Source organism: Caballeronia sp. dw_276, from assembly GCF_018449635.1.
Classification (GTDB): domain Bacteria; phylum Pseudomonadota; class Gammaproteobacteria; order Burkholderiales; family Burkholderiaceae; genus Caballeronia.
This window is the reverse complement of record NZ_JAAVUV010000005.1, coordinates 229,466-287,136: the sequence shown is the minus strand read 5'-3', so window position 1 is coordinate 287,136 and position 57,671 is coordinate 229,466. Positions and strand designations below refer to the sequence as shown.

The 57,671-nt window shown below is 61.4% G+C and carries 45 protein-coding genes and 1 other RNA gene (1 of these 46 cut by a window edge); 20 read left to right on the top strand and 26 right to left on the bottom strand.

The window, feature by feature from the left end:
- From HB633_RS12650 to HB633_RS12630, 5 genes are all read right to left on the bottom strand, one after another.
- Nucleotides 1-1,873: the 5' portion of a glycoside hydrolase family 2 protein gene (locus HB633_RS12650; RefSeq protein WP_255580897.1), read on the bottom strand. 725 nt of this gene lie to the left of the window's left edge; only the first 1,873 of its 2,598 coding nucleotides appear in the window; the start codon lies at nt 1,871-1,873; the stop codon falls past the left edge of the window.
- 115 nt (nt 1,874-1,988) lie between these two features.
- Nucleotides 1,989-2,999 carry a DUF1839 family protein gene (locus HB633_RS12645; RefSeq protein ID WP_255580924.1) on the bottom strand — a complete coding sequence of 337 codons (1,011 nt, stop codon included), beginning with the start codon at nt 2,997-2,999 and terminating at the stop codon, nt 1,989-1,991.
- A gap of 23 nt (nt 3,000-3,022) precedes the next feature.
- Nucleotides 3,023-4,057, bottom strand: coding sequence for an amino acid--[acyl-carrier-protein] ligase (locus HB633_RS12640; RefSeq protein WP_213778438.1), 1,035 nt, complete (start codon nt 4,055-4,057; stop codon nt 3,023-3,025).
- A gap of 3 nt (nt 4,058-4,060) precedes the next feature.
- Nucleotides 4,061-5,356, bottom strand: a complete 1,296-nt coding sequence (locus tag HB633_RS12635; RefSeq protein ID WP_213778437.1) for an acyl-CoA dehydrogenase family protein — start codon at nt 5,354-5,356, stop codon at nt 4,061-4,063.
- Complete coding sequence (locus HB633_RS12630; protein ID WP_056364015.1) at nt 5,353-5,604, bottom strand: acyl carrier protein; 252 nt, start codon at nt 5,602-5,604, stop codon at nt 5,353-5,355. The genes HB633_RS12635 and HB633_RS12630 overlap by 4 nt, the downstream gene beginning before the upstream one ends.
- A gap of 336 nt (nt 5,605-5,940) precedes the next feature.
- Between HB633_RS12630 and HB633_RS12625 the strand changes: the two genes are divergently transcribed.
- The 5 genes from HB633_RS12625 (at nt 5,941) to HB633_RS12605 (ending at nt 11,979) form a co-directional block, all read left to right on the top strand.
- A complete protein-coding gene (locus HB633_RS12625) occupies nt 5,941-6,453 on the top strand; it encodes a GNAT family N-acetyltransferase (RefSeq protein WP_213778436.1) in 513 nt (170 codons plus the stop codon).
- A 131-nt stretch (nt 6,454-6,584) separates the two neighbouring features.
- Nucleotides 6,585-8,258, top strand: a complete 1,674-nt coding sequence (locus HB633_RS12620) for an O-antigen ligase family protein (protein ID WP_213778435.1) — start codon at nt 6,585-6,587, stop codon at nt 8,256-8,258.
- A complete protein-coding gene (locus HB633_RS12615) occupies nt 8,255-9,520 on the top strand; it encodes a glycosyltransferase family 4 protein (protein WP_255580896.1) in 1,266 nt (421 codons plus the stop codon). The genes HB633_RS12620 and HB633_RS12615 overlap by 4 nt, the downstream gene beginning before the upstream one ends.
- A 56-nt stretch (nt 9,521-9,576) precedes the next feature.
- A complete protein-coding gene (locus tag HB633_RS12610; RefSeq protein ID WP_213778434.1) occupies nt 9,577-10,758 on the top strand; it encodes a glycosyltransferase family 4 protein in 1,182 nt (393 codons plus the stop codon).
- 96 nt (nt 10,759-10,854) lie between these two features.
- The gene (locus HB633_RS12605; RefSeq protein ID WP_213778433.1) at nt 10,855-11,979 is read left to right on the top strand and encodes a glycosyltransferase family 4 protein; all 1,125 of its coding nucleotides are present in this window, start codon (nt 10,855-10,857) and stop codon (nt 11,977-11,979) included.
- A 751-nt stretch (nt 11,980-12,730) separates the two neighbouring features.
- Here HB633_RS12605 and HB633_RS12600 read toward each other — a convergent pair.
- Nucleotides 12,731-13,708: a glycosyltransferase family 2 protein gene (locus HB633_RS12600; RefSeq protein WP_213778432.1), complete on the bottom strand. Its 978-nt coding sequence runs from the start codon at nt 13,706-13,708 to the stop codon at nt 12,731-12,733.
- Entirely contained in the window at nt 13,647-14,606 is a 960-nt protein-coding gene (locus HB633_RS12595; protein WP_213778431.1) for a glycosyltransferase family A protein, read from the bottom strand. Before HB633_RS12595 ends, HB633_RS12600 begins: the two co-directional genes overlap by 62 nt.
- A 268-nt stretch (nt 14,607-14,874) precedes the next feature.
- On the opposite strand from HB633_RS12595, the gene HB633_RS12590 reads away from it, so the two are divergent.
- The 6 genes from HB633_RS12590 to lepB all read left to right on the top strand — a co-directional run bounded on the left by HB633_RS12590 (nt 14,875) and on the right by lepB (nt 23,254).
- The gene (locus tag HB633_RS12590) at nt 14,875-16,746 is read left to right on the top strand and encodes an alpha/beta fold hydrolase (protein ID WP_213778430.1); all 1,872 of its coding nucleotides are present in this window, start codon (nt 14,875-14,877) and stop codon (nt 16,744-16,746) included.
- Between the two features lie 230 nt (nt 16,747-16,976).
- Entirely contained in the window at nt 16,977-18,437 is a 1,461-nt protein-coding gene (locus HB633_RS12585; protein WP_213778429.1) for an oligosaccharide flippase family protein, read from the top strand.
- Nucleotides 18,438-18,590: 153 nt separating this feature from the next.
- Nucleotides 18,591-20,234 (top strand): mannose-1-phosphate guanylyltransferase/mannose-6-phosphate isomerase, encoded by a 1,644-nt coding sequence (locus HB633_RS12580; protein WP_213778639.1) that lies wholly within the window; start codon nt 18,591-18,593, stop codon nt 20,232-20,234.
- Nucleotides 20,235-20,516: 282 nt separating this feature from the next.
- The gene (locus HB633_RS12575; protein WP_213778428.1) at nt 20,517-21,272 is read left to right on the top strand and encodes an FCD domain-containing protein; all 756 of its coding nucleotides are present in this window, start codon (nt 20,517-20,519) and stop codon (nt 21,270-21,272) included.
- Between the two features lie 231 nt (nt 21,273-21,503).
- Nucleotides 21,504-22,484: a Gfo/Idh/MocA family oxidoreductase gene (locus HB633_RS12570; RefSeq protein ID WP_213778427.1), complete on the top strand. Its 981-nt coding sequence runs from the start codon at nt 21,504-21,506 to the stop codon at nt 22,482-22,484.
- A gap of 92 nt (nt 22,485-22,576) precedes the next feature.
- Nucleotides 22,577-23,254: a signal peptidase I gene (gene lepB, locus HB633_RS12565; protein WP_213778426.1), complete on the top strand. Its 678-nt coding sequence runs from the start codon at nt 22,577-22,579 to the stop codon at nt 23,252-23,254.
- Nucleotides 23,255-23,267: 13 nt separating this feature from the next.
- Here the strand turns inward: lepB and HB633_RS12560 are convergent, their stop codons facing one another.
- The 6 genes from HB633_RS12560 to HB633_RS12535 form a co-directional block, all read right to left on the bottom strand.
- Nucleotides 23,268-23,927, bottom strand: coding sequence for an amino acid ABC transporter permease (locus HB633_RS12560; protein ID WP_213778425.1), 660 nt, complete (start codon nt 23,925-23,927; stop codon nt 23,268-23,270).
- A 100-nt stretch (nt 23,928-24,027) separates the two neighbouring features.
- A complete protein-coding gene (locus tag HB633_RS12555; RefSeq protein WP_213778424.1) occupies nt 24,028-24,822 on the bottom strand; it encodes a cystine ABC transporter substrate-binding protein in 795 nt (264 codons plus the stop codon).
- Between the two features lie 126 nt (nt 24,823-24,948).
- A complete protein-coding gene (locus HB633_RS12550) occupies nt 24,949-25,989 on the bottom strand; it encodes a quinone-dependent dihydroorotate dehydrogenase (RefSeq protein WP_213778423.1) in 1,041 nt (346 codons plus the stop codon).
- A 133-nt stretch (nt 25,990-26,122) separates the two neighbouring features.
- On the bottom strand, nt 26,123-26,986 hold the full coding sequence (locus HB633_RS12545) for an arginyltransferase (protein ID WP_213778422.1): 864 nt from the start codon (nt 26,984-26,986) through the stop codon (nt 26,123-26,125).
- Nucleotides 26,987-27,123: 137 nt separating this feature from the next.
- On the bottom strand, nt 27,124-27,867 hold the full coding sequence (gene aat, locus HB633_RS12540; RefSeq protein WP_213778421.1) for a leucyl/phenylalanyl-tRNA--protein transferase: 744 nt from the start codon (nt 27,865-27,867) through the stop codon (nt 27,124-27,126).
- 15 nt (nt 27,868-27,882) lie between these two features.
- Complete coding sequence (locus HB633_RS12535; RefSeq protein ID WP_056363988.1) at nt 27,883-28,428, bottom strand: NUDIX hydrolase; 546 nt, start codon at nt 28,426-28,428, stop codon at nt 27,883-27,885.
- A 265-nt stretch (nt 28,429-28,693) separates the two neighbouring features.
- Between HB633_RS12535 and glp the strand changes: the two genes are divergently transcribed.
- The 3 genes from glp to moaE are packed head-to-tail and all read left to right on the top strand — an operon-like array spanning nt 28,694 to nt 30,655.
- A complete protein-coding gene (gene glp / locus HB633_RS12530; RefSeq protein WP_346730309.1) occupies nt 28,694-29,923 on the top strand; it encodes a gephyrin-like molybdotransferase Glp in 1,230 nt (409 codons plus the stop codon).
- 8 nt (nt 29,924-29,931) lie between these two features.
- A complete protein-coding gene (moaD, locus tag HB633_RS12525; protein ID WP_213778419.1) occupies nt 29,932-30,189 on the top strand; it encodes a molybdopterin converting factor subunit 1 in 258 nt (85 codons plus the stop codon).
- Between the two features lies 1 nt (nt 30,190).
- On the top strand, nt 30,191-30,655 hold the full coding sequence (gene moaE, locus HB633_RS12520; protein ID WP_213778418.1) for a molybdopterin synthase catalytic subunit MoaE: 465 nt from the start codon (nt 30,191-30,193) through the stop codon (nt 30,653-30,655).
- A gap of 25 nt (nt 30,656-30,680) precedes the next feature.
- Here moaE and HB633_RS12515 read toward each other — a convergent pair whose 3' ends face one another.
- Entirely contained in the window at nt 30,681-31,235 is a 555-nt protein-coding gene (locus HB633_RS12515; RefSeq protein WP_213778417.1) for a group III truncated hemoglobin, read from the bottom strand.
- Between the two features lie 472 nt (nt 31,236-31,707).
- Between HB633_RS12515 and HB633_RS12510 the strand changes: the two genes are divergently transcribed.
- The 3 genes from HB633_RS12510 (at nt 31,708) to HB633_RS12500 (ending at nt 35,667) form a co-directional block, all read left to right on the top strand.
- On the top strand, nt 31,708-32,211 hold the full coding sequence (locus tag HB633_RS12510) for an Rrf2 family transcriptional regulator (RefSeq protein WP_213778416.1): 504 nt from the start codon (nt 31,708-31,710) through the stop codon (nt 32,209-32,211).
- A gap of 189 nt (nt 32,212-32,400) precedes the next feature.
- On the top strand, nt 32,401-34,998 hold the full coding sequence (clpB, locus tag HB633_RS12505) for an ATP-dependent chaperone ClpB (RefSeq protein ID WP_213778415.1): 2,598 nt from the start codon (nt 32,401-32,403) through the stop codon (nt 34,996-34,998).
- A 234-nt stretch (nt 34,999-35,232) separates the two neighbouring features.
- Entirely contained in the window at nt 35,233-35,667 is a 435-nt protein-coding gene (locus tag HB633_RS12500; RefSeq protein ID WP_213778414.1) for a nuclear transport factor 2 family protein, read from the top strand.
- Nucleotides 35,668-35,748: 81 nt separating this feature from the next.
- Here the strand turns inward: HB633_RS12500 and HB633_RS12495 are convergent, their stop codons facing one another.
- On the bottom strand, nt 35,749-36,195 hold the full coding sequence (locus HB633_RS12495; RefSeq protein WP_213778413.1) for a YidB family protein: 447 nt from the start codon (nt 36,193-36,195) through the stop codon (nt 35,749-35,751).
- Between the two features lie 209 nt (nt 36,196-36,404).
- On the bottom strand, nt 36,405-36,986 hold the full coding sequence (locus HB633_RS12490) for a helix-hairpin-helix domain-containing protein (RefSeq protein WP_213778412.1): 582 nt from the start codon (nt 36,984-36,986) through the stop codon (nt 36,405-36,407).
- Nucleotides 36,987-36,991: 5 nt separating this feature from the next.
- Between HB633_RS12490 and HB633_RS12485 the strand changes: the two genes are divergently transcribed.
- The gene (locus HB633_RS12485; RefSeq protein ID WP_213778411.1) at nt 36,992-37,237 is read left to right on the top strand and encodes a hypothetical protein; all 246 of its coding nucleotides are present in this window, start codon (nt 36,992-36,994) and stop codon (nt 37,235-37,237) included.
- 91 nt (nt 37,238-37,328) lie between these two features.
- Here HB633_RS12485 and pbpC read toward each other — a convergent pair whose 3' ends face one another.
- From pbpC to trxA, 10 genes are all read right to left on the bottom strand, one after another.
- Nucleotides 37,329-39,515, bottom strand: a complete 2,187-nt coding sequence (gene pbpC, locus HB633_RS12480; protein ID WP_213778410.1) for a penicillin-binding protein 1C — start codon at nt 39,513-39,515, stop codon at nt 37,329-37,331.
- A 4-nt stretch (nt 39,516-39,519) separates the two neighbouring features.
- Nucleotides 39,520-45,498, bottom strand: coding sequence for an Ig-like domain-containing alpha-2-macroglobulin family protein (locus HB633_RS12475; protein ID WP_213778409.1), 5,979 nt, complete (start codon nt 45,496-45,498; stop codon nt 39,520-39,522).
- A 132-nt stretch (nt 45,499-45,630) separates the two neighbouring features.
- Nucleotides 45,631-46,980 carry an MATE family efflux transporter gene (locus HB633_RS12470; RefSeq protein WP_213778408.1) on the bottom strand — a complete coding sequence of 450 codons (1,350 nt, stop codon included), beginning with the start codon at nt 46,978-46,980 and terminating at the stop codon, nt 45,631-45,633.
- Nucleotides 46,981-46,982: 2 nt separating this feature from the next.
- Complete coding sequence (locus HB633_RS12465) at nt 46,983-48,746, bottom strand: glycosyltransferase family 39 protein (protein WP_213778407.1); 1,764 nt, start codon at nt 48,744-48,746, stop codon at nt 46,983-46,985.
- A 263-nt stretch (nt 48,747-49,009) separates the two neighbouring features.
- The gene (locus HB633_RS12460) at nt 49,010-49,264 is read right to left on the bottom strand and encodes a type B 50S ribosomal protein L31 (protein WP_213778406.1); all 255 of its coding nucleotides are present in this window, start codon (nt 49,262-49,264) and stop codon (nt 49,010-49,012) included.
- A gap of 144 nt (nt 49,265-49,408) precedes the next feature.
- Nucleotides 49,409-50,239 carry a M90 family metallopeptidase gene (locus tag HB633_RS12455; protein ID WP_213778405.1) on the bottom strand — a complete coding sequence of 277 codons (831 nt, stop codon included), beginning with the start codon at nt 50,237-50,239 and terminating at the stop codon, nt 49,409-49,411.
- A gap of 22 nt (nt 50,240-50,261) precedes the next feature.
- Nucleotides 50,262-51,809 (bottom strand): MFS transporter, encoded by a 1,548-nt coding sequence (locus HB633_RS12450; RefSeq protein ID WP_213778404.1) that lies wholly within the window; start codon nt 51,807-51,809, stop codon nt 50,262-50,264.
- Nucleotides 51,809-52,288, bottom strand: a complete 480-nt coding sequence (locus HB633_RS12445; protein WP_213778403.1) for a MerR family transcriptional regulator — start codon at nt 52,286-52,288, stop codon at nt 51,809-51,811. The genes HB633_RS12450 and HB633_RS12445 overlap by 1 nt, the downstream gene beginning before the upstream one ends.
- A gap of 165 nt (nt 52,289-52,453) precedes the next feature.
- Nucleotides 52,454-53,719 carry a transcription termination factor Rho gene (gene rho / locus HB633_RS12440; RefSeq protein ID WP_056363952.1) on the bottom strand — a complete coding sequence of 422 codons (1,266 nt, stop codon included), beginning with the start codon at nt 53,717-53,719 and terminating at the stop codon, nt 52,454-52,456.
- Between the two features lie 321 nt (nt 53,720-54,040).
- The gene (gene trxA, locus HB633_RS12435; protein ID WP_031356443.1) at nt 54,041-54,367 is read right to left on the bottom strand and encodes a thioredoxin TrxA; all 327 of its coding nucleotides are present in this window, start codon (nt 54,365-54,367) and stop codon (nt 54,041-54,043) included.
- Nucleotides 54,368-54,739: 372 nt separating this feature from the next.
- Between trxA and ffs the strand changes: the two genes are divergently transcribed.
- Nucleotides 54,740-54,838: signal recognition particle sRNA small type (gene ffs, locus HB633_RS12430), an RNA gene on the top strand.
- A 217-nt stretch (nt 54,839-55,055) separates the two neighbouring features.
- Nucleotides 55,056-57,569 (top strand): DNA polymerase III subunit gamma/tau, encoded by a 2,514-nt coding sequence (locus tag HB633_RS12425; RefSeq protein WP_213778402.1) that lies wholly within the window; start codon nt 55,056-55,058, stop codon nt 57,567-57,569.
- Nucleotides 57,570-57,671 lie beyond the last annotated feature (102 nt).

Below are 57,671 nucleotides of genomic sequence, written 5' to 3'. Positions count from 1 at the left end.
TCCCGCCGCCGCACATTGATCCATCCCGGCGCCATTCGGAGAAGACATCGCCCATCACTTCGGCCACCACGGCGCGCGACAAGGCGAGATAACGCTCGGGATCTTCATAGCGTAGCCGCACTGGATCGACTGAGTAGAGCGTACGCAGATAATGTTCGCGGACATCGTCGAAATCCCAGCTCGCGCCCGGATCGCGCGGCACGGCGGTCTTCCAGCGCGGCTGATGCGGCATCGATGCAAGCGGCACGGCGTTGAGCGCAACGTCGTCCGGAACGTTGGCGAAGGCCAGGCATTCGCTGGCGAAACGAACGTTTGCACGCCGTGCGTCGTCGAGTGGACGCTGGTACGCGCCGACGCCGTAGTAATGCGTGATTCCCGCGCGCGTGGCGAAGGGCCACGCGTGCTCGCTTTCAGTGGCTGCGGGCACGCTCGGTGAGTTCACGACGTAAGGCACGTCGGGCCGTTTCGCAGCGCATATCGAAGGCAATTGCTGCGTGAACAACGTTTGCGTGCGCATGGCCGGCGGCAGCCCGAGCATGGCCGCTTGCTGGTCGGCTTCGCTTCCCCCGCACAACACGGCGAGCGACGCAAAGCGTTGCGTTCTTGATAAAAACTGTTCTGCCTCGCGCTGAATACTGGCGGTGAATGCCGGATCGATCGGGTAATCGAAATTGGCGAATGCGAAGTCCTGCCAGATCAGAAGTCCGTGTTCATCGGCCAAAGCATAGAACGCATCGGACTCGTAGAGCATGGTGCCACCCACGCGCAACATGTTCATGCCTGCGTCGCGAGCGATCTGGAAAAACGTTTGCGCCTCTTCACGGGACGTGTCGAGCGACACGAGGTCTGCCGTGGTCCAGCATGCGCCGCGCGCAAATACAGGTACGCCGTTGATGACGAGCTGAAAGCCATCGCCCCTAACGCCGCGATCAACCGTGATCTCCCTGAAGCCGATACGGCCAAGCGATACGACATCGTGGTTTGCGAACTCGAGTGTGACCTCGTGCAGCGCCGGATCTCCATGCGTGTGCGGCCACCAGCGCGGGACGTTCGGCACGCGCAAGGTCCCGCCAATCGTTTGCGCGTCCTGCCATTGCAGCGCAATTGACGCGTCCCTGCACGTCAGGCGTGTGGACTGTTGCGTCTGCGGATGCACGAAGCGGATGGTCAGGTGCACGATGCCATCGTCGCCATCAAGGCTCGTCTTCAAGTCCACGCGGTCAATCGATGTCGCCGATTCACCCAGCATCTGCACCGCGCGCCAAGGTCCAACGGCCTGCACCGAAGGGCACCAGCCGGGCATGTGGCCCAAAAGTGTCGTGCGGACATTGCGTAATGTCGCGGGCTGCGCGAGCCTCGGGCGCCAGCGTGCACGTCCGCGTTTTGCGCCAAGCGCTGCGGTGAGCGAGCGAAAGCACAGGTACAGCGTTGCCTGACCGTGGAGGTTTATATCGATGTCATGCGCTTCGAACATCGAGTCGGTATCGAGCAATCTCGTGTGGTCGAGCCAGACTTCGCAAATCGTTGCAAGTCCGTTCAAGCGCACCCGGCGCGCGCCATGTCCAGACAGCACCAATCTATACCAGTGGTCATCGAAAGCGAATGCGGGTGCCGATTCCATGTCGAGCTTTCCCGCCGCTCTCCATGCCGATGCAACCGTGCCGGGCACAGGTGCATCGATCCAGGTTCCCGTGTTTTGGGTGTTTTCGGTGTTCTTGGGGAACGGCAGATCCGCTGGCGTTGCATACGCGCCGGCCGGTGTGCTCAGGCACTGCCAGCCATCGGACAAGTTTTGTGGAAGATAAGCGCCCGGTGTGAACTCGGCGGGCGCGGACGAGCAAGGCGTGAGCACGCCAGGCGTAACGACGCGCATGGTGATTTCCCCGTATGACAATCGAAGGCCATGTCGAGACAACCTTCTTTTTATAGTGTGCGCGGCCGGAACGCAGCGCGATCTGTCGGCCGCGATACGGCTTCTTGCATATCCGCTAGCGAATCAGCGCGGCGAGCGGTTCGATGACTTGATCGTAGGACTCTTCGAGCACATCGAAACACTCATGGCACGGATCGCGGCGCCCACGCGTGATTGCGCGTACGAGCCGGAACTGCATGACCATCGATTCCGTCGCGATGCGTTGTGCTGCGGTCGGCATGGCGTCGGGAATCGCGAAACCACGCTCGCGCATCCACACGAGATAACGCGAAAGGAACTCGAAGTTCGATCCGAGCTGCCGCATCACGTTGAACGTGTAGAGATGAAAGGCGCTCTCGCCGCGCTCGAAGAGCATTTCCAGATGTTCGGGAAACGCCGCGCGCCATTGCGTGATCGGATTGCGCGCCGGGCGGCGTTGCAGGTGCGCCACCAGCAAATCCGCCGATGCCTCCGCGAGCGCCGTACCGGTCAGCGCCGGCCGTGCGCGTTTGCAGAACTCCACGTACGGAAACAGGATCTCCGGGCGGTCAGCGAATTCAGGAAGCTGCCGGAACACACCCTCGTAGTCTTCGCCGTCCAGCACGAAATAGCCGGTGTTGTGGAAATAACCGAGCCGGCGCGCATGCGGATCGATGAAATCCACGCCAATGGTCGTCTTCGTATGCTGCTGCCTGTACGAGGTCGCGCGTGTATCGGGCAGATAAAACGCGTCGACTTCGGCCAGCACGGTATGCCCGCGCTGGGTTTGCGTACGAATGCGGTCTTCCAGCGAATCGTAGATCGCGAGTTCCTGCACCTGCAAGCCGTAGAGCGTGTCGAGGTCTTCGAGAGGAAACTTGAAGAACGTGAACTGGTCCCCCTCGAAGTCCTGTGTGACGGTGAAGGCGAGCGCGGCGCGCGGATCGAGCCCGTAGCCGTGCAGCAATTCAATCCACAAGTCGACGTAGCAGTTCGTTTCCGCCCAGACGCGTTCGCCCTGATGCAGCGAATGCGACTGGTGCTTGCGTACGCGCATATGCGGCGGATGCAGTTGCACGACCCGGGCACGTTCGCGATTCGAATCCATCGCGCCGCTTGTGTAGACGGCTGTCATGAAAGTGCCCCGAGCCCGGTGGTGATGCGCGATTGCGTATCGCCCCAGAGGAAATCACGCACTTCGGCCGGCCACGCCTTGACGTCGAGACCGTGATGGCGGAAGAGGGCGAGGGTGGTGCGTTCCATGCCGAAGCCCACGCATGCCGTGTGCGCCACTTCACCGTTTGCCTGGGCGATCTTCCAGATTTCGCCGAAGTGCTCCATGTGATAGTTGAACGACAGGCAAGCGGTCGGCCGGTCCGGCGTTGCAACCGGGATCAGCAACTCGAACTTCAGTTCCTGTGCGCGCTGGCTGTCGGCCACGATCTTGCCGCCGCGGCCAAAGAACGGGTCGTTGGCAAGATCGATTTCAAACGGCAGGCCCAGCAGGTTCACGAGCAGCGAACCGCGTTTGATCCACTTCTGGCGAAACGCCATGACTTGTTCGGGACTGCCGAAACGCACGTATTCGCGCATCCGGAACATTTGCATGCGGCTCGGATCGATGGACGGTTCGTGACGGAAGCAATACGCGAACACGTCGACCGTTGCGCCGTCTTCAGCCAGCGCGCCGCGCTTGGCGACAACCGGGTAGATGGGGTAGCAGGCGGCCGGCGTGAGCACGAGGCGCGTGGGCTTTTGCTGGTCCATCCATTCGTCGGTGCGTTCTTCTTCGCCGACTGAAACCGTTTTTTCGAGCGCTGCCAGCAGCCGGTGATGACCGCGGTCGTTGCCCTGGAACGAGTGGATCGTGCCGGCGAGGTCGGGGAAGCTCTTCAGGTACTCGCTGTCCTCGAAGTCATGGCGGCGCATGGCCGGCGGAAAACGCAGCACTTCGGCTTCCTGATCCGCACCCAGGAGCGAGATGGCGTTGTTCAGGCGATCGATCACATCTTCGAACACGTGGCTGCGTCCATACAGGCCGTCTTCGCCGGTTTCGATCAGGATCCCCGCTTCGATCATGCGCGCGCGCAGCGTCACATCCGAAGCGTTGTAGGTGTTCGTAGCGCTTGCAGCTTCAATGGCCGCGACATCCGTGAGCGTGTTCATGTCCTAGATTCTCCCCGTAGCCGGCGTGCGCTGCGCGAGCAGCAGGTTTGCCGTGTTTAATTGGATGCGATCGTTGCTGATCATCAAGGGCGCGGAAAAAAGATCGCGCAGATGACGCCCGACGCTGTATTCACTGTTGTTTTTGTATCCTGCCATGCCGCAGATCATCAGCGTTTCCTGAACGACTTCGAGCGCCGCCGACGAAATGCTGAGCTTGAGCGTGTTCATGTCCGACGCCAGGCTCAGCGACGCGCCAAGCGGCGTATCGAAGTCGCATGCTTCACGGGCATCGCGCGCCACGCGTTCGGTCGACGCAACGCTGGCGGCGTCGAGCGCGTCCTTCAGGCGTGCCTGCATCATGCGCAGTTGCGCCACCGCGTTCGCCAGCCTTCCCGCCGACGGTGGCAGCGCGCCGGGCTTGCCGCGTGCCTGGGCGCGGAAAAACTGATGCGCGCGATTCACGGCGTCGGATGTGATGCCGACCCAGACCGCGGCCCAGAGCGTGTGCGAGACCGGCAGCATGGTCTGGTCCGCGATCTGGGCGAACGGCACGGGCAGGATCTGCTCGGCGCGGCCCGTGGCGGTCAGCCGGAAGCTTTCGCTGCAGGTTCCGCGCATGCCGAGCGCATCCCAGCCGCCGCGCTTTTCCAGCATGAAGGTGCTGCGCGGCGCCACGATCAGCACCTGGTCGGACGGACTTGCCTCGGCGCTGCGGCGTGCAGTGACCAGGATGCAGTCGGCGTGCGCGCCGTACGAAATGGTCGGCGCGAGTTTTTCGATGCGAAACGCGCCATCGGTCAATTCGACCGCGCACGCGCTGTTGCGCATGTTGCCGCCAATCGTTTCCTCCGACGTCGCCGATGCCAGCAGCCATTGTTCATCGATCAGGCGGGCGATCGTCTGGCGAATCCAGGGAACGTCGTTGCCCTGGTCGACAAGGCACGCCACCTGGCTCTGATGCATCGCATAGACCATTGCCGTCGACGAGCACGCGTGCCCAAGCGTTTCGCAAATGCGCGCGATCTCGGAGAGCGTCAGGCCGGCGCCGCCGAGTCTCGCCGGGACCATCGCCGACAAAAGCCGCTCGCGGCGCATGGCTTCGAACGCTTCCATGGGAAAGCGTGCATCGCGATCGACTGCAGCCGCGTGTTGCGCGGCGACCAGCGCGACCCGCCGCGTAGCGGCAAGCCAGGAAGGTTCGGCCGATGCCTGCCGTACTTCCTCCACGATCTGCGCTGCAGCAGCTGCAGCGTGGTCGGCGTTCGCTGTCAAAACAGCGGCCTGGACCGGGGCGTTCATGCGGCCGCCTGCGCCTGTTGCAGTTCGGTTACCGCTGCAGCGAGCGCATCGATCGACGAAAACAGCCGCCGCGTCAGCATGCGGTCGGGAATCTCGATGTTGAACTCGTCTTCCACGGCGAGCATCAGATGAACCGTTGCCAGCGACGACAGCCCCGCTGCGTACAGATCGGCGTCATCAGCGAGTGATTCGGCCGGCACGTCGAGCCGGGCGGATTCGGTAAGGATGCGGCGCAATGCGGATTTCATTTAATAGCCCCCCAAAGAAGCGTCACTAAAGGTGTGTCACCTAAAACCGGCCGCAGCCGTTTCAACTTGGCTTGTCGCGATACCGGACCGGGTTGGTCTTGCAATCCGTAACGGCTGGCTTGTTGTGAAGCCCGATCGGTCATTCCATGTGGTTGGATGCCGGGCTTTTTCTCGCTGCCGTTCCTCATTTCCGGATTGCTCTCCGATGACCGTATTTAACGAATTGGCAAGGGGTGGCGTCGGTGCGATGCCGCACGGAAGCTGCGCGGTTGGCGACGTATCGTATGAACATGGAACAAGCCGGTGCTGCCGGCGTCCTCACGACCGGACCCGGACATGAACTGGAAAGCCCTCGACTTCGAGCAGATCACCGCACGGGAGCTGTATTTGATCCTCCGGGCGAGAAGCGCTGTGTTCGTTGTCGAACAGTCCTGCGTGCATCTGGACCCGGACGGACGCGATGAGACCTCGGTTCATGTCTTCGCCGTCGAGGACATATCCCGTTCGATGCCCGTTATTGCTTATGCGCGATTGCACGAGGGCGGGGCGGGAACAACGGAAGTCCTGGTGGACAAGATTCTGACAAGTCCGCTGCGCCGATGCGATGGTACGGCGCACGCGCTGATCGAGCGGGTGATCGCGGCGGCAGGCGAACGCTGGCCGGGACGCAGTATCCGCTTGCTTGCTCCGGTGAGCTTGCGCGGGTTTTATGAAGCATTTGGTTTTCGCAAGAATGTAGGGCCATTCGACGAGCGCGGGGTGCGCACGATCGGCCTGGTACGCAAGAGCCGGCTGAACCTGGGCCCGACGAGGACGGCAGGTTGCATCGATGTAGTCGAAGCAGTTTGACGCCTTAGCAACACGTTTGAACATGCAGGTGCCCAACGTCGGCATTGGACGTTTCCAAATGACACAGAGGACGCGAGGCCGCGTGCAATGCACGCTTCACCGAGCCGACCTCTACTTTTCAGGATTGCACGATGTCGAGTGTTTCGATCACGAATGTTCGAGACGAGTCGCAGGATGGACGCGTCGAGACGTGGAAAACGCCCTGGATGGCGCAGCGCGAGAAGATGGCGGCCGATGCCTCGGCGCCGGATCAAGGCGCACGCGCTCCAAGCGCCGCCAGTTCGCCCGAAGCGAAAAAGCGCGCTGAAGTGGCTCGCCGGCGCCGCCTGATGATCGCCCCGGTCGGATTCACGGCGATCACCATTCTGCTATTGGTGCTGCATCAGGGCCGCCTGGTCGAGTTCATCTTTCCCGCTGGCGCGCTCGTGGTCGCTGCGTTGCTTTTCAGGCGTTCGCCCGCGCACTACCTTTCGTTCGTGCTGTGGCTGTTTTTCCTGACGCCCGAAGTGCGGCGCTTCGCCGATTATTTCAACGGCGCATTCAGCGATCGCAGCTTCATCATGCTGGCGCCGGTGATGGCCGCCGCAATTTGCGGCGTGAACTTGCTGACCCACTTTCGCGTGCTGATGCAGCGGCGTGCAATCCCGCTCACGTTGATCGTGCTCGCGACGCTGTATGGCTATTTCATCGGCATGGTGGGGGCGGGCATTGCGGCCGCCTCGTACGTGCTGATCTCGTGGCTGTTTCCGGTGCTGATCGGCTTTCATGTGCTGATCACGTGGCGACATTACCCTGATTATCATCGCGTCCTGCTCAAGACCTTCGTCTTCGGCGGCTTCGTGATCGCAGCGTATGGCGTGTTCCAGTACGTCAACCCGCCGGCATGGGACGCGTTCTGGCTGGAGCATTCGGGGATGATCTCCGAAGGCGTCGCCGCGCCGTATTCCATGCGCGTATCGAGCACGATGAACTCGTCGGGCCCGTTCGCCATCACGATGATGTTCTGCTTGCTGATGACGCTCGCCGCACGCAACAAGATGGCGATGCTCGCCGGCGGTCTGGCCGTACCGGCGCTGATCGGCACGATGTCGCGCAGCGTGCTCGGCGGTCTCGCCATCGGGCTGCTTTATCTGTTCTTCATGCTCGATGGCCGCAGCCGCCTGCGCCTGGCCGGCGCTATCGCGGCGATCGTGCTGTTGTGTTCGCCGGCCCTGATGGTGGACGAGATCACCGAAAAGGCGAGCGCGCGTATTGCCACCGTCACGCAACTCGATCAGGACGACAGCTACCAGACGCGTACGGAGATCTACAAACATTTCCTCTCGGAAATGACAACGAACATCGCAGGGCAGGGACTCGGCATGACGGGCCTTGGCTCGAAGCTTTCCGGCGACAGTTCGTCGTCGAGCAGCGTCAACTTCGACAGCGGCCTGATGGAAGTGCCTTTCGTGCTGGGCTGGCCGGGCACGCTCCTTTATGCGGCGGGCGTGACGATGCTGGTGCTGCGTGCGTTCGTCACGAGCTTCAGCCGCAAGAGCGATCGCTTTGCCGTGGCAGGTACGGCCGCGGCGTTCGGCATCCTCGCGATGATGGTGTTCCTCAACACGCTCGTGGGCGGAGGCGGCATGTTCTTTTTTATCGGCGTGATGCTGCCGGTCGCCGGACGGCGCTACGCGCTCGAGATGCAGACGCGCGCAGATCAACGGATGAAAGCGCAAAAGAGTGCCGCCAATGCTGAGGCCTCGACGCCTTCCGGGACGCCGGCTCAACAAAACATTGCGTTGCCTTCGCCGCTGGTCCCATGAGCGCGATTATCGAGCAGGCCGATCGCACGGCCGACCTTCCAGTATTCAACGAGGATCGCATGAACCTGCTTATCGTCACCCATACCGTCGGCAAGAACGACGGACAAGGGCGTGTCAACTACGAGGTTGTCCAGGCGGCGCTCGCCGCGGGCCACTCGGTCACGTTGCTGAGCACGACGGTCGATGAAACCCTGTCCCGTCATCCGCGTATCACCGTCGTTCGGATCGCGCCGAGCCGCGTGCCCACGCGCTTGCTGAAATACCAGGCCTTTGCGTTGCGCGCAGCGGCCTGGATCCGCGCCCATCGCGCCGAGTTCGATGTCGTGCAGGTCAATGGTTTTATCGCGTGGACGCGCTCCGATGTCAGCGCCATCCACTTCGTGCACACCGGCTGGTTCAAGAGCGGCTATTACCCGTTTCGCCTGAGCGGCGGCCCGTATGCGGCGTATCAGGTGTTGTTCACGCGCCTTAATTCGTGGTGCGAGCGCTGGGCATTCAAGCGTGCCGGCGTGCTCGTGCCGGTATCGGAGAAAGTGGCGGCGGAACTGGTGGACCTCGGCATGCCGCGCGACAAGATCCGCGTGATTCACAACGGCGTGGACAACGTCGAGTTTTCGCCGAGTCCCTCGCAAACATCGCAGCGCGCCCGTTTCAAGCTTCCTGAAGCGCCGTTCATGCTGCTTTTCGCTGGCGACATCCGCACTGGACGCAAGAACCTCGATACCGTGCTTCGCGCCATGGTGACGTGCTCGCCGAGCGTTCATCTGACGGTCGCGGCCGGTACAGAAAAAAGTCCTTATCCGGCGATGGCCGCCGAACTCGGGATAGCCGACCGCGTGCATTTCGTGGGCATGATCCGCGAGATGCCGGCGCTGATGCGTTGCGCCGATGCCTTCGTGTTCCCATCGCGTTATGAAGCGATGAGCCTCGTCATGCTCGAGGCGCTGGCCTCGGGATTGCCGGTGATCACCGTGCATACATCGGGCGGCGCCGAAGTCATCACGCCTGAGTGTGGCGTAGTGCTCGACGATCCGGACGATGAACGCCCGCTTGCCGACGCCATCATGCGGCTGGCATCCGACCCGCTGCGCACGCGCGACATGGGGCATGCGGCCCAGGCACTCGCCGCGACCCTGTCGTGGCAGACCATGGCGGCGCGCTATCTCGCGCTGTTCGAAGAGATTGCCGCGAACCGCAAGATCGGCAAGAAGGCAAACCACAACGCGCGGGCGCACCGCGAGACTGTTTCGGTGAAAACATGAGTACGGTATTGAAATCCACGATGATCCGCGGGGCGACTCCAAGTGTCAAAGCACCTATGAACAAGGCCTCGAAAGACACGTCTGGCGAGCGGAATATCGACTCGCTGCAGATCGGCATGAACTGGTTCGACGAGCGTCCCGGCGGTCTCGACCGCATGGTCACCGCGTTGATCCAGTCGCTGCCGGCACAAGGTGTATCGGTTCGCGGACTGGTCGCGGGCACCGAGAACGTGCGCGCTTCCACGAATGGCGTCGTGACGCCGTTCGCCGAAGCCGACGCGCCGCTGATGAAGCGTCTGCTCGCCGTGCGCCGCTCAGCTACGGAAATGCGCGACGCGCGTAAGCCCGATGTGGTGGCGGCGCACTTTGCGCTGTACGCGGCACCGGTGCTCGGCAAGTTCAAGCGCGTGCCGAAGGTGATCCATTTCCACGGGCCATGGGGCGATGAATCTGCCCACGGCGCACGTGGACAGGCAAGCGCCGGCGCGCGGCGTGCGCTGGAGCGCCATGTGTATCAGCAAGGCGACAGGCACATCGTGTTGTCCCAGGCATTTGGCACCGTCTTGCAAAAGCAATATGGCGTGAAGGCGGACACCATCCGCATCGTGCCTGGTTGCGTGGATGTGAACCACTTCAGCACCGGTGTCGACCAACATGCTGCGCGCACCGCGCTCGGGTTGCCGCAGGACCGTCCCATCCTGTTTTGCGTGCGCCGGCTGGTCTCGCGCATGGGCCTGGAAGATCTTATCGATGCCATGTTCATCGTGCGTCAGGCCGTTCCAGACGTACTCCTGACTATTGCCGGTAAAGGTCCGTTGATGGCTGCGCTGCAGGCGCGGATCGATCATCGTGGGCTTTCGCAACATGTGCGTCTCGCGGGTTTTGTCGCCGATGAAGCGCTGCCGCTCTGGTATCGCGCCGCGAACGTGTCGGTGGTCCCGACGGTCGCGCTGGAAGGATTTGGACTGACGACCATCGAGTCGCTTGCAAGCGGCACGCCTGTCATCGTGACGCCGGTTGGCGGTTTGCCGGAGGCCGTGGCGCCGCTGAGTTCCGAACTCGTGCTCGAGGCCGGTGGTTTCCAGGCGTTGGGCGCGGGATTGAGCGGCGCGTTGCTTGGCCGCAGGAAGTTGCCGACGGAAGACGAGTGCCGCGCTTATGCGCGCGCTCACTTCGACCTGCCCGTGATTGCGGCGCAGACGGCAGCGGTGTATCGGGAAGCAATCGACTCGTATTGACGTTGCGCGCTGTTTCAGCGCGCGCGCCCGAGCCAGCAAGAAGAAAGAAGGGCCCCGGCGCCCCAGGCGCCGTCCAACCTCGAAGCGAAACTAGTCATGAAAATCGTTCACCTGGCCACACATGCGCAATGCAACGGCAATGGCACCGTTAATGCAATGATCGATCTCGCCTGCACGCAGGCGCGTAACGGACACGACGTTGCCGTTGCGTCCTCGGGCGGAGGTTATGAATCTTTGCTGCGCCGTCATGGCGTCACGCACGTACTGCTTCAGCAATCGCGTCAGCCGTGGCGCGTGCCTGCGATGATCGCGGGTTTTGGCCGGCTGATCGAACGCTTCAATCCCGATGTGGTTCACGCGCACATGATGACCGGCGCGCTGATTTCGCGTTTTGGCAGCATGCGCCGCCGCTTCGCCCTGGTGACGACCGTTCATCAGGATATCCAGAAGAGTGCGTCGCTGATGCGCTTTGGCGATCGCGTGATCGTGGTGAGTCATGCGGTGGGTGAGGTCATGCTCGAGCGTGGCGTTTCGGCCGACATTTTGAGTGTGGTTCCGAGCGGAACGGTTGGATCGCCGCGCTATAACGGCCGCCCGGCGCCGCGGCCGCTCAATCTGCACCGTCCCGCTCTGGTGTGTGTCTCTTCGATGTTCGAGCGCAACGGCATTGCGGATATCCTGCATGCGTTTGCGCTCGTGCGTCACACGCATGATGCACAGCTTTATCTTGTGGGCGACGGACCGGACCGTGGTTCGATGGAAGTTTTGGCTGAAGAACTTGGGATTGCGAACTATGTGACATTCGCGGGTTTCGTGGCTGATCCGCGTCCTTATCTTGCATCCGCCGATGTCTTCGTGTTTGCGCCGCACCAGGCGCCCGGGCCGCTGGTTCTAAGCGAAGCGCGCGAGGCGGGTTGCGCGATCGTCGCGACCAAAGTGGGGGGTGTTCCCGAGATGCTCGACAAGGGGGCCGGGGTGCTCGTTGAGCCGGAGCAGCCGCGTCAGCTGGCGGCGAAGATTGGCTGGCTGTTGATGGATTCGCCGGTGCGGGCGCAATATAAGGAGCGGGCGAGCCGCGATATCGAAAGGTTTTCGGTGCAGCGCGTTTGCGCGGATCATCTTGGGGTGTATCAGCGTGCGATCGACGAGCGCAAGGTGCAGGGCATTCGGACGGTGGGGGTCGCTGGCGCTCGGGAGGGGGTTTTGGAAGGGAGGGGGTGATGCTGGGGTCCTGCTTTTTAGATCTTCGCGCGTTCCGTTCTGGCTGATTTTTTAAGCACTATTAGCCACTGTCCGTGGCGGGACTTCATTTCTTTGTCCAACGGCGACAAAGAAACGAAGCAAAGAAAACGCCTTCCAAACGAGGGCTCATAAGTGTCCCCAGCGTGCAGTGACAACTGTTTGGTACCCCAAAAGCACGCTCAGCGCATAACAACGAACACTTGAAACCCTCCCTCTCCGAACACGGATACCCACACGCTTCGCCACCAGCGTCGGAATCCGTTAATACGGAAACCTGGCCTACGCATAACAACTGAATAGCCCATAACGGGTTCAAGCATCTTGAACCCAAAGCCTCGCCACCGGCGCAGCCGACCCCTCGGTTCGGGCGCAAGCGCGCGCAGCGCGGAGGCCTAATTAATGGATTCCCACACTGATGGCGAAGCGTGTGGGTTGCGGTTGACGGAGGGGGAGGGTTTCAACAGGACGTGGTTATGCGCCGAGCGTGCTTTTGGGGTACCAAACAGGCCAAAACTGCACGCTGGGGACACTTAAGAATTAGCGGTTGAGAGGCGTTTTCTTTGCTTCGTTTCTTTGTCGCCGTTGGACAAAGAAATGAAGTGCCGCCACGCACAGTGGCTAACAGTGCTAAAGAGAACAGCTAAGACGGAATGCGCGAAGACCTCGAAAGCAGCAACCCAGCACCAACCCCGACCCCGACCCTAAACACCCCCCCGAGCGCCAGCGAAAATCACCCGGCATATTCCCCCTGCGCATTCCTCAACCTGCGCTGCGCAAAATCCCTCTTGGCAATGGCAGCACCACTCCGAGCCGCGCGCCAGCGCTGCAACGCCGTCCCCTCCCGATGAACCACCCTCGCCCGGGCAAGATTGACCCAGCCCAAACACGCGCCGTGCCCCACCGCCGTCAGCCACATCAAGGCAATTCGCCGACGCACGCCGCGATACTCATCGCGTATGACCAGATGCAGGTTGTATGACTCGTTCTCGATCGCAACCCAGCTCCGGCTGCCGCGCACCGCGCGCGCGTCTTCATCGAAACGTTGCGCCGGATAGTGATCCACTTCCACCGCCGGATCGTAGACAAGACGCCATCCCGCGCGCCGCACGGCTGACGCGAACGCCATGTCGTTATTGACCTGGGCACCGGTCCCGCGCAAACGGGTATCGAAGCGAACAGCATTGCCGCGAACCGCGCTCATCCGATAACTCATGTTCGCGCCCTTCAGGAAGTCGACGTCGCGCGCCGCACCCACCCCCAGATGATGATTGCCGATCGCGCGGCCCGGAAACTGCCAGCGGCCGACTTCGGGCTCGGACGCATCGAGCGTCGCGCCATGTTCATGCACCCAGTCGCGTCCGCCCACGCCGCCCACATCGGGCGCGCTCGCAAAATGCGCTTCGATGCGCTGCAACCATGCAGGACGCGGGGCGGCGTCGTCGTCGGTGATGGCGACAATGTCGCCGGTGACGGCATCGAGTCCCGCATTCAGCGCTGCGACCTGACCACCCTGCGAAACTTCGACCTTCATGAGCGGCAAACGGGCACGCGACTTTTCGATGACAAGCCATGCCTGCGTTTCTTCATCGGCGCCACGGCACACCACCAGGACTTCGTCGGGCGCGCGCTGTTGCCGCGCAAGCGCGTCAAGGCACCGAGCGAGATCCGAGGTTCGACGATAAGTGGGTACTAGTACGGTTATTTTCATTTTGCAGAGCCAGTCCTTCGGGGGTGTATCGGCGAATATAGCCGCGTGCGAGCGACGCGGTGCGCACGCTGCGCGCAAGGCCCTTCGGACCGTGCGAACGCACGTTGTGCAAGACGTTGTGCGCCATGGCAAGCGTGAGGAACAAGGCTGCTTTCGTGCGATTGCGTTCGAACCAGCGATAGCGCTTGTGTGTCACGTAAATGCGCGACGCTTCGATAAACGACCTGTAGTACTCGCGATTCACCATCGACGGGTAATGGCAATTGAACGCTTCAGGCAGCGACCGGACCACGCATTTTCCCTGCAGCGTGGCGCGCATCATGATGTCGACTTCGTCGTAGCCGTAGACCAGATGTTCATCGAAACGGATCAGCTTGAAAAGCCATGCGGGAAACACCGCGCTGTTGATCACCACCGTATTCTGGTAATCGCCGGCCCGGTATGCACGCGACTGGAAACCGAGGAACGTGGTCCCGTTAGCGAAAATCCGCGCGCCATGATTGAGTTCGTAACCCGTAATGATCAACTTTTCCGGATGCTGGCCGCCATGCTGAAGTGAATGCGCGACCCGCGCGAGAAAGTCAGGCGACAGCGCGGCGTCGTCGTCGATGAACGCCACGTGCGTACCCGTCACGGCATCGAGCGCGCTGTTGCGGTTTGCACCCAGTCCCTTGCGCGGTCCCTCGAGAAACACGACTTGAGGAAACTCGGAGGTCACCATGGCGCGCGTGTGCGGTTCCTTGCTGTCGTCCGAGACGATGATCTGATGCGCCGGATACGTCGACGCCTCGACCGAGCGCAACGCCCGGGCGAGATCTTCCGGCCGGTCGCGCGTGCAGATGCAGACCGAGAAACTCGGCGCGGCAGGCTGGCTGGAATCGTGAGATGAGTTGACCATGTGTTTCCCCGGCGTATTTTTGTCGTTGTGCCGCGCATGCACGGCACGGCGTGATGCGCTATTTGACTTGCCGCAGAAATATGCGTCTGTGGGACATCGAACATCGGACGGCGCAACGCTGTCCAATCACGACATCCATGGTCAGGCATGGCGGAATAATCAGGGCCCGGTCGAAAGTGTGTGTGCAGGCGCACTGAATCAATGTCTTACTAAACGTGTAATACGCACACAACTTAATAACGACGCTCTTTCCGGGCGCAATGCCGAGATGAAGCCTGTAACTTTCGATGAATGCTTTGGCTGGCTACACGAGGGCGTACCATCCGCCGCACGAGGGGTCGTGCTGTGTCAGCCATTTGGCCGCGAGGCAATGTGGGTTCACAAGGGCTGGCGGGTGCTGGCCGAAAATCTGGCCGCGGCCGGCTCGCCGACGCTTCGCTTCGATTACGCAGGCACGGGCGACTCTGCCGGCGAGTCCGAGGACTTCGGCGAAGGCGAGGAACAACTGGAGCGCTGGCTGAAAAGCATTCGTGCGGCCGTGGCGTTCCTCAAGCAAACCACCGGCGTGACTGAAGTCGCGTTGTGCGGATTGCGCCTTGGTGCAACGCTCGCGGCAATGGTTGCCGCCGACGAAGACATCGGCGAACTGGTTTTGCTCGCGCCGGTCGCATCGGGCCGCCAGTATTTGCGCGAGCTGCGTTTGCTGCAACAGAACTGGCTTGAGACGGGCGGCATTTATGTCGAACCCGCGCCAGCCGACGCCGCTTACGCGGAAGCCGTCGGGCATCGACTGGTGGCATCGAGCGTGGCGAAGTTGAGCAAATTCGACCTGTCGCGCGACGCGCGCCTCGCCGAACAGCCGCCGCGCCGTTTGCTCGTGCTCGATTCCTACGATCCGGTGCGTTCCAAAAAACTCGTCGATGCCTGCTCCGCCGCCGGCGCCGATGCGTCTTTCGACAGCTTCGATGAATGCAGCGCTTTCATGCAGGAATCCGGCGTGACAGAAACGCCGCGCAAAGCGATTGCACGCATTGTCGAATGGCTGGGCACGCCGGTTCTTTCGGGCGCGGCTGTAGCGAAGGATGTTCCGGCAGCCTTGCTCATCGACAATGGCGTGCGCGAAACCCCGGTTATTTTTGATAATGGCCGTCTCTTCGGTATTCTCTGCGAACCGGTGGCAAGTACGGCGTCGCGCCGCTCGGTGATTTTCGTGAACCCGGGCGCGACGCATCGGATCGGCGACGCGCGCATTTCCGTGACGCTTGCGCGTCGGCTCGCGCGTGAAGGCGTGGCTTCGCTTCGTTTCGATGTCGCCGCACTCGGCGACAGCGCGGCGCCCGTCGACGAACGTCCGGTTTCGATGCTTTTCATGCGCAGAAGCTGCGACGACGTGGTCGCGGCCGCCGCGTATCTTGCCTCGCGGGGCCTGGACGACGTCTCGTGCTTCGGTGTCTGCTCAGGCGCATATCTGTGCCTGCACGCGGCAACCGTCAGCCCGTTTATCCGGTCGTTGACCCTCGTGAATACGCCGAAATTCAACTCTCCCGAAGATCCGGTCCCACTTGCCGGCAACGAAAACCGGCCACGGACGGCGACCAGCACGTTCATCCGTTCGTTCGTGAACGCGCACAAATGGAAGCGTGTGTTGCGCGGCCAGCGCGAAATCGCACCCATTGCCAAAGAACTCGTGCGGCGCATGGGCACGCGCTTCACGGCGAGCATGGTGTATCTCGCGGAACGCACGGTCGGCGTGAATTCGGTCGGCTCGCGTGTACGTGCGATGGTGCGCGGTCTCGGCGAGCGCGGCGTCCAGGTGCGGTTCGTCTATGGAAACGCCGATGTCGGTCTCGAAGAGTTCGCCATATTTTTTGGCGCGGGCGGTCGGCGCATGCGCAAGTGGCGCAACGTGGAAACGATTCATCGCGAGACGCTCGACCATGCGTGCTTTTCTTATCCGGCACGTGAGCAGCTGATGGCGTCGTTTGCCGAATTCGTGCGGGACGAGTCGCACCAGTTGTCCGGCCGCGAACGCCGGCGCACGCGCCTTCGCTCGTTCCTGCCTGCTTTCGATGCGCCCGTGGAGCGCACCAAGGAGCGGCACGCGGAAGTTCTCGAGCCGCGCCAGGCGCAGAGGATGTAACGAATTGCAAACCGGGGTCCGATGCGTTCGCATTCGCACAGACCCCGGGAAGCAAGGGTTTTACCCTAGCGGTCAATTGTCTGATGTTCCCGCGCCTCATGCGGTTTGCGGGCCGGAGCATCGATTCTCGCACTACGCGACACGTTTCGGACGTGCGCGCTTCACCGCAAGCTTTCTGGCGGTCCCCGGGTTCATCCTGTGTGATTTCGTTGTAATCGGTCCGTCGCTCCATGGAAAAAAGTCTTCTCAAGAACATCGCGATCAATTTCGCCGGGCTCATCCTGCCCGTGTTCGTCTCGCTCGCGACGGTGCCGGCCTATATCCATGGCATGGGTATCGAACGTTACGGCGTGATCAATCTCGTGTGGGCGCTGATCGGCTACTTCAGCGTGCTCGATCTCGGCATTTCGATGGCGACTGAAAATCACATCGCCAAGGCCCGTGACGCAAACGACGGCAGCATCCAGCGCATTTTCTGGAGCGCGTTCTTCCTGAACCTCGCAACAGGGATCGCCGGCGCGGTGATGATCTGGTTCGGCGCTTATATCTACGTGGTGCATATTGCGACCATCGCGCCGGCGTTCCAGCGCGAAGTGCTGCAATCGCTCCCTTGGATTGCGGTCGCCGTGCCCATCGCCAATGTGTCGTGGGTATTCAGCGGCGCCATCGGCGGCATGGAAAAGTTCACGCTCTACAACACTAACCAGACCGTCGGCACGTTCCTGTTCCAGTTGCTGCCACTTGCTGCGTTGTACCTGATCTCGCCGTCGCTGGCTGTGGTCGTCCCGGCTGCGGTGATTGCGCGGTTTCTTGCAGCGCTGTTGCTCGGCTACGGCACGTTCCGTGCGCTTGGCATCACCGGTATCGCCAAGCCTGAGTGGCCGCTGATCCGCGAACTCTTCAACTATGGCCGATGGCTCCTGCTGTTCTCGGGTGCCAACATGATCGCGACCACGCTGGACCGCGTCGTGATCGGGTCGATGCTGGGCGCGAAATCCGTGGCTTATTACGCCACGCCGCAGAATCTCGTCACACGCCTGAACCTGCTGCCGAGCGCCATGCTGCGCACGCTTTTCCCGCGCTTTTCCGCCTCGGGCAGCGAACATGCCGGCGCGCTTTCGCATCAGGCCCTGGCGTTTCTCAACTGTGCGTTCACGCCTTGCGTGGTCGTGGCGCTCTTCGGCCTGGCACCATTTTTGAACGTATGGCTCGGTCACGAAATGGCAGTACAGTCCGCGCCTGTCGGACGGGTGCTTGTGATTGGCGTGTGGCTTGCGGGACAGTCGAGCATCATGAGCGTGCTGATTCAGGCCAAGGCGAATCCGGCGCAGGTGGCGCGGGTCGGCTGGATCGGCCTGCCGGTGTTTGCGCTAGTCCTGTGGCTGGGTATTCGCTGGTACGGCCTTCTGGGCGCGGGTGTTGCGGTGGTCGCGAAAACCTTCTTCGACTATGCGGCGTTCCTCTACTTTTCGAAGCTCAAGCCGCAACCCATCGTGCGCAACATGGCGGGACATCTGCTGTTCCTGATCGTTGCCACGTTGTGCGCGGACTACATGGATTCGCTGAGCAGCATGGCGGCTATCGGCGTGGCGCTGGTCGTGGGCAACCTCGGATGGTCGTACTGCGAGTCGAGCGAGTTGCGCGAGGTCGTGGCCCGTTTGCGGCAACGCTTGCTGCCGAGCGCGGGGTGAGCGCGAGGTGAGCGGACCCACGCCGACGTCGCGCTGACCGCAAAGGAAACACTGCGGGTCCCGATCATGAAACGCCGATGACGTAACAGCGTGCGGGCGTTCGCGCGCGCACAGAACTAAAAAGATTTGCCTGTTTAAATGACGCATCAATCGATGCGTGTGTTCCGCGCGTCCGCACCTGTTCGACGCGTTCAGCCCCCAATCAGCTTCAACGCATCAGGAGTCACCGTGGACGTGTCCAGCCATCCCCTTGCGAGCGCTGCCGTAGAGAGTGCAGCCCGCGTGCGCGTGCAACCCGTGATTCTTGCAGGCGGTTCTGGCACGCGTCTCTGGCCGTTGTCGAGGCAGCAGTTCCCGAAGCAATTGATCGAGCTCATGGGTTCGGAGTCGCTGCTGGAAGCCACCTTGCGTCGACTCGACGGTCTCGATGCATCCGCTGGAACCGGCCACGCTACGCAATTCGATACCGCCGGCGAGCTCATCGTCGTATGCGGATCGGAACACAAATTGCTCACCGCACAGCAGATCGAGCGCAATGGCCGCCATGCGCGCATCGTGCTCGAACCGTGTGCGCGTAACACAGCGCCGGCGCTCACGCTCGCTGCATGGGCTGCTCTTGCCGCCGTTCCCGATGTCGATCCCGTTATTGTCGCCATGCCCGCGGACCACGCGGTCTCCGATCTCGACGCATTCCAGCGCACCATCGCGACCGCCATCGAGCACGCAGCAGGCGGCGCGCTCGTCACGCTCGGCATCGTGCCGGACAAGATCGAAACGGGGTACGGATATATCAAGGCCGGCGCGGCGCTGCATGGTTCGGGCAATAGCGCGATCGAAGCTTACGCACTCGAACGCTTTGTCGAAAAGCCGCGGCGTGAGATTGCGGAGCAATACCTCGCATCGGGCGAATACCTTTGGAACAGCGGCATTTTCGTGTGCCGTGCGTCTGTCTGGCTTGCTGCAATCGAGCACTTTCAACCCGCGATCCATGAAGCTTGTATTGCTGCGTTCGAACGTGGGCTGCATCAGGATGGCTTCACGCAGCTCGATGTCGCCGCGTTCGAAGCATGTCCTTCGGACTCCATCGATTTCGCCGTGATGGAACGCATTGCGCACGAGCCCGGTTTTCCAGGCGTGGTCGTACCGCTTGCAGCCGGCTGGTCCGATGTCGGTGCATGGGACGCGGTGTGGGACATGTCGGAAAAAGATGAAGACGGCAACGTGGCCCGCGGCCGCGTGCTCTTCGAAGGATCGAACGACAGCTTCGCACATTCCGATGGACGGCTGGTTGCGTGCGTGGGCGTGAGCGGCGTGGTCGTGGTGGAAACGGCCGATGCGATTCTCGTGGCATCGAAAGATCGCGTTCAGGAAGTGAAAGCGATGGTTGGCCGCCTGAAAGCCGCGAAGGGCGCCGAGGCGCACGATCACCGCAAGGTGCAGCGTCCGTGGGGCTTCTACGATTCGATCGACCAAGGCGAGCGTTTTCAGGTGAAGCGGATCGTGGTGCAACCGGGTCAGCGGCTGTCGCTGCAGATGCACCACCACCGCGCGGAGCACTGGATCGTCGTTTGTGGCACGGCACTTGTTACACGAGGCGAAGAGACGTTCCTCGTGACGGAAAACCAGTCTACTTACATTCCGCTTGGCACGACGCATCGGCTGGAAAATCCCGGCAAGACGCCGCTGGAAATGATCGAAGTGCAATCCGGTACGTATCTTGGCGAGGACGACATCGTTCGGTTCGATGATCAGTACGGGCGCGTCGCGGACAAGAAAAAACGCAAGACGGATGCATGACCCGAGCGACGAAGCTCAAAAGAAACACGGGCAAAGGCAACAGGGAAGCACGGAGTACTTACTACAGCGGTTGCGAACGCAGCGCCCTGAACGTTGGAGAAGGAACGGGATAACCCTTGGAAGGGACATTCCGACTGGCGTTCGCGGTATTGAACACGCAATTTATCGAGCACGTGCGGCGTTGCCGGTCTACCGGTAATGGCCAAGCGTGCGGTTCCGGGAGCTTGGGGAAGCTTTCCGGATACGCAGGGACACAATGTGGGGCGCAAGGGGAGAGGGGTGATGGACGAAAATAAAGAGCGGTCGCTGGTGGCTAAGGTGATGGACGGGCTTGTCTCGGGCATCGTCGAACAGAAGTACGGCGCGATCCTGCCGCCGCAGGACGTTTTATCGAAGGAGTTCGACGTGAGTCGGACCGTGATGCGAGAGGCGCTCTCCATGCTCCTCGCGCGTCACATGCTGGACGTGCGCCCCAAGACAGGCACGCGGATCCGGCCGATGAGCGACTGGCGGTTGATCGACGAAGATGTTGTGAGCTGGCGCTTCCGGGCCACGCCCGACCAGGCGTTCTTGCGCGATGTGATCGAGTTCCGGATGCTGATCGAGCCGCGTGCGGCCGCGCTGGCTGCGGCTCGCGCAACGCCCGACGAGCTTGCCGGGATTCGCGAAGCGTTCGATGCGTTGTCGTCGCTCGAAACAGGCGAACCCGAATTTCAGGCCGCCGATGTCGCGCTTCACACGCGCATTGTCGCGGCGAGCGGCAACCAGTTCTTCCAGCAGATGACGGCTATCGTGCGGGGGGCGCTGGTGACCGTGTACCCGATCGTGCAAGGCATCGCGACGATGCGTGAAGCTACGCTCGGCGCGCAACGCGAAGTCGTGGAGGCCATCGGTGCACGCGATGCCGCCGCGGCCGAACGTGCAATGAGCCGCCTGATCGATGTCACGGCTGAAGAAGTAGGACGTGCGTTTTCGCTTGAACGTCGCGAGGACAGTTCGTCCCCGCCAGTCGACGAATCGCAGTCCGCGGGCGCCTGATTTTCAGCAAGCGCTTTTTGTTTGATCCCGGGATGGTTCCGGGAGACTTCTGGTCACGTTCTTCGTGGCGGGCGCGTCAGGCGCCACTTACGCGGTTCTTCACTGCGCAAACGTTGCACTTCTTGTTCTCCCTTCAAATCCCCCTTCAGTTTTCCCCGCTTCCCGGCGATCGCTCCCTTAGTGGACAATGAGCGTCATGAGCCATTGCCATCAAATCAGGGAGCGCAACAGATGAACGAAGAGAGCACGATTCGCTGGGGTATCGTGGGTGCGGGACGGATCGCGCACCGGTTCGCCGAAGGGTTGGCCTTCGTGCCGGGCACGCAACTCGCGGGTATCTGGTCCCGCCGCCCGGAACCCACGCGCGCATTCGCCGACAAGTATCAGACGAAGGCGTTCGAGAGCTTCGACGCAATGCTCGAAAACATCGACGCGCTCTATATCGCGACCATGCAGAACAGCCATCCCGAATACGCGCTGCGTGCTTTCGAGGCGGGACGCGCGGTGCTTTGCGAGAAACCGGCCGCGGTCAACGCACGGGCGTTGCAGCAGATGATCGATACCGCGCGGTCCTCGAAACTGCTCTTCATGGAAGCCATGAAACCGCCGTTTTATCCGCTCTATACGCAATTGCGCGAGCATCTCGCGGCGGACCCCATCGGCCAGATTGGACTTGTACGCGCCGGGTGTTCCATCGCGAATGTTCCGCTCGACCATCCTTCCTATTCGATGGAAATGGGCGGCGGCGCGTTGCTCGATATCGGCATTTACGAAGCCTTCCTCGCAGTCGACTGGCTTGGCGAACCGCTCGAAGTGCAGACTTTCGGGCGCCTCGGGTCAAGCGGCGTCGACAGTTTTGCGAGCCTGAATGTGCGGCACGAGCGCGGCGTCGCGCAGATATTTTGCGGCATGGATCTCCAGGGCAAGGGCGATGCATTGCTCGCCGCGACCGGAGGCACGGTTACGATTCACGAGAACTGGTGGAACCCGGCGCGTGCGACCATCCGCTATGTCGATGGACGTGTCGTCGAACTCGATGCGCCCTTCGAAGGCGGCGGCCTGAACTACGAGACCGCGCACTTTTGCGAGTTGTTGCGCGCCGGGGAGATTGAAAGTCCCGTCATGCGGCACGCGGTATCGATGCAAATGATCTCCATCACCGACGCCGCCCGCCGCGACCTCGGCGTGCGTTTCCCGTTCGAGACTGACTAGCGGATCGATCACGCCGCGCGTGAACTTGTTTAAGCGTCATTTCAGATTTTCGCGATACTCTGCGACGTCTTCACATGCCGGGCATTTTTACCATGCGATTTTTATCCCGATTCTGGCGCGACAATCGCAAGCTGGTGGCGTTTCTAGTCCTGATGGCGCTGTTTCGAAGCGCGATCGCAGACTGGAACGTGGTGCCGAGCGGTTCCATGTTGCCCACCATTCGTGAAGGCGACCGGATTGTCGTGGACAAGATGGCTTACGACCTGCGCGTGCCGTTCACGCATATCGCGCTCCTGCATCTGCATGAGCCGCAGCGCGGGGATATCGTGACGGTGGATTCGTCGGCGGCGAAAGAGTTGATCGTGAAGCGACTGATCGGCCTTCCTGGCGATGTGGTCGCAATGCGTGACAACGTGCTTTATATCGATGGCAAACGCGCGGCGTATCAACCTGTCGATATCGCGGGCGTGGCGGGTGATTCATCGTCGCCCGGCGAGTATCTCGATGAAAAGCTCGGGCACGTTTCGCACGTGGTGAGGTTGTCGGTTCTGGCGCCGAGTCCGCGGCGCTCGTTCGGGCCGGTGACCGTGCCGAAGGGAGAGTATCTGATGCTCGGAGACAACCGTGACGACAGCGCGGATTCGCGGTATTTCGGATTTTTCCCGCGCGACGAACTGATGGGAAGGGCGCGCAGGGTAGCGTATTCGCTGGACCCCGAGCGGCACTACTTTCCGCGGCTGGGAAGATTCGGCGCGCGCCTGGACGGTTAAGCCCCGGCGCCTTTTAGTGCCTTCCCGGCAGTGCCAATCTCCGTTCGAGCCGCCGCTGCACGAATTCCAGCACGCTGCACAGAACCCAATACACCACGGCGGCAGCCAGATATAGCGGCAGCGGCTGATACGTGGCGGCAATCACCTCTTGAGCGCTGCGCAGCAACTCGGTCACGGTAATCACGGAAACCAGCGACGTATCCTTGATCAGGCTGATCAGGCTGTTGGAAAGACTCGGCACGGCAATGCGCAACGCTTGCGGACCGATCACATAACGAAGCGTCTGCGTTCTCGAAAGCCCGAGGCTATACGCCGCCAGCCATTGTCCGCTTTGAATCCCGAGAATCGCGCCGCGCATGCTCTCCGATAGATACGCGGCCGCATTCGCCGATAACGCGATCACCCCCGCCGGAGTCGGATCGAGCGAGATCCCGATGCTCGGCAGCCCGTAATAAATCACGAAGATCTGCACGAGCAGCGGCGTCCCCCGCATCACGCTCACGTAGGTGCGCCCGATCCCCACCAGCGTTTTGCTGCGGCTGATTCCCATGACCGCGAGCACGACGGCCGCGATCAGGCCGAAGAACATGGAGTAGACCGCGAACTTGATCGTCAGCACGGCGCCTTGCGCCAGGGCCGGTATCGATTGAACGAGCAGGGATGTCGTGGACATGGGGATGGTTTTGGTTTCTTGACGGTCGGAGGCAGGCTTCAAAAGCCAAGGGCGGCATCGCGAAGATGCCGCCCTTGGCCGAACGCACAGCGTCCGGGTTTTACTTCACGGCCGGCTTCGTCACGTCGATACCGAACCACTTGTCGGAGATCTTCGTGAACGTGCCATCGGCTTCGAGCTGGGTCATTGCGTCATCGATCGCTTTCTGGAACTTCGGATTGCCCTTCTTGAACGGAATGCCCGACGGGTTGCCCGGGCCGACATTCGCGCCGGTGCGAAGCGGCAACTGCGAGTTTTTCATCAGGTACGCGAGCATCAGGCGGTCGTTCAAAGCGGCGTCCAGACGGTTCGACGCCAGGTCGCGCAAATATTCAGGTGCGCCCGGATACGTCTTCACATCGATACCCTGAACCGCCTTCGCCATGTCCATGTAGTTCGTGCCCAGACCCACGCCGAGTTTCTTGCCCTTGAGGTCGTCGAGCGTCTTGAACTCGCGCGTATCGTCCTTGCGCTGGATCAGCTGGGCGTTCGAATAGGTGTACGCAGGCGAGAAATCGAGGGTCTGCTTGCGGGCGTCGGTGATGCCGACCTGATTCACGATCACGTCGAACTTGCTTGCCTGCAGACCGGCGATAATGCCGCTCCATTCGGTCGTGACGAATTCGGGCTTGACGCCGAGCTTCGCGGCGACGGCCTTGGCGATATCCACATCGAAACCAACCAGCTCGCCCTGCGGCGACTTCGAGTTGAACGGAGGGAAAGTACCTTCCAGGCCAATGCGCAGCGTGCCGCGTTGCTTGACCGAATCCAGCAAATCTTCCGCATGGGCAACCGCCGAGAGCGACGCGCCGATCAATCCTGCTACGAGTACTTTCTTGAAGAGTGTCAGTTTCATGTCTTGTTTGCCTTGGTCCGGGTTTTAATCGGTAGTCTGAAGTGACGCGATGATAGCGAAATCGACGTCGTTGCTTCAGATCGATTCCTCATGTGGTTATGAGAACAGGTAGTGACACGTCGCTTGCTAGACAGCGGCAGGCTGGCGCGAGAGCGCTTCGACGCATTCGGTCACGAGCGCCGGCCCGCGATAAATCAGGCCCGTGTAGATCTGCACGAGCGATGCCCCCGCCGCGAGTTTTTCGCGCGCGTCTTCGCCGGACATGATGCCGCCCACGCCGATGATCGGCACGGCGTCGCCCAATTCCGCGCGCAGCTTGCGGATCACCGCATTCGATGCCTCGAACACCGGCTTGCCGGACAGGCCGCCGGCTTCATCGCTGTGTTTCATGCCGGCCACGGCCGTGCGCGACAACGTGGTGTTGGTCGCGATCACGCCATCGATCTGATGGCGCAGCAAGGTCGCGGCGATCTCCTTGATCTGCTCGTCGTCGAGATCCGGTGCGATCTTGAGCGCGAGCGGCACGAGTTTGCCGTGCATATCGGAGAGACGCTGCTGCTTGTCTTTCAGCGCGCCGAGCAGCGCGTCGAGTTCGCCCGCGCCTTGCAACTGGCGCAGGTTCTTCGTATTTGGCGACGAGATATTGATGGTGACGTAGCTTGCGAACGGATACACGCGTTCGAGGCAATACAAATAGTCTTCGGCGGCCCGTTCGATGGGTGTATCCGCGTTCTTCCCGATATTCAGCCCCAGGATCCCGCGATACCGCGCAGCCTGGACGTTCTCGACGAACTGGTCGACACCGCGATTATTGAAGCCGAGCCGGTTGATGAGCGCCTGCGCGTCGGGCAGCCGGAACATGCGCGGACGTGGATTGCCGGGCTGCGCGCGCGGCGTGACCGTTCCCACCTCGATAAATCCAAAGCCCAGCGACGCCAGCCCGTCGATGCATGCACCGTCCTTGTCCAGTCCTGCCGCAAGCCCGACCGGGTTGCGGAAATTCAGGCCCATGACGGTGCGCGGGGAATCGGGCGCGCGCTCGGCGAGCATGCCGGCCAAGCCAGTGCGGCCGGCGGCGCCAAGCATGCGCAGCGTCAGATGGTGAGCATCTTCCGCATCCATGCGAAAAAGTTGCGCGCGGGCAAGCGGGTAGAGGGAACTGAACACGAGGAGAGGCCGGAACGGCGAAAATTGAGACGCGCCATTTTAACGGCTTTGGTGGCGACGGCTGAAAAGCTGTGTCGAAACGTTCAATTCGACGGAAAAATGCGCCGGTTTCGTGTCTTGCAAAACTTTGGCTTCAGCGACGCGCTTTGTCTGCCGCCATCTTGCCGGGCATGGGTGGTGTTCCGGCGGAGTGCATGGTGGCGGGGTCGAGCAGGTCCCAACGGCCATCGATCAATCCTTCGAGCGGCCGGAAATTCGCCTTGTACGCCATCTTTTCGCTCTCGCGAATCCAGTAGCCGAGATACACATAGGGCAAATCGAGGCTGCGTGCCTGCTCGATTTGCCAGAGGATGTTGTACGTGCCGAAGCTCGTATGCGGCATGTCCGGCTCGAAGAACGTGTACACCGACGACAAGCCATCGCCCAGGATGTCGATCATGCTGATCATGCGCAGCACGCCTTTCGCGGGGGGATCGTCGTTCGGCTTGCCGTCGCCGCTCTCCATACCCGAAGCGGCCATCACCGGCTCGCGAAATTCCACCAGACGTGAGTTGATCCGGCTTTGCAGGAGGAATTGCTCGTACTGGTCGCGGCTGTCGCGATCCATGCCGCCGCCCGCATGCCGCGCCGACTGATAGCGCATGTAGAGCGCGTAATGTTCTTCGTCGTAATGAAGCGGCGCCACGCTCGCCACCAGGTCGCCGTGCTGTTTCCAAACGCGCCGCTGGGTGCGGTTGGGTTTGAATCCATCGATAGGCAGGCGCACCGGAACGCACGCCCGGCAGCCATCGCAATAAGGCCGGTAGGTGAACACACCCGAGCGCCGGAACCCGGCCTTGACGAGTTCGGTATAGACATCGGAATTGATCAGGTGACTGGGCGTCGCAACCTGCGAGCGCGCGATGCGCCCGTCGAGATAGCTGCAGGGATACGGCGCCGTTGCATAGAATTGCAACGCCGAAAGCGGTGAAAGCGGCAGCTCATTGGGGTGAGTCACGTTGGCAGCTCTCGTTCTAAGCGTCTGTCTGTCCTGCTTGCAGGCCCGTCATATCCCGGGTCGGACAAGCTTCGGTTGTCTCGCTGTGTTGCCGGGTAAACATGCTTCCGTTGCACCTTGCCCGATGATCGTCCATCTCAGCTTTCCGCTCGCGCGCCAAGCAGGTCCACAAGCGCGGACTTGTCGAACTGCCAGGGTATCGACGGCTCGAGTACGGCGTCGTGCAAATGTCTCAAAAACGCCTTTCGCGTGATCTCGCGACCGCCCAGCGAGGCCAGATGCGACGTGTTCTGCTGGCAGTCTATCATCTCTATTTTATGGTGGCGCAAGTGTCCGACGAGCGCCGCGAGCGCGATTTTAGAAGCATCGGTGCGATGCGCGAACATGGATTCGCCGAAAAACATCCGCCCGAACGACACGCCATAAAGACCGCCCACCCGCGCGCCCTCGAACCAGGTTTCGATGCTGTGCGCGCGGCCTTCGCGGTGCAGGGATGAATATGCCTCCACGATGTCCGCCGTGATCCACGTGCCGCGCTGGCCTTCGCGCGGCGTCTGGGCGCACGCGCGCATCACGCCGGCAAAATCATGATCGACGCGGATTTCCCACGCGGCATCGCGTAATACCCGGCGCAGCGTCTTGCGCAGCGAGTCGGAAACCTTGAATTCGTCCGGGATCAGGACCATGCGCGGGTCCGGGCTCCACCAGAGAACGGGCTGGCCATCGGAATACCAGGGAAAAATCCCGTGCTGGTAGGCATCCACCAGACGTGAGCTTTGCAATTCGGCGCTCGCCGCGAGCAAACCAGGCGCACCGCTCGACTCGCCGAGCGCGCGCTCGACGGGAGGGAACGGATCGTCGGACGCGAGCCAAGGAACCATGATGCGGGGCGGCGCTCAGCCTTCGCGCAGTGAGCGGAAGATGTCGCCGGTGTGCAGCGAATAGGTACCGGCGGCGCGATCGGCAAAGAAAAAGCGCAGCGTCTGGCCGACGGTCGGGAACGCGATCTCGTCCCAGGGAATCTCGCTTTCGTCGAAGAGCTTTACTTCCAGACTTTCCTCGCCTGCATCGATATCGAGATCCAGCAAACGCGCCAGATAGAACAGATGCACCTGGTGCACATGCGGCACGTTCAGCAGCGTGAACAGACTTTGAATCTCGACGCGCGCGCCGGCTTCCTCAAGCGTTTCGCGCGAGGCGCCTTCACTGGTCGTCTCGTTCATTTCCATGAAACCCGCGGGCAGCGTCCAGTAACCGTAGCGCGGTTCGATTGCGCGACGGCACAGCAAGACTTTGTCGTCCCAGACCGGCACGGTCCCGACCACGTTGCGCGGATTTTGATAATGCACCGTGCCGCAATTGCCGCAGACGAAACGTTCGCGGTTGTCGCCGGGGGGGACGAGCAGGCTAACTTCGTGGCCGCAGACGGAGCAGAATTTCATAGAGGAGAAGTCTGAAAGTGTCGTGCGAGTGTATCACCGAGGCCGGGGCGCGCGGATGGGGACCGGGGGCTCGAATCGGGTGCGGATCGCCCACAGGCCCGGATCGGACGAAAGTGGACGCGCGCTTCCGGCTAGCCTGCATCTCGCTACCCTGCATCTGGCTACAATATCTGCTTCGGACGCGGCGCCTTTTTTGCGCCGCCCATTTCACGGTCACTAACCATACCCGCCGATGTCCACCACGCCCGCCGCTTCACGCCCGCCGATGTTGTCCACCGCCGCCGCGCTCGCTACTTTGCTCGCAGCCGCGCGCCGGGTGGACGGCACGGAAACCGTCGACGGCTTTAATGCGCTCGGCCGCGTGCTCGCTGCCGACGTGGTATCCCCACTGGACGTGCCGCCCATGCGCACGAGCTCCATGGACGGCTACGCCGTGCGGGCGGCGGACCTGGCCGGGGCGTCCGACTCGAATGGCGTGACGCTGCCTGTGTCGCAGCGGATTCCGGCGGGCGCCACGGCCGAGCCGCTGGCCGCCGGCACGGCCGCGCGGATTTTCACGGGCGCGACGGTCCCGCCGGGCGCGGACACCATCGTGATGCAGGAAATGGTTCGTCTCGACGATACCGGCGCGACCTTCACTCAGGCGCCATCGGAAGGCGAGTGGATTACGCAGCAGGGCGCCGATATTCGCCGCGGTTCCATCGTCCTGGCCGCGGGGACGCGGTTGACGCCGCAGGCGCTGGGGCTGGCGGCATCGGTGGGATGTGCGGCGCTCGAGGTTGTACGCCGCGTACGAGTTGCGGTTTTTTTCACCGGCGACGAACTCACCACGCCCGGCGAGCCGCTGCGCCCGGGCGCGATCTACAACTCGAACCGCTACACCTTGCGTGCGTTGCTCGCCGGAATCGGCTGCGAGGTGACGGACCTCGGCATCGTGCCGGACCGGCTGGATGCGACGCGCGAGACGCTGCGGCGCGCGGCGCGTGACCACGACCTGATCCTCACGTGCGGCGGGGTATCGGTGGGAGAAGAAGATCACGTCAAACCGGCCGTGGAAGCAGAAGGACGCATCTCTATGTGGCAAATAGCGATGAAACCCGGCAAACCGCTTGCGTTCGGCGCGGTCCGGCGCGACGTGCCCGCGCAAACCGACGAAGCATTTTTTATCGGCTTGCCGGGAAATCCGGTATCGAGTTTCTGCACATTCCTGCTGTTTGTCAGGCCATTCATTCTGCGCCTGGCGGGCGTTGCGTCCATCGAACCGCGCGTGTATTCCATGCGGGCGGATTTCACGCAGAAAAAGGGCGATCGCCGCAACGAGTTCCTGCGGGCCCGCGTGAATCACGCTGGTGGCCTCGACGTGTTCGCAAACCAGAGCTCGGCGGTGTTGACATCGACGGTCTGGGGCGACGGCCTGATCGACAACCCCCCGGATCACGCCATACAAGCGGGCGAGATCGTACGTTTTATTCCGTTTTCAGAACTGATGCGTTGAAGGCAATCATGAAAGTCGAGTTGCGTTTTTTTGCGAGCGTGCGTGAAGCGCTCGGTGTGGCGAATGAAAGTGTGGACGTGCCGGACGGTGTCGCCAACGTGGGCGATGTTCGCACCTGGCTGCGTGCCCGTGGCGGCGTGTGGGCTGAAACCCTCGCCGAAGGGCGGTCGTTGCGCATGGCGTGTAATCACGAGATGACGGACCCGTCGCGGCGCATCACGGACGGCTGCGAAGTCGCGTTCTTTCCTCCGGTTACGGGCGGCTGACATGACTCGAATTCGCGTGCAGGAAGCCGATTTCGACATCAGCGCCGAAGTCGCCGCGCTACGTGCCGATAATCCCAAGGTCGGCGCCGTCGCGTGTTTTGTCGGCACGGTCCGGGATCTGAATGAAGGCCAGACCGTCCATACAATGGAGCTGGAACATTATCCCGGCATGACTGAAAAGGCGCTGGAAGCGATCGCGGCGCGGGCGCGGAATCGCTGGCCGGGGTCGGACGTGCTGATTGTGCATCGGGTGGGAAAGCTGTTGCCGCTCGATCAGATCGTGCTGGTGGCAACGACGGCGGTGCATCGCGCGGAAGCGTTCGATTCGTGCGCGTTCGTAATGGATTACCTGAAAACGCAGGCGCCGTTCTGGAAGAAGGAGAAGACGGAACGCGGCGAGAAATGGGTGGACGCACGCGAGTCGGACGATGCCGCGCTCGCGCGATGGGGCATCGATGCACCTTGAGCGACGGCGTAAAAGCTCCACCCGCTCAGGATTTGCCGCTGTCCACGCCTGCCACATTCACGGGAAACGGCGTTGCGCCGCTCCGGTCAGGCAGTTCCGCTGACGGTTCCGCCTCGCGCTCGCCTCTGCGCAAGCGTTTGAGCGAATCAAGCAACGCGGTCTGCGCCTCGGGAATCCTGTAATCCCAGCCGAACTTGCTCAACTGCAGGCTCTGCGCAATGCGCAGCGCCGGTTCCATGAACTGAACGGCGGCGGCAGGTTCGTAGCGTGTTTCGACGGTATCGAGAAAAAGCGTGAGCCAGCGGGCAAAATGCTGCGGTTCAATGTCACCCAGCGGCCGGTGCGCTTCCTGAACGTTACCCCGGTAGTCCTTCGTCCCCAGCACCAGGCTCGACCAGAAAGTCGTCATCTTTGCGAAATGCGCGTCCCAGCGTCCCGTCAGCTCGCGCGCAAAGATCGGGCCGAGCAACGGATCGTCATCCACGCGTGCGTAGAACACCTCAACGAGTTCGCGGATATTCGCTTCGCTTGGCTGCGAAATCCGGCCAGGCGGCGCGGATTGGATTGCGGAATCGATCATGGTTTGAATACGTTTGATGCAAGGATTGAAGCGGTTTTCATCGACTTCTGTGAACCGGCCCTTTATCTGCGAGCGAAGCTTGATAACAGGACGATTTAGAAGAAAAGTGAATTAACCGAAAATATGTCGCAGAATAGCGCCCATGCCGTGAAATGCAATTTCACGTTTTCTCGCGAGTGGGCGTCCCATGATAATCGACGTCCACGCCTGAAAGCTCCGTCGTGAAGAGCGGCGGGTTGCCGCGGCAATGATGAAGCGCAAGTCGAGTCCGGACACACGCATGCCGGCTCCGACACTTCAACCAGCTTTGCACCGCTGCGCCACGTGGGCGTCCCGCGTGCGCGCCCGACCAGAATTGGCGCGGGACCGACAAATTATCAAGCGCCGCCAACGTGCCATTTATCGCACCAATGCGCCCATCCGCGTGCGATTGAAGCGCGACTGAATAACGCGACTCTACGCGAATACCCTAATGCGACTAACCGATTACACCGATTATTCCCTGCGCGTCATGCTTTACCTTGCTGTTCGGCCCGAAGGACTGGCGACGATTCAGGAAATCTCGGAGGCATACGGCATCTCGAAGAATCACTTGATGAAAGTGGTGCAGCGGCTTGGCGAACTGGGCTGGGTGGAGACGCTTCGCGGCCGTAATGGCGGCCTGAGGCTTGACCCTCGTACGCCGCTTCTGACTATCGGTGAGGTGGTGCGCAAGACGGAGAACGATTTTTCGATCGTCGGTTGTTTTGCCGGGGACAACGAAGCGCACCGGCATTGCGTGATCCAGTCGCATTGCCAGTTGAAAGGCGTGTTTGCGGCAGCCCGCGATGCTTTTCTTGCCGAGCTCGATCGGCATACCATAGGCGATCTGGCGTCGCCGGCGGACGAACTCGCGGGTTTGCTCGGCATCGTGCGGTTCATGCCAACCAGAAAAGCAGATGCAACCGGGTCAGGTCAAAACGCCGGTCGAAGTTAGATTCGATCCGGTTCCGGCGCGCTATCGGCGTGCCGATAGACCGTCCTCTCCGAGCCTCGAGCACGCCCGACGCCGCCTCTCGCCCGATTTAACGATTTATTAAAAAAATTGCCGTTTTCGGGCACCGAAGCGCTTGAAAGTGCCGGATCACCCCTCATTTTGAATACATCCCGATTTGGAGGCATCAATATGAGAATCGACAAGCTCACCACTAAGTTCCAGGAAGCACTGGCCGACGCGCAAAGCCTAGCTGTCGGCAATGACAATCAATACATCGAACCGGTTCATCTGCTTGCTGCGCTGATTGCGCAACAGGACGGTTCCGCGCGCTCGCTGCTCTCGCAGGCGGGCGTACAGGTTCAGGCGCTGGAAACCGCGTTGAAAGACGCAATGGCCCGTTTGCCGCAAGTGCAGGGCACGGACGGCAATGTCCAGGTCAGCCGTGAACTCGCCGGTCTGCTCAACAGCGCGGACAAGGAAGCGCAAAAGCTGAACGACACGTTCATCGCGAGCGAGATGTTCCTGCTCGCAGTCGCCGACGACAAAGGCGAAGCGGGCCGTCTCGCCAAGCAGCACGGCCTGACGCGCAAGGCGCTCGAAGCTGCGATCAACACCGTGCGTGGCGGCGGCCAGGTGCATAGCCAGGACGCCGAAAGCCAGCGCGGCGCGCTGAAGAAATACACCGTCGACCTGACCGAGCGCGCCCGCGCCGGTAAGCTCGATCCGGTGATTGGACGCGACGACGAAATCCGCCGTTCCATCCAGATCCTGCAACGCCGGACGAAGAACAATCCGGTGTTGATCGGCGAACCGGGCGTGGGTAAGACCGCGATCGTGGAAGGTCTTGCGCAGCGGATCGTCAACGGCGAAGTGCCGGAGTCGCTCAAGAGCAAGCGCGTGCTTTCACTCGATATGGCCGCGTTGCTGGCCGGCGCAAAGTATCGCGGGGAATTCGAGGAGCGTCTCAAGTCCGTGCTCAGCGACATCGCGAAGGACGAAGGGCAGACCATCGTTTTCATCGATGAAATTCATACCATGGTCGGCGCCGGTAAAGCGGAAGGCGCCATGGACGCGGGCAACATGCTCAAGCCGGCGCTCTCGCGCGGCGAGCTGCATTGCATCGGCGCAACCACGCTGGACGAATATCGCAAGTACATCGAGAAAGACGCCGCGCTCGAACGCCGTTTCCAGAAGGTGCTCGTGGATGAACCGTCGGTGGAAGCGACCATCGCGATCCTGCGCGGCTTGCAAGAAAAGTACGAGCTGCATCACGGCGTCGAGATCACCGATCCGGCGATTGTCGCGGCGGCCGAGTTGTCGCATCGCTATATCACGGACCGTTTCCTGCCGGACAAGGCCATCGATCTGATCGATGAAGCCGCGTCACGCATCAAGATGGAAATCGATTCGAAGCCCGAAGAGATGGACCGGCTCGACCGTCGGCTGATCCAGTTGAAGATCGAGCGCGAAGCCGTGAAGAAGGAAAAGGACGAGGCATCGCAGAAGCGCCTGCAATTGATCGAAGAGGAAATCGAACGGCTCGATCGCGAATATTCCGATCTCGAGGAAATCTGGATGGCGGAAAAAGCTGCGGTGCAGGGCAGCGCGACGCTCAAGGAAGAGATCGAGAAAGTGCGCGCGGATATCGTGCGTTTGCAGCGCGAAGGCAAGCTCGAAAAAGTGGCTGAGTTGCAGTACGGCAAGTTGCCGGGGCTCGAGGCGCAGTTGAAGCAAGTGACGCAAGCCGAGACCGCCGAGCAGAGCAATCCCACGCGGCCGCGTTTGTTGCGCACGCAAGTGGGCGCCGAGGAAATTGCGGAAGTCGTGTCGCGTTCGACCGGCATTCCCGTGTCGCGCATGATGCAGGGCGAGCGGGACAAGCTCTTGCAGATCGAAGCCAAGTTGCATGAACGTGTGATTGGGCAGGACGAAGCGATTGGCGCAGTCGCCGATGCTATCCGCCGTTCGCGGGCCGGTCTGTCCGATCCGAATCGTCCGTATGGTTCGTTCCTGTTCCTCGGGCCGACCGGCGTGGGCAAGACCGAATTGTGCAAGGCGCTCGCCGCGTTCCTGTTCGACTCGGAGGATCACCTGATTCGTATCGACATGAGCGAGTTCATGGAGAAGCACAGCGTCGCGCGTTTGATCGGTGCGCCGCCGGGATACGTGGGTTATGAAGAGGGCGGTTATCTGACCGAGCTCGTGCGCCGGAAGCCCTACAGCGTGATCCTGCTCGATGAAATCGAAAAGGCGCATCCGGATGTGTTCAACGTGCTGCTGCAAGTACTCGACGACGGCCGCATGACCGACGGGCAAGGGCGCACCGTGGACTTCAAGAATACGGTGATCGTGATGACATCGAATCTTGGATCGCACGTGATTCAGTCGATGGTCGGCGAGCCGCACGAAGCCGTGAAGGACGCCGTGTGGGAAGAGGTGAAGCTGCACTTCCGGCCGGAGTTCTTGAATCGTATCGATGACGTTGTCGTGTTCCATTCGCTCGACCGCAGCAACATCCAGTCGATCGCGAAGATTCAGTTGCAGCGCTTGCATGAACGGCTCGCGAAGCTGGAGATGCAGCTGGATGTATCGGACGCAGCGCTGGAGTTGATCGGCAAGGTGGGTTATGACCCGGTGTTCGGCGCGCGGCCGTTGAAGCGCGCGATCCAGCAGCAGATCGAGAACCCGGTTGCGAAGCTGATCCTGGCCGGCAAGTTCGGGCCGAAGGACGTGATTCCGGTCGATGTCCGGGATGGCGAACTGGTGTTCGATCGCATCGTGCATTAAGACGCTTGTTGTGGGTTGCTGGAAACGCCCGACGAAGTTCGCCGGGCGTTTTTTTCGTTCATCGGGTAGCGAAAGGTTTGGGTTTACCCCGTTAGCGATGTTTGGGCATCGTGATAATCTGCGACACAGTTATCTGACGTCGTATCTAAAAAGTGATCCGTGATTCGATGATGGATTGTTCTGCAAGGATGCAGTCGTAGGACGTCCGTTCTAACCAACCTTAAAAGCTCGAACATGACCAAACTTAAACTCTTGGTGGCAGCGGCCATCGCCTGCGCTGCTTCGGTGAACGTCTACGCTAAAGCCAGCGATCAGGCATCCCTCGACTCGGCCGTTCAGCGGCTGCATGCCGCGATGATCGCGGCCAACGGCGCCGAACTCAAGGCGCTGACCACGCCGACGTTGAGCTACGGTCACTCGAACGCCTCGGTTCAGAACCAGCAGGTTTATATCGATACGATCGTGAGCGGCAAGACGCACTACAAGCGCATCGACCTGACTCAGCCGAGCGTGACGCTCGCCGGCGATAACGCAATCGTCCGGGATCATTTTTCGACGACGGTGGAAAGCGATGGTAAGCAGACCGATGTTGAGCTCGATCAGTTGATGGTCTGGAAGAAGGCTGGCAACGGTTGGAAACTGCTCGCACGTCAGGGTTTCAAGCACTAAGAAAAAAGGGGCATCGGATCACTCCGATGCCCCTTTTTATCTCAGGCGAAAACTCAGGAACAACTCAAAAGCGAAGCACGCTCAAGCCTTCGGCTCTTCGCCCTTGCCGAACAGGCCGCCCAGACCGCCGAGCGAACCGAGCACGCTGCTCAAATCGAGCTTGCCGTCGGCCGGCACTTCGCCGTTGGGCGTTGCCTTGTCCACCAGATGCGGCAGCACTGCAGCGAGCATGCCGCTCAACTGGTCGCCTGACACGCCGGCCTTCTGCGCCAGGTCGGTGACCGCACCCGAACCCAGTACGTTCGTCAGGGTGTCCGAACCGATCGGCTTGTTTTCGCCATGACCAATCCACGATGACACAACGTCACCGGCGCCGTTTTCATGGAAGCGCTGGATCAATCCTGTCAGGCCGCCCGGCTGGTTGTTGATGAATTCCATTGCAATGGCGGCCAGACCGGCCGGCGCTGCGCCGCCACCTTCCGGTGACGATTTGCCGAAGGAGGAGGCGAGGGTATCGAGTAGGCTCATGGCTGTCTCTCTCAAAAGCGATGCGGGTTGATTATCGCCCGGTTGGAAAGCAGTAGCCGGGCGAACAAGGTGCCGTCCGTCCGGACGGCGAGTGTTCTGCTACAAAGCGACCTGCGTACCCTGAAGCTCAAGCGTCGTGTTTGTGGCCATTGCACGAATGACACGCTCTCGCATCAGGTTGTCGGCGCGTAAAAAAACGCGCCGCTTCCTCAGGTTGCTGCCGCGTCGCTCGCGGCTTTCTTCTTCTTTGACTTCTTCGATGCCTTGGCGCCGCTCGCGCCAGATGCCGCATCGGCGGTGGCCGTGGCCGGGCTGCTTGCAGCTTCGGCGGCTTTCGCTTTCTTCGATTTCTTGCCCTTCGGAGCCGATGCCGCATCCGGCGTGACTGCAGGCGTGGTGGCCGTGGTCGCTGCAGGAGAGGTCGCGGCAGTCGCTGCGGTCGAGGACTTCACCGTCGATTTACCCGGCGCGGCGCTCGTGCTCGTTGCGGGCGTCTTGGCCGGCTTCGCGCCCGTTGGCGGCGCGGATGAACCGCCGATTGTCAGCCCCGCTTCCTCCAGATGCCCGACGGACTTCGTGCCAAGTCCTTTCACGCGATTGGCGAGATCGTCGGCGTCCTTAAACGGGCCGTTTGCAGTCCGTTCGTCGATGATCGCTTTCGACTTCACTGGACCCAGCCCTTTGATGGCTTCAAGCGAGGCCTGGTCCGCGGTGTTCACGTCGGTGGCAGCGAATGCAGCGCCCATCGACAACGAAAAGGCCAGAAACAACATCAACAGCTTTTTAAGCATGACAAGTGCTCCAGGTTGAAAACAAAAGGAGAAATGAGTGTCGCGGTGCCGCCCCGACTTTACTGGAAGCCCGGCCAGAAAGTCCAACTAGCATAGGACAAAACGATCGTCAGGATAATGGCGGCGACCGTGAATCAGCCCAGGCGGCATTAATTTTGACAACATCGACGGATATTATTTTGCTGCCGGATCGCTTTCGCCGCGACGTTTCGCTTCTCTTCAGCGATTATCACCAGACACGTGGCGGATGAGGACGGACCTGTCGAGATTTAACAGTTTTGAATGTCTTAGCGATTAATCTGTCTTTTGTCTTAAACCGACGGTCATCGAATCCAGCTTTTGTCAGCCCTTGGTTTTGATTTTCGCGAATGCGCCGCGGACTTCGAATTTCACCGAATCAACGACTGCGCCGTGTGTATCGATGAGTTCCAGCGTGTGATGGCCCGGCCACGGCAGCCATGCCATGCGTTGCGCGCGTCCTGCCGCCTTGCCGTCCAGATGCCAGGTGCTGCCCGAAGGTGCGCCTTGTCCACTTTCGAACCAGACGCGCTGGCGCGCCGCAGGGATGTCAGGGTCGAGCGCGAAGATGGTGCCATCGGTCGGCGTCGCGATTCGGGCCGCTCCTTTGAGAACCGTCCCTTCAGCATTCGCCGATAACGCAATCCGCGACATTTCCGTGCCGCTCAGGAACCAGTCGTCGCGCGCCGGTTCGATATCGTTTTGATACGTGATTTTCGTGCGCACCACGCCTTCGGGCGGGGTGGGTGCTCGGCTTGGCGTCTGCCGGTGCAGATAGTTGACCAACGCGGCCCACACCGGCGCGGCGCCTGTCACGCCCGACACGTCCCACATGGGCGCGCCGTCGGCGTTGCCGACCCATACGCCAACCGTGTACCGCGACGTATAGCCTACCGCCCAGTTGTCGCGCATGTCCTTGCTCGTGCCGGTCTTGACCGCGCTGAAGAAGCGCGTCGCGAGCACGCTGTCGAAGCCGAACGTGCGCGTGCGGGCGTTGTTATCGGCGAGGACGTTCGTCACGATGAAGCTTGCCTGCGGGCTGAAGATGCGTTTCGGACTTGCGGCCGGCGGGTGCGTTGCGACGTCGAACATTTGTCCCGCGAGGCCGCCATTCGCAAGCGTGCGATACGCGTTCGCAAGCGATGCAAGCGTGACGTCCGCGCTGCCGAGCGCAAGGCTGAAACCGTAATAGTCGCCGGCTTGGGTTAGCGGCAAGCCGAGCGACACGAGTGTCTTTGCAAACCTGTGCGGCGTGACCATCACGAGCGTGCGCACGGCCGGCACGTTCAGCGACGACCCGAGCGCCGTGCGCATGCTCACCCAGCCCTTGAAATCGTGATCATAGTTTTGCGGGATATACAAACCGCCGCCCGTGGCTAGATCGAGCGGGGCGTCATCGAGCAGGCTTGCGGACGTTAGGCGTTTTTCATCGATGGCCTGAGCATATAAAAACGGCTTCAGCGTCGAGCCGGCCTGACGCAGCGCGACGACCGCATCGACTTCCGGCGCATTCGATAACCCTCCTGCCGAGCCGACCCACGCGAGGATTTCGCCGCTGCGGTTATCGATCACGATGGCCGCGCCGTCATGCACATTGCGCTGATGCGCGCGCGCGTTGAGTTCGAGCAAGGTGCGCGCGAGCGAGTCGCGGGCGAAGCGTTGAAGGCGCGTATCGAGCGTGGACTTGATGCGCGCGCCCGCTTCCGGATGGACTTCGTTCGCGATACGGCGCGCGAAATGTGGCGCGAGGGAATCGGCATTTGAAAAACGCTGGTCAGCCGATGCCGTGCGTGTCAGCGTCAATTGCACGTAGCTGTCGAGATTCACGCACGGGTCCGCGGCCGGCGCCTTCGAGCGGTTCATGTCGCGCAGGATCCCGCACGCCCGCGACGATACCTTCGCGTAGTTCGCATTCGGCGCGCGCACGAGCGCGGCGGTCAGCGCGGCTTCGCGTTCGTTCAAGCCGGACGGCGCTTTGCCGAACAACGTCTGCGATAACGCCGATAACCCCACGATCTCACCGCGAAACGGCACGAGGTTCAGATATGCCTCGAGAATCTGATCCTTGCGCCACGCGTGATCGAGCCACAACGCGCCGACCGTTTGCGTCGCTTTTTCGGTGACTGACCGTCTGCCCGGGCGGCGATCATCGTCGATCAAACCGGTCAGTTGCATGGTCACCGTCGATGCGCCGCGCGTGCGTGTGTTCCACAAGTTCGCCCACGCGGCGGCCGCGGCGCCGCGCCAATCCACGCCGCTATGCTCGTAAAAGCGCTTGTCCTCCGAGACGACGATCGCTTCGCGCAACGCCGGCGAGACATCCTGCAACGCGACCCAGTCGCCGCGCCGTTCGGTTGTATCGATACGCGTGCGTTGCAGCGCTTCACCATCGCGGCCGAGCAAGACCCAGTCGGAGCTGCGCCAGCCCGAGCGCACTTCGTCGAAGCTCGGCAGGGCTGCGGCCGAGCTTGCGAACATGCATGCGAGAAGGGCGAGGGCGGCGCGTTTCATCGCTTTATTTTGTAGCGGCAGGTGACGCAGCAAGCGGCGCGACGACCACGGTCGCGTTCGGAACCACGCCGAACACGGACGGCGCGTACAGCGCTTCCACGCGCGTGGGCGGCAGCCCGAACGTGCCCGCGTTGTTCAGGCGCACCGTGTACTCGACCTGGAGCTTTCCCTTCGGCAGATAGTCGTAATACGCGCGATATCCATCGAAACCACGTTCCACGAACGCCGGCCACGCGCCTTGCGGACTCTTTTCGCCTTCGGTCGCGGCTTCCGAATCGCGGCCGAGGCCTGAGCCGAGAATCGTTGCGCCCGCTGGAACCGGGTCGTTCACGACGACCCACGTCATGTCGCTTTGGGCTTCGATATCAAGATGCACGCGGACGATGTCGCCGCGCGAAAGCGTGCCCTTGACGGCGGGATCGATGGGCGTCATGGTTTTCGTGATTCGATACCCCGCCGCGAACGGCGCCTTCAATGCAACGGCCGCGAGACTTTCGATGGTCGCCCACGGCTTGCCGGCGCCATCTTGCGTGAGGTTCAGCGCGCCTGTGGTCCACGGCAAGGTGACGCTACGCGGATTTGCTGGCGAAGGTGGCGTGCTCCACGCGATGGCTTTTTCCACGCCGCCCAACGCGATTTGCGTTTGCCCCGTCACCGGCGTGCTTTCGAATACGCGCGAGAACCGCTCGACGGCAAGCTTGCCCCACAGATTCGATGTCGTGGTTTGCCATGCGCCGTTCTTTTGCAACGCGAGCAATCCGCCGATCAACCTCGGCATTTCGTCCTTCCACGAAGGGTTATCGGCGAAAAGCAAGGCCATGCGCGCGGCGTTCGTTTCCGGACCGGTCATGAGCCAGTAGAGGTCGTCGTCGGCGGCGGTCGAGAACGTCAGGCGAGTGCCGGAATACGTCATCCGGGCGCGCAGGATCTGATCGATCTGTGCGCGCTGGTCGTCGCGTTGCGCGATGCCGTTCACGCGCGAAAGGATCGCGTAGTAGTCGAGCAACGCGGACGTCGGCCATTGATTCGGCGCAATGGTGATCGAGCCGAGCATGCGCGGTTCGGCGAGACCATAACGCGACAATGCCTCGATTGCCGAAAGCTTCACGAAGTCCAGATCCTGACGTGGCGACCAGAACTTGCGCTGGATTTTCCCTTCGACAAAATTCGTCAACGCGCCCGCGAGTTTGTCGCGAAGGTCGTCGGGCAGCACGTATCGGCGATCGGCTTTCGATGCTTCGTCGCTGACCGCAAGCAGATACGCCGACAACGCCGGACTGCCGTAAGCGCGCGAATCGTCCGATGGCGGGAAGTAGTTCGCGAGGCCATCGCTGTCGAGGTACGAGGGCATGCGCGCGATGACCGTTTGCCATTGCGCGAGGTCGTTCAATCCCAGCGAACGCGATGTCTGCTGCTCGAGGCAGCTATATGGATAACGTTCGAACCAGCGACGCACGCCCGGCAAACCATCGGCGAGTTTTGGCTGTAACGTGACCGCAATGCCGCCGCGAGTCTGTCCATCCGCCGATGCCACCGCCGTCTCCGGCGGCGCGATGGGCAGGGTGAACATGCCATCGACTTGCGTCATGGTGGCTTGCTGAACCGTGACGGGAATTGCGGGCACGACGCGTTGCGTGAGCTTGATGGCGTCGGCCGCTTTGGGACCGCCTTGCTCCGCTGCGCTCACTTGCCAGTTCAACGCGCCGGTCGCAGCCAGGCCAATGGCATCCGGCGTGTTGATCTCCCACGATATTTCCTTCGATGAATCCGGTGCGAGTTCAACGGTTTGCGCCTTCAGATCAAGCGTCGGGACGTTCGGCGTGACCACAACCTGCATGGTGCGCGCCGTCGTATTGCGCAGCGTGAAGAGCGCGCGGAACTGGTCGCCCACGCGCACGAGCGGCGGCAAGCCGGATATCAGTTGCAAGTCCTGCGTGCTGCGTATCGACGCGCTGCCCGTACCAAATTGCCCCGCGCCGACAGCCGCGATCGCAACGATACGGAAGCTCGTCAATGCGTCGTTCAAAGGCACGTCGACTGACGCTTCGCCGTTTGCATCGAGCGTCAGGCGCGGGTTCCAGAGGAGCAGGGTATCGAAGAGTTCGCGCGTCGCGCTATGTCCGCCGCCACCGCCCGCGGGCACGGCTTTACGTCCGAAGTGGCGCCGCCCGATGATTTCCATCTGCGCCGTCGCCGTCTCAACGCCATACGCGCGTCGTTGCAGCATGGCATCGAGCACGTTCCAGCTTTGATTCGGCATGAGTTCGAGCAGGGCTTCATCGACGGCCGCGAGCGCGATCTGCGTGCCCGCCGGCGCCGGTTTGCCGCCCGGCAGCGTGACGCGAATCTTCACGTGCGCCTTGGAACGCACCGCGTACGACTTCGCGTCGGGCGTCACGGTCACGCCAAGCTTATGCACCGCCGTACCGACCTTGATCTCGCCCAATCCATACCGGAACGCAGGCTTCGACAAATCGACGAGCGGCGTAGGCGCTTCATATTGCCGCCCTTCGTACCAGAACGCATGCGCCCAATCGAGCGGCGCTTTCCAGCCCCACGTGAAAAATGAATACCACGGCACTTCGTGAATCCGGCCGCGAATGGCGAGCACCGAGACGTACACGTTCGGTCCCCACGTATCCTGAACTTTCAATTCGATAGTCGGGTTCTTGCCATCCAGTTCCACGACCTTCGTTTCCACGATCCCCTCGCGTTCCACCGCGACCAGCGCGGTCGCGAAACGGAACGGCATGCGCACCTGGAAGCGCGCGGTTTCGCCGGGTTCGTAGCTCGTCTTCTCGGGCAAGACGTCGATGCGGTCCGTGTTTTCACCGCCGAACCAAAGCTGGTCTTCGCGCGTGACCCAGACCGAGGTCGTCGCGTTCGCGACGCGTCCTTCACCGTCTTTCGCGATCGCAATCAAGTCGACGTTGCCGGCTTCCTTGAGCTTTGCATCGCAGGAAAGCAGGCCGTGGTCGTCGCTCTTGCCGCTGCAGAGCGTGCCGAGGTCCTTGGTTTCGGTGTGGTTATCGTAGGCATAGAAACCGCCGACCATGCGTTTGCGCGAACTCGTCATGGTGCGCGCGACGCCGCGAATTTCCAGCGCAACGCCGGCGCGCGGCTTGCCTTGCAGATCGACGGCGAGCGCCTGGACCGGCACTGCGTTCCCCACCGATACCCAATCGCCCGCCTTGATGCCCGCGGCAACCTCGGCGGGCCAAAGCGTGGCGTCGCCGCGCAGCGTCTGGATCTCGCCGTTCGGGTCCGCGAAGGTTGCTTCCAGCGCGAGTCGTTTCGGCGCTTCGACCGCCGGCAATGATTTCAGCGTCAACGTGCCCGTGCCGTTGCGATCGAGCGTGAGCGCGGTTTTGTCGGCGACGAGTTTTGCCGTCGATGTATCTTCCTGCGCGCCGGAATTGTCGTCGTCGCCTTGCGCGGAGGGCGCGCTCGAGCCGTCGTCGGCGGGTTTCTTGTACGGGGCGAAGCTGAACGCTTCGAATTGCGATGCAAACGCCGGCGATGTGTCTTTCATCAACGCCGACACTTGCACCGGAAGATTCGATGCCGGTCCGCCCGACACATATTCGATCTGCACCGCGAGCGGCGCTTCTTTCGCCGCGACGAGCGCGCCGGTTTTCTGGTCGCGTATTCCGATCGACCCCTTGAACACCGGAAGGCGGAATTCCTCGACGCGGAAACTCCCTGTATCGATGCTCATGCGGCCGGAACTTGAATCGTCATCGTCGCTGTCTGCATCGACCTTGCCGTCGTCCAGCGTCACGCTGTACTCGCCGAGCTTCGGGGCGGCGGGAATCGGGAACGTGGAGTCCGCGCTGTGATCGGCGGCCCATTTGAGCGGCAGGTGATACGTCTGGCCGCTGCCCAGATGCCGGATCGTCACGCGTGAGGGCATATGCGCCGGGAACGCGAAACCGCTGAGCGTTTCCTCGCGCATCAAATGTTTCATCGATACCGTTTCGCCTGCGCGCAAGAGCGTCCGGTCGAACACGGTCGTGGCGCGCGTGGTCTGGTCACGGCTCATGTCGGTCGGGACGTTGAAGCGCCAGCTTTCGATACCGCGATTCCAGTCCGAGCGCACGAACGCCATGTCGGGACCGGTCTTCGGATCATCCACCCGTGCCGACACAAAGAAGCCCGACCAGTCGAAGCTGTCCGAACCACATTCGTTCGCGGCTGCAAGCGGTTTATCGATCTTTGCGATGCCTTGGGCGTCCGTCTTCGCCACGGCCAGTTGATCGCCATTGCAGTCGGTGACGCGAACCTGCGCGTTGGGCACGGGTTTGCCGCTGTCGAGCGCGGTCACCCAGACAATGCTGTTCTCGCGCCCTTGCTTGAAATGCACGCCGAGGTTCGTGACCAGCACGGAGGTGCGCACGTACATGGCTTGCGGCTTGCCGAGCAGCGAAGCGCCAAGCGCCGGCGACGCCAGTTCGACCACATAAAAGCCTGGCTTCGCGAGCGGAATGCCGACCACCTCAAAAGGACGCAAGGACTTCGGATCGGCCTGCGGCACGCTCAATGTCTCGACGCCCGGCCGCTTTGCAAGCAGCGACAACGAACGGATATCGATCTCGGGATTTTTCGGCGTGCTTCCGAATGCGTAGACGGGCTTGATGCCGTTGTGAAGGACTTCCGGCATCAATTTCTGGATCTGCGAGACGGACATGGAAAAGCCGTCGAACTGGTCGACGGTCTTCATCCACCGGCGGATATCCGCATCGGCGTCCACGCGCAGTTTCGTCACGCTCGACGCGCCCGCGTTCAGTCCGCTGACCTTCAGGTCGGCTTCCACATGCCGCAGCGTGACGGGCAACATCGCGGGCATATTGGGCTCGGCGAAGCGCTCGATGATCCCGAACGTCGACGATGAAAACTTGGCGAGCGGCGGCATCGGCGCGGTGGCGGTTTTCAGCGGGAACAGATCGGCATTGGACAACGCGCGGCCGCTGGCGTCCTTCAAACCACCGGGCAATTCGATCGATAAATCCGCGTGTTCCGGCAATGGCGCCGCGAATTCGACGGTGCTGATTTCGCTGTCCTTTTCGTCGGGATCGAATGTCGGCGATGTTTTGCCGCCCGGGCCGTGCAGCGTGATTTTCGCCGCGTCGGTGCGAAGCACGGGCGAGCTGAAACGAATGCGCAACGGCCGCAACGGCGTGCAGGGCGCTTTTGCGTTTTCACGTTCGCACGAAAAACTCGCGGTGAAGGGTTCGCGTACATCGAAGTCGAAACGCTTTTCAACATCGTTCGCGATGCCGCTCGGGCCGGTCACGCCACGGCCGTAGACGAGTTGCATCTTCGTGGCCGAAGGCAAGGTCTGCTGGCAGGCGAGCGTAAGAACGCGGGCGCTGTCTTTTTCGAGGCGGAAGTGCTTGAGAAGGGCCGTGCGCGAGGTGACTTCGACAGCCTTGACGGGAACGCGGTTACCCAATCCATTCGATTCGCACCAGATGTTTTGCAGCGCGGACGTTTCGGTTGCGGGGCCGTTGAGCTTCAGTACAAAGAACTGATTTTCTTCGATCTCGCCATAACCGGGCATTACGCTCAAAACGAACGGGCCGCCCGTTTCAAAGCGATATTCACGTGGTCCGCTCAATGCGTTTCCAGCGTTCGATTTAAGGCCGTCGTTGAGCGCCACCGAGCAGCGCATGCCGGGCGTCAGGTCCTGATTGAAGTCGTAGGCCCAGGTTTTATCGTCGATCCAGTGGGCCGACCCTGCCGCTGCGCCGCCGCTGCAATGCACTTGAGCCGGCGCCTTCGCGGCTGGATCGCCGAACGCGATCATGGGTTCATCGAACTTGACGACGACTTGCCGGACCTGCGTCACCTTGCCTTGCGGCGAGACGCTGACTGTGCGGGCGGCATCGGCGCGATGCGTGGCGCTCAAGAAACCAATTGCCAGCAATGAGACGGCAGCAGCGGATGCCAGCGTCCAGGTTCGTTTTTTTATGACGCTGATCATCGAATGCGCTCCGGGATGTCCAAAACCGCTGGCGATTTTACCGGAGCGTTACGTCAACCTAACCATTTGTTTCCATCGCGCGACACGATTTGATGATTGTTTGCATCGGATGCGCGTTGCCGCGTGTCGATGCTATGCCGCGATGTGGCGGCGGCTCACGCGACGCCAATACAGGAAGAGCCCGATGCCCGCCACGCCCAGGCTCAGCGAATTCGCGACCCAGAAACCGCGCGCGCCTTGTAGCCATGGCGGCGCAAATCCGCCGACGTCGAAGCCGAGCAGATAACCGCCGCCCAGCCCGATTCCCCACAACGCGACGGCGTAGATGACCGTCGGCACGACCGCGACCTTGTAGGCGCGCAGCACGAAGGCCGTGGTGATCTGCAGGGCGTCGAAGAGGTGATAGAACACGACGATTGCCAGAAGCGGCATGGCGGCGGCGATGACCTGGGCGTCCGGCGTATAGGCCATCAGCACGTAGGGCCGCAGCGCGAACAACGCCACGCCATACACGCACGCGATCCCGCACGAAAGCGCAATGCCATGGCGCGCGAGAGAACGGGCGGCATCGAATTGCTGCGCGCCGATTGCCTGCGAGACGAGCGTGGCCGATGCCACGCCAATGGAAAGCGGCGTCATGTAAAGCACCGCGCCGATGTTCCCCGTGATTTGATGGCCGGCGAGCGTGGTCGTGCCGAAGTGCGAGATGAACAGCGCCATGAACGTGTACGACGTCACTTCGATGAGATAGGACAGTCCCATCGGAATGCCGAGCTTGAGCAGCGCCTTTTGACGTTGCCAGACGGGCCAGCAAAAGCGCGCAAAGATGCCGAACGGCCGGAAGAACTCGACGCGCACGAGCACCGTCATGCCGACGATCGCAATCAGCCAGTTGATTAGCGTGCTTGCGATCGCGCAGCCGGGACCACCCAGCGCCGGCATGCCGAAGCCGCCGAAGATGAACCACAAGTTGAGCGGCACCTTCACCACGAGCGCGCCGACCTGCAGGAACATCACGAGGCGCGGTTTGCCGACCGCGTTGGTCAGCGAGCTATAGACGCGAAACGCGAGACTCGCCGGCAATCCCAGCGAAAGAATCCGCAAGTAGGAGAGGGTGCGTTCGTGCAGGACGGGCGGGGCGTCGGCGATGCTCAAGAGCGGTTGCGGAAAATACAGGCAAACAAATCCGATCACCGATAACACCGCCGCCAGCCACAACGCCTGCCGCACTTCCTCGCCGATCTCCGCCTCCTGGCGGGCGCCGAACAGTTGCCCGGCGATTGGCTGCAAGGCCGTGAGAATGCCGGTGAGGCCAATGTAGACCGAAATATATATCGATGAACCCAGGCCGAGCGCGGCGAGATCTGTGGCGGAGAAGCGGCCGACCATGGCGGTATCGATCACGCCGAACGCAATGATCGCCAGTTGCCCGATCAGCACCGGCCACGCCAAGGCTGCGATCTTCCGGACGTCCGGCCACATGGTCAGTTCGTGCCCCGGCGAAGCGGCTTCGGCCCCGGCCGTCTGACCGGCGGAACCGGCCGCTCGATACGTACGTACAGCCGGAAGCGCTCGTCGCGGTCGGCGACGCGGCGGCCTTCCCAAACCAGCTTCCAGACGAACGTGGAAATGGACGATGGCTCGCCGTAATCCTGCGTGTCCTGGCGCAGGATGACGTCGCAGTCTTCATCGAAGGCGAAATGCATGCCGCCGAAATACGCGAACGTCGCGATCTGCGCATCGCCCAGACGTACTGGAGAGATGCAAGTGTAGTCGGCCGGGAGGTGATCGGCGATCTGCTCCGCCACGTCACGATACGTCCGGCTGTAGTTCACGACCGGCAGCCACAGCGTCATGAGCAGCACCCACATGAGCGTCGTGCCGGCGCTCGAGAGCACCACGCTGCGCCACAAGACCTTCGGATGCCGCGCGAGCCGCCAGCGCGCGAGCGAGAACCAGCAGACCGTTACGGCCACCGCGCACACGAACGACAGGATCTTGAACTCCGGCTGGAAACCCGGTGCGAGGCGTGCCAGGTTGCGCGCGAGCGGCGCCGGGAAACCGTAGAGGCCCGCCGTCCATACCAGCCAGACGAAGGTGGCGAGCAGGGTGAAGCTAAGCATAGCGAACCAGTCGATGGCGTTGATCGCGCCGCGCTTGAGCGTAGGCAGCGCGAACGTGGCAAGCACCGAGAGCGGCGGCAGCAGCAACATGAAAAGCCGGTTCGACTGGTGACTCTGCAGGATCACGAGCACCAGCAACGGCCCGATCACCGATACCGGCACCGCGACGTGCGGCGAACGCCGCAGTCCCGACCAGCTTACGAAGGTCCAGATGGCAAGCGGCCACGCGGGCCAGGTGAAAAGCGGCAGGTTCTTGATTGCGTACGACAACGCCTGGATCGGCGAGCCGGAGAACGAGTCGAAACTGTGACGCCACCATTGCCGCAGCCACCACTCGCCGTCATCGGGGTAAAAGTGCAGCACGGGCCAGACCCACGCGCCAATTACAATCACCGCCACCGGCACGCCGAGCACCAGCAGATAAAACGGCCGCACTTCCCGCACGATCACGGTCATGGCCAGCGTGCAGATCAGCAGGGCGAGCACCAGCACCGGGCTGCTCGACAGGCCGACAAGACCAATCGCCGCACCCCAGATGAGCGCGCCCTGGATGGGTTTGTCGCAACTGCGCACGAGGCCGTACACCAGCATCGCGGTGCCGGCGAACTGCGCAAGCTGGGGTGTGGTTTCGTGGCCGCGCTCGGCGAGACCAAAGCAGGCGAGCAGGATCAGCAGGGCGCCGTCGGCGAGGGTGCGGCCGTAGTCGCGCGGTTCCGGTTCGCCGCCGAACGCGTACTTGAAGGGCTGCGCTTCGTCGCGGCGGCCCAGCAGATAAGCCGTGTACCAGACAAACGCGCACGCAATACAAAAGAGCAGGCCGGTGATGACGCGCGAGGCGTTGCTGGCATCGACCCAAGGGCTCAACAAGCGGATGAAGCCCGCTCCGAGCCAGTACATGAACGGGCCGTCGGCGGTCGAAGCCTTGCCGACCAGATTCGGCAGCAGCCAGTCTTTTACGCTGCCGTTTGCCATCGTCCACATCACGCCGAAACCCGCCGCGTCTTCGTTTTTCCACGGATCGCGGCCAAACAAACCAAACGACGCGTAAACGATACAAATGGCAAGCAGCAGCCAGCGCGGCAGGGCGCTGGTTGCGGAGGCGGTCAGGCGGATGACATTTCGCATGCGGTGGCGACAGGAAACAGAACTGATTGGGTAAGACGATGGCGCCGGGTCGCGGCTGGCAAGCCGGGGCGCACACGGTTTTCGTGACGGATTTTCGTCACTTTCTAATTAGTGCAATTTTTAACGAATCCGGCATTGTAGACGGGAGCCGTGCCGCGCGTCATTGCGGTGCGTGCAAGCAGGTTGTCGAACGAAAAAACGGCGAAAAAAAAGGCAGCTTTCGCTGCCTTTCTTCGGTCCTGCCGCGCTGCAATTCCGCTGAATTACTTCTTCGACGAGAATGCTGCGAACTTCTTGTTGAACTTCTCGACACGGCCGGCCGTGTCCATGATCTTTTGCTGACCGGTGTAGAACGGATGCGATTCCGACGACACTTCGATCTTTGCCAGCGGGTACTCTTTGCCTTCGAACTCGCCGGTTTCGCGCGTGTTGATGGTCGAACGCGTAATGAATTTGAAATCATTCGACATGTCGACGAACAGCACTTCGCGGTAATTCGGGTGAATGCCTTCTTTCATGGTCTTTCCTTTGGTATCTGTTGGTAGCCAGCCCGCTCAACGTGCGTTCGGGATCTTTCCCGAGCGCGAGCCACTTGCCTGAGGTCGAAAACCGTGGATTATGCCAGAAAATCAGTTGTTTGGCATGTTTTTGGGGTTCTCGTCTTACGCTTGCGAAAGTGCAGCCACACCCGCCGGGTCTTGCCGGTAATAGCGTGCAAGCAGCCGGTACAAATCGGGGTACGCCCGCTCGAACGCCGCTGGTTTGACGAACAGCGCCTCGCTGCACACCGCAAAGAACTCCGACGGATGATCGGCCGCGTAAGGGTCGATCAGGGATTCGCGCTCGAAGCGGTTCCATCGGCGATCGGAAACGGCGTCGACCTGGGCGCAAAAATGATCGTAGGCGTGATCGAAGACGTCGTTCCAGGCGCCGGAATCCAGCGGCGCGTGCCATTTGCGGTATAGCGGCGGACGCCCGTCCGCCTCGCCGTTGAGCATGTCGATCTTGTGCGCGAACTCATGGATCACGACGTTGTAGGCGTCTTCGCCATCGGTCATCTGCGCGTCTTCCCACGACAACACCACCGGGCCGCCTTCCCAAGCCTCGCCGCTGGCGTCGTGTTCGACCTCGTGGACCACGCCGTCCTCGTCCTCCACCGTCTTCTTGATCAGAAACTCGCCCGGATACACGATCACGCCGACCCAACCGCGATACAACTCCAGGCTCAGATTCAACACCGGCAAGCAGGCCTGCACGGCGATGGAGACGATCATCGCGTCGGTCAGGGCAAGATCGTGGGCCGTCGAAAACTCTTTCTCCGCGATGAACAGCGTCGTGTTCTCGCGCAGACGGGTGAAGTCACCGGCATCGAGATGACCGAAAAACGGCAGCCGGTCGAGCGTGGCCTGCCAAAGCGCGTCATCGATCGCGTATTTGCGCAGCGCGCGCTCCCGACGATTCCCGCCGATCAGCCGGGTCAGAAAATTGGCCATGAGTCCGTTTCAGTCTTTCGAGTCAGTCGATCTGCTTTTGCCACGCCGCGAACAAACCGCCGCAAATCGCGACGCCCATCAGGAAATAGAACCCATCGAGCGACGCCAGGAAACTTGCTTGCTGCGTAACCATCCGCGAAATCGTCACGATGGCAAGCGCGTGCGCCTCACTGGCCGTATGGCCGGCGGCAGCGAATCCGTGCGCAAGGGTAGCCGCGGCGCTCTGAAACTCCGGATTGTACGGATTTACGGCTTCGGCGAGCCGCGATTGATGCAGCGCCTGCCTGTGCTGCTCCACGATAATGATCGCCGCCGTCGCAAACGAAAGCGTCAATTGCCGCACGATATTTTTAAGCCGGTAGCCATGCGTAAATTCTTCGATCGCGAAGATCTTGAACGTCAGGTTCGCCACCGGCAACACGATGAAAAGCAGCAACAGGCCGCGCAGCAGCATCGGCACAATGAGGTCGATCTGCGCGACGCCCGGAGACATGCGCGTCATCAGCCATCCGACGAGCGCCGCAATCAAAAACCCCGGCACGATGATCCACTTCTTGCGCGTGACGTACTTCGTATATTTGAAGTAGAGAAAGAGCGCCGAACCCGATATCAGCGACGTTACTCCAACAAGCCGCCCGGCGTTCTCGACCGGATAGCCGAGCCCTTGTTCGAGAAAACGTGAGATCAGATAACTGAATCCCGTGGACTCGAAGTAATAGAGCATGTAAAGCGCGAGGCCGATCTGGAACGAGCGCTCGCGCAGCGCGTGAAGGCGAACGAGCGGAGCGGGGTGATGCCACTGATGCCATGCAAACCAGGCAAGCGCGCCGATACCCGCCGCCGTCAGCATCACGAGTGTCGGCGACGTGGTGAAGTGTTCGAACCGCACTTGTTGCATTACGATCTGCAGCGCGCCTTGCGCGAACGCAAACAACAGATATGGCCAGAACGGCGTGGCGCCGCGTTCATCGCGATGCACATTGCCTGAATCGGGAAGTGCCAGCATTGCCAGGCCAGCGAACGCGAATCCCACGGGCGCGGTGCAGGCAAACAGCGCGCGCCAGTCGAAATGCGAGACCAGCCAGCCGCCGAGCAACGGTGCGAGCGCGCTGCTGCCCACGATCAACATCAGGAACGCGCGCGTTGCGCCGGCGCGCTTTTGCGGCGTAAAGCTGACCTGGATCAGGATTCGGCAAGCGCCCATCATCGGGCCGATGAAATAGCCTTGAAGACCGCGCGTGAACATGAGTTCCAGCGAGGTTTCGGTAAGCGCCGAGAGAATCGCGCCGCACGCGTAGAAGAACATGCAGCCGGCTACATATCGACGATGCCCCAGCCGGTCGACCCACCATTGCTGCTGCAAGATCCCGAGCACGGCGGCGACCGCGTACGCGCTCGATGACCACACGAGTTCGTCCGGCGATGCATTGATGCCGCCCGCAATGTAGCTCGCAAAGAACGAGAAGATGGCGTTATCGAAGTAATCGAGGCCCGTCACCAGCGCGAGCACCCACGGGAAAAAGTCGCCCCGCAGCCGCTCGACTGCGAACACCGGCGCGCGCGCGCTCATTACTTTTTGCTCCCCGGTTTCGCTCGGGTTCTTGATTGCCGTTCGAGGAGGGCGTCGGCGGGCTGGCCGGCAAGGCGCGCTTCCACATAATCCAGATCGAGTCTGAGCTCCGCCCGCACGGTCTGCGCTTCTTTCAACTCGCGGCGCACGTTTTCGATGCGGGAATCGATGGCATCGAGCTGCTGCTGCAAGCCATTTTTGATCTCCGCCAATGAATCCGGCGAATAACGGTTCTTGCCGGCCTCGGTCTTTTCAAGCGGGCGCTTGAGCATCTCCACAATTCCATGCAGCGAAAACCCGAGCGAGCGCAGCCGGAGAATGCGCCCGAAGCGTTCGAGATCGGCCGTGTCGTACAGCCGATATCGTCCTTCGCTCCGGCTTGGTACGACCAAACCGCGCTCTTCGTAGTATTTGAGTGTGCGAGGCGTGACGCCCAGGCGCTCGGCAGCGTCGCGCACGGTCAGGAGTTCGTCGGACATGGCGTCAGTCGGCTTTGGTTTCGGCAGAAGTTGGCGTCCGCAAATTATAGGTCAACATGGACGTGAACGTTCACGTTGACAATCGCTTCGATGGTTTCGATGAACGAAAAAAAGCCGCCCGCGAATTGCGGGCGGCTTTTCATGTTTCTTCTTAAGCGTCGGGGCTCAGCTACCGCCGCGGCGCATCAGATCGAAGAATTCAGCGTTGTTCTTGGTCTGGCGAATCTTGTCGAGCAGGAATTCCATTGATTCGACTTCGTCCATGTCATGAATGAACTTGCGCAGCACCCAGACCTTTTGCAACAGATCCGGCTTGATGAGCAATTCTTCGCGGCGCGTGCCCGACTTGTTCAGGTTGATCGACGGATACACGCGCTTTTCAGCAAGGCGGCGTTCCAGATGCACTTCCATGTTGCCGGTGCCCTTGAACTCTTCGTAGATCACGTCGTCCATGCGGCTGCCGGTTTCAATCAGTGCCGTACCGATAATGGTCAGCGACCCGCCTTCCTCGATATTCCGTGCCGCGCCAAAGAAACGCTTCGGACGTTGCAGCGCGTTTGCGTCTACACCGCCGGTCAGCACCTTGCCCGAAGCCGGCACGACCGTGTTGTAGGCGCGCGCGAGACGCGTGATGGAGTCGAGCAGAATCACGACGTCGTGCTTCATTTCGACCAGGCGCTTGGCCTTTTCGATCACCATTTCCGCGACTTGCACGTGGCGCGCGGCGGGTTCGTCGAAGGTGGAGGCGATCACTTCGCCCACCACCGAGCGCTGCATTTCCGTCACTTCTTCCGGGCGTTCGTCGATCAGCAACACGAACAGCACGATATCCGGATGATTCGATTTGATGGCGTGCGCAATGTGCTGCAGCATCACGGTCTTGCCGGATTTCGGCGATGCCACAAGCAAGCCGCGCTGACCCTTGCCAATAGGCGAGATCATGTCGATGATCCGGCCCGTCACGTTCTCTTCCCCGCGCATTTCGCGCTCGAGCGGCAGCGGCTTGTTCGGGTGGAGCGGCGTCAGGTTCTCGAACATGATCTTGTGTTTCGAGGCTTCCGGCGCCTGGCCGTTGACCTTGTCCACCTTGACCAGTGCAAAGTAACGCTCGCCGTCTTTCGGCGTACGCACTTCACCTTCGATGGTGTCGCCGGTATGCAGATTGAAGCGGCGGATCTGCGACGGGCTGATGTAGATATCGTCCGTGCTGGCGAGATATGAAGTCTCAGGGGAACGGAGGAAGCCGAAGCCGTCCGGCAAAACTTCGAGCGTGCCGTCCCCGAAAATCGTGTCGCCAGTCTTGGCGCGCTTTTTAAGAATCGCGAACATCAATTCCTGCTTGCGCAGGCGATTGGCGTTTTCGATCTCCAGGCCATTGGCCATTTCGATCAATGCGGAGACGTGCTGAGACTTGAGCTCGGATAAATGCATACGGATTTCCCGCCAGGGAGAAGAGGTGCAACAGAGAATTTGGGAGGAGAAGTGAGCTGAACGCTCAAGGACCTAAACCGTCTTGGTCTTGCAGTCTTAGGATTCTAGCATAGCACATGCCGACGGAGCCTCGAAAAGGCTTGGTGGCAGCGGAATTCACTCATGTTGTGGTCGCACAACATTCTGCGGGAATCTCACAGGTGCAGGGAATTGCTTTTATTTGTTAGGCCTGGCGCGGGCGCCAGGCGGTACATCCGTACAAACTTGTCATTGGGTCCGGACGCCGTGCAGGTAGCCTGCACTGGCGCGCCGAATCCAATATCAGAGGTTGCTGTCGAGAAATGCAGTCAGTTGCGATTTCGACAAGGCGCCAACCTTCTGCGCGGCAACTGCACCGTTCTTGAACAGGATCAGCGTGGGGATGCCGCGCACTCCGAACTTCACGGGCGTGGATTGGTGTTCGTCCACGTTGATCTTCGCGATTTGCAGGCGGTCGCCGTAATCCTTGGCGACTTCGTCGAGGATGGGCGCAATCATCTTGCAGGGACCGCACCATTCAGCCCAGAAATCGAGCAGAACGGGTTTATCCGACTTCGTGACGTCCTGGTCAAAGGATGCGTCGCTAATATGTTTGATCGATTCGCTCATTATGTAGATACCTCTATGAATTCGAGGCCCGCGTTTGAATGCTCGCCACGATACACCAAAACAAGGAAATTGTTTGCCCGCGCCGCGGGGTGTAGAACCGCTCGCTTGGGTGGGCGCGGAGCCGTTGCCGGATCAGCCGCTTTCGCCCGCGACACGGTGTTTAACCGCTGCTTCAGAGTGTCATCTTAGCCTACTTTGCTATCTGTTGCCGGGTACCGATAGGATGTGCCCGGACACGCCTTTTTCAAGATCTGCGGGCCGGTTTTTCTGCGCGGACGAAGGCGTCAATGAGCCAAACGGTATTAGCGTGAATGCGAGCCTGAGCGAAAGCGGGGGTGCGCAATGCGTATCATGTCTGATATGATTCTGCGTGACGGGCCTCCTCGCATGGTGGCGCGGTCAACCTGGTCAGGTCGGGAACGAAGCAGCCACAGCCGTTTTCTACCAGTGCCGAGGGTCGGGCTCGTCACCTTCGCTTTATCTCCTGCGTTTCGTCGCCTCGTTTTACCTCTGCCTGATTCCCCAGCGTTTTTCGCTGCAGTTATTTGCCTCCCCCATTTGGTTCGAATGCATCGCGGCCCGGTCGCATCTCAGTGCGCATCGCGGATCGCGCCGAATGCCTTGCCGGCACGCGCCATCGCCCTTTGGGAAACGCTTTGGCTCTTGACGTTGCTGATACAATTTCGGCATGACCTATCAAGTTCTCGCACGCAAGTGGCGCCCCAAATCCTTTGCCTCGCTCGTCGGCCAGGAGCACGTCGTTCGCGCGCTCACACACGCGCTCGACGGCGGGCGGCTGCATCACGCTTATTTGTTCACGGGAACGCGCGGTGTTGGCAAGACAACGCTGTCGCGTATCTTCGCGAAGGCGCTTAACTGCGAGACCGGCGTGACATCGACGCCTTGCGGCGTTTGCCGGGCGTGCAAGGAAATCGACGAAGGGCGTTTCGTCGATTATGTGGAAATGGATGCGGCAAGTAACCGCGGTGTGGACGAGATGGCGGCGCTGCTCGAACGCGCGGTCTACGCCCCGGTCGATGCGCGTTTCAAGGTCTACATGATCGATGAAGTGCACATGCTCACGAACCACGCGTTCAACGCCATGTTGAAGACGCTGGAAGAGCCGCCCGCACACGTCAAGTTCATTCTTGCCACTACGGATCCACAGAAGATTCCAGTCACCGTGCTTTCGCGCTGTCTTCAGTTCAACCTGAAGCAGATGCCGGCGGGGCATATCGTCGGGCATCTGGAACACGTGCTTGGCGAGGAGAAAATTCCTTACGAGCCGCAGGCGTTGCGATTGTTGTCGCGTGCGGCGGACGGCAGCATGCGCGACGCGCTGTCTCTCACCGATCAGGCCATCGCGTATTCGGCGAATCAGGTCACCGAAGAAGCCGTGCGCGGCATGCTCGGCGCGCTCGATCAAAGTTACCTGATCCGTTTGCTCGATACACTGGCAGCGGGCGACGGGCCGGGCGTGCTGGCGATCGCGGACGAAATGGCGTTGCGAAGCTTGTCTTTTTCCACGGCGTTGCAGGATCTCGCCGGACTGCTGCACAAAGTGGCGTGGGCGCAGTTCGCGCCGGCATCGGTGCTCGACGAATGGCCGGAGGCTGGCGATATCCGTCGTTTCGCCGATGCGCTCAGCGCCGAGCACGTGCAATTGTTTTATCAGATCGCGACCATCGGGCGTGGCGAGTTGGGTCTCGCGCCTGATGAATACGCCGGGTTCACGATGACCCTGCTGCGGATGCTCGCGTTTGAACCTGCGGGTGGTGGTCCGGGCGGAGGGGGTGGTGGCGGCGCGCGTGTGAAGGCTGCCGGAACCGGCGTGAACGCTGCAAGCACGCGGGCGCTTGGCGCAGTGACGGCCGGCAGCGTTCGCGCTGTCGCGGACGTGACGCCGGAAGTGGCCGCTGCGCCGCAGCCGGATCGAGCGGATCAGCCGGTAGGATCCGGCGAATCCATTCAGGCTGATATCGGCAATCCGGCCGCGGCAGAAGATTGCTTGGCTGAAAAAGATATCGAGGGCAGTTTGGCCGATGCCTCCGGCGCTCTGCCAGCCAGTGCGGCTGGTGACGATGCGCCGGGCAAGCAGGGCGTAGATGCGCAAACTTCCGTCGATACCTTTTTGCCGCCGACCGCGGAGCCAGAAGTTTCGGCGGATCATGAACCTGCTGCTGGGATTTCCGAGCCCGAGTCGGCGCCCGCGCCAATAGCCGCCGCCGCTCATGAACTCGCAGAGCGTACGGCAGCAGAATCAACCCCGGGTACTCTGGTGGAAAATCCGCCAAAGGGTTCGTCGATCGGCTCGCCGCGAGCGCCAGGTGGCGCGAGTGCGGCGCTCGACGTGTTGCGCAGCGCCGGCATGCGGGTGTCGTCGGATAGGGGAACGCGTCCGGCCGAACCAGCGCGCAAGCCCGTCATGACAAAGGCTGCGCCAGTCGTACAGGTTCCGGCGCCGCGTCGTCCTGCAGCGCCGCCCGTGCAAAACGCGGCCGCGAGCGATGCCCGTCCCGCCGCGGCCGCCCGCGTTGGCGCGAACAACGGCAGTGCCGTCCCTCCGTGGGAAGAAATTCCGCTAGATGATTACCATCCGGCGTCATCGGACGATGCTTATTTCATGGCCTCCGACGACGGCTTTGTGCCCTCGTTCGAAAGCGGCCCCGACGACGTGGGCTTCAACGACACATCCGGTTCGCAGCCCGTCACCAAGCCTGCAGCCAAGGCCGATGCCGGTCCGCTGCCACCGGCCGTGCCTCTTGACGCCATCGGTGTCTCCGGCGACTGGCCGGCGCTTGCCGTGGACTTGCCGTTGAAGGGCATTGCTTATCAGCTCGCGTTCAACAGCGAGCTGACCGCATGCGACGTTGCATCGATCACGCTGGTCGTGCCCGTGCCGCAATACGCTGAAAGCGCACAGGTCGCCAAATTGAAAGCGGCGTTGATCGACAAGCTCGGTCGGCCGCTCGAAGTGATCGTGAGCGTTGGGGCCGCACGCCGCACGGCTGCGGCTGTCGACACCGCTCTTCGCGCCGAGCGCCAGCAGCAGGCAGAAAAGGAAATCACGCAAAATCCGTTCGTGCAATCGCTGATCCGCGATTTCGGCGCGAGTATCGTGCAGGGATCCATCAAGCCGATCGCGCCGGAGAACGGCAGCGGCGCGCAGGGCGGTGGCCAAAATGCAGCATCGGCAAATTGAGTTTTTAAAGAACATCGAAACACTGTTTAAAGCGCCTCGATGCGCATATTCATTGCTGTCGCGGGCCTGAACGAACGCGAGCCACGCAGCGCACATCCAATT

What these genes read in the sequence shown, in the direction of transcription:
- HB633_RS12645 (WP_255580924.1), bottom strand. Translation starts at nt 2,999, where the DNA reads ATGGATTCGAATCGCGAACGTGCCCGGGTCGTGCAACTGCATCCGCCG.
- HB633_RS12640 (WP_213778438.1), bottom strand. Translation starts at nt 4,057, where the DNA reads ATGAACACGCTCACGGATGTCGCGGCCATTGAAGCTGCAAGCGCTACG.
- HB633_RS12635 (WP_213778437.1), bottom strand. Translation starts at nt 5,356, where the DNA reads ATGAACGCCCCGGTCCAGGCCGCTGTTTTGACAGCGAACGCCGACCAC.
- HB633_RS12630 (WP_056364015.1), bottom strand. Translation starts at nt 5,604, where the DNA reads ATGAAATCCGCATTGCGCCGCATCCTTACCGAATCCGCCCGGCTCGAC.
- HB633_RS12625 (WP_213778436.1), top strand. Translation starts at nt 5,941, where the DNA reads ATGAACTGGAAAGCCCTCGACTTCGAGCAGATCACCGCACGGGAGCTG.
- HB633_RS12620 (WP_213778435.1), top strand. Translation starts at nt 6,585, where the DNA reads ATGTCGAGTGTTTCGATCACGAATGTTCGAGACGAGTCGCAGGATGGA.
- HB633_RS12615 (WP_255580896.1), top strand. Translation starts at nt 8,255, where the DNA reads ATGAGCGCGATTATCGAGCAGGCCGATCGCACGGCCGACCTTCCAGTA.
- HB633_RS12610 (WP_213778434.1), top strand. Translation starts at nt 9,577, where the DNA reads ATGAACAAGGCCTCGAAAGACACGTCTGGCGAGCGGAATATCGACTCG.
- HB633_RS12605 (WP_213778433.1), top strand. Translation starts at nt 10,855, where the DNA reads ATGAAAATCGTTCACCTGGCCACACATGCGCAATGCAACGGCAATGGC.
- HB633_RS12600 (WP_213778432.1), bottom strand. Translation starts at nt 13,708, where the DNA reads ATGAAAATAACCGTACTAGTACCCACTTATCGTCGAACCTCGGATCTC.
- HB633_RS12595 (WP_213778431.1), bottom strand. Translation starts at nt 14,606, where the DNA reads ATGGTCAACTCATCTCACGATTCCAGCCAGCCTGCCGCGCCGAGTTTC.
- HB633_RS12590 (WP_213778430.1), top strand. Translation starts at nt 14,875, where the DNA reads ATGAAGCCTGTAACTTTCGATGAATGCTTTGGCTGGCTACACGAGGGC.
- HB633_RS12585 (WP_213778429.1), top strand. Translation starts at nt 16,977, where the DNA reads ATGGAAAAAAGTCTTCTCAAGAACATCGCGATCAATTTCGCCGGGCTC.
- HB633_RS12580 (WP_213778639.1), top strand. Translation starts at nt 18,591, where the DNA reads ATGCGTGTGTTCCGCGCGTCCGCACCTGTTCGACGCGTTCAGCCCCCA.
- HB633_RS12575 (WP_213778428.1), top strand. Translation starts at nt 20,517, where the DNA reads ATGGACGAAAATAAAGAGCGGTCGCTGGTGGCTAAGGTGATGGACGGG.
- HB633_RS12570 (WP_213778427.1), top strand. Translation starts at nt 21,504, where the DNA reads ATGAACGAAGAGAGCACGATTCGCTGGGGTATCGTGGGTGCGGGACGG.
- lepB (WP_213778426.1), top strand. Translation starts at nt 22,577, where the DNA reads ATGCGATTTTTATCCCGATTCTGGCGCGACAATCGCAAGCTGGTGGCG.
- HB633_RS12560 (WP_213778425.1), bottom strand. Translation starts at nt 23,927, where the DNA reads ATGTCCACGACATCCCTGCTCGTTCAATCGATACCGGCCCTGGCGCAA.
- HB633_RS12555 (WP_213778424.1), bottom strand. Translation starts at nt 24,822, where the DNA reads ATGAAACTGACACTCTTCAAGAAAGTACTCGTAGCAGGATTGATCGGC.
- aat (WP_213778421.1), bottom strand. Translation starts at nt 27,867, where the DNA reads ATGGTTCCTTGGCTCGCGTCCGACGATCCGTTCCCTCCCGTCGAGCGC.
- HB633_RS12535 (WP_056363988.1), bottom strand. Translation starts at nt 28,428, where the DNA reads ATGAAATTCTGCTCCGTCTGCGGCCACGAAGTTAGCCTGCTCGTCCCC.
- glp (WP_346730309.1), top strand. Translation starts at nt 28,694, where the DNA reads ATGTTGTCCACCGCCGCCGCGCTCGCTACTTTGCTCGCAGCCGCGCGC.
- moaD (WP_213778419.1), top strand. Translation starts at nt 29,932, where the DNA reads ATGAAAGTCGAGTTGCGTTTTTTTGCGAGCGTGCGTGAAGCGCTCGGT.
- moaE (WP_213778418.1), top strand. Translation starts at nt 30,191, where the DNA reads ATGACTCGAATTCGCGTGCAGGAAGCCGATTTCGACATCAGCGCCGAA.
- HB633_RS12515 (WP_213778417.1), bottom strand. Translation starts at nt 31,235, where the DNA reads ATGATCGATTCCGCAATCCAATCCGCGCCGCCTGGCCGGATTTCGCAG.
- HB633_RS12510 (WP_213778416.1), top strand. Translation starts at nt 31,708, where the DNA reads ATGCGACTAACCGATTACACCGATTATTCCCTGCGCGTCATGCTTTAC.
- clpB (WP_213778415.1), top strand. Translation starts at nt 32,401, where the DNA reads ATGAGAATCGACAAGCTCACCACTAAGTTCCAGGAAGCACTGGCCGAC.
- HB633_RS12500 (WP_213778414.1), top strand. Translation starts at nt 35,233, where the DNA reads ATGACCAAACTTAAACTCTTGGTGGCAGCGGCCATCGCCTGCGCTGCT.
- HB633_RS12495 (WP_213778413.1), bottom strand. Translation starts at nt 36,195, where the DNA reads ATGAGCCTACTCGATACCCTCGCCTCCTCCTTCGGCAAATCGTCACCG.
- HB633_RS12490 (WP_213778412.1), bottom strand. Translation starts at nt 36,986, where the DNA reads ATGCTTAAAAAGCTGTTGATGTTGTTTCTGGCCTTTTCGTTGTCGATG.
- pbpC (WP_213778410.1), bottom strand. Translation starts at nt 39,515, where the DNA reads ATGAAACGCGCCGCCCTCGCCCTTCTCGCATGCATGTTCGCAAGCTCG.
- HB633_RS12475 (WP_213778409.1), bottom strand. Translation starts at nt 45,498, where the DNA reads ATGATCAGCGTCATAAAAAAACGAACCTGGACGCTGGCATCCGCTGCT.
- HB633_RS12470 (WP_213778408.1), bottom strand. Translation starts at nt 46,980, where the DNA reads ATGTGGCCGGACGTCCGGAAGATCGCAGCCTTGGCGTGGCCGGTGCTG.
- HB633_RS12465 (WP_213778407.1), bottom strand. Translation starts at nt 48,746, where the DNA reads ATGCGAAATGTCATCCGCCTGACCGCCTCCGCAACCAGCGCCCTGCCG.
- HB633_RS12460 (WP_213778406.1), bottom strand. Translation starts at nt 49,264, where the DNA reads ATGAAAGAAGGCATTCACCCGAATTACCGCGAAGTGCTGTTCGTCGAC.
- HB633_RS12455 (WP_213778405.1), bottom strand. Translation starts at nt 50,239, where the DNA reads ATGGCCAATTTTCTGACCCGGCTGATCGGCGGGAATCGTCGGGAGCGC.
- HB633_RS12450 (WP_213778404.1), bottom strand. Translation starts at nt 51,809, where the DNA reads ATGAGCGCGCGCGCGCCGGTGTTCGCAGTCGAGCGGCTGCGGGGCGAC.
- HB633_RS12445 (WP_213778403.1), bottom strand. Translation starts at nt 52,288, where the DNA reads ATGTCCGACGAACTCCTGACCGTGCGCGACGCTGCCGAGCGCCTGGGC.
- rho (WP_056363952.1), bottom strand. Translation starts at nt 53,719, where the DNA reads ATGCATTTATCCGAGCTCAAGTCTCAGCACGTCTCCGCATTGATCGAA.
- trxA (WP_031356443.1), bottom strand. Translation starts at nt 54,367, where the DNA reads ATGAGCGAATCGATCAAACATATTAGCGACGCATCCTTTGACCAGGAC.
- HB633_RS12425 (WP_213778402.1), top strand. Translation starts at nt 55,056, where the DNA reads ATGACCTATCAAGTTCTCGCACGCAAGTGGCGCCCCAAATCCTTTGCC.